54 protein-coding genes and 1 pseudogene (1 of these 55 cut by a window edge) are annotated in these 54,622 nt (G+C 64.4%); 27 read left to right on the top strand and 28 right to left on the bottom strand.

The window, feature by feature from the left end:
- Nucleotides 1-60, bottom strand: the beginning of a protein-coding gene (locus ACYVOC_RS11795) for a DMT family transporter (protein WP_461161936.1). The gene continues 840 nt to the left of window position 1, outside the view; 60 of the gene's 900 nt are visible here — the first part of the coding sequence; it begins with the start codon at nt 58-60; the stop codon falls past the left edge of the window.
- Nucleotides 61-154: 94 nt separating this feature from the next.
- Here ACYVOC_RS11795 and ACYVOC_RS11790 point away from each other — a divergent pair, with 94 nt between their 5' ends.
- The gene (locus ACYVOC_RS11790) at nt 155-1,138 is read left to right on the top strand and encodes a quinone oxidoreductase family protein (RefSeq protein WP_116004572.1); all 984 of its coding nucleotides are present in this window, start codon (nt 155-157) and stop codon (nt 1,136-1,138) included.
- Nucleotides 1,139-1,248: 110 nt separating this feature from the next.
- On the opposite strand, the gene hpnE is transcribed toward ACYVOC_RS11790, so the two are convergent.
- Nucleotides 1,249-2,568, bottom strand: coding sequence for a hydroxysqualene dehydroxylase HpnE (gene hpnE / locus ACYVOC_RS11785; protein ID WP_461161935.1), 1,320 nt, complete (start codon nt 2,566-2,568; stop codon nt 1,249-1,251).
- Nucleotides 2,569-2,585: 17 nt separating this feature from the next.
- Nucleotides 2,586-3,425 (bottom strand): presqualene diphosphate synthase HpnD, encoded by an 840-nt coding sequence (gene hpnD / locus ACYVOC_RS11780; protein ID WP_116006111.1) that lies wholly within the window; start codon nt 3,423-3,425, stop codon nt 2,586-2,588.
- Between the two features lie 137 nt (nt 3,426-3,562).
- Between hpnD and ACYVOC_RS11775 the strand changes: the two genes are divergently transcribed.
- Both ACYVOC_RS11775 and tsaD read left to right on the top strand, forming a co-directional pair.
- On the top strand, nt 3,563-5,131 hold the full coding sequence (locus ACYVOC_RS11775) for a methyl-accepting chemotaxis protein (protein WP_461161934.1): 1,569 nt from the start codon (nt 3,563-3,565) through the stop codon (nt 5,129-5,131).
- A gap of 39 nt (nt 5,132-5,170) precedes the next feature.
- Nucleotides 5,171-6,223 carry a tRNA (adenosine(37)-N6)-threonylcarbamoyltransferase complex transferase subunit TsaD gene (gene tsaD, locus ACYVOC_RS11770; RefSeq protein ID WP_461161933.1) on the top strand — a complete coding sequence of 351 codons (1,053 nt, stop codon included), beginning with the start codon at nt 5,171-5,173 and terminating at the stop codon, nt 6,221-6,223.
- A 53-nt stretch (nt 6,224-6,276) separates the two neighbouring features.
- Here the strand turns inward: tsaD and lspA are convergent, their stop codons facing one another.
- The 3 genes from lspA to ACYVOC_RS11755 form a co-directional block, all read right to left on the bottom strand.
- Entirely contained in the window at nt 6,277-6,780 is a 504-nt protein-coding gene (gene lspA, locus ACYVOC_RS11765; RefSeq protein ID WP_461161932.1) for a signal peptidase II, read from the bottom strand.
- Entirely contained in the window at nt 6,780-9,632 is a 2,853-nt protein-coding gene (gene ileS / locus ACYVOC_RS11760) for an isoleucine--tRNA ligase (RefSeq protein WP_461161931.1), read from the bottom strand. The genes lspA and ileS overlap by 1 nt, the downstream gene beginning before the upstream one ends.
- Before the next feature lie 128 nt (nt 9,633-9,760).
- A complete protein-coding gene (locus tag ACYVOC_RS11755) occupies nt 9,761-10,795 on the bottom strand; it encodes a bifunctional riboflavin kinase/FAD synthetase (RefSeq protein ID WP_461161930.1) in 1,035 nt (344 codons plus the stop codon).
- Nucleotides 10,796-10,960: 165 nt separating this feature from the next.
- Here ACYVOC_RS11755 and ACYVOC_RS11750 point away from each other — a divergent pair, with 165 nt between their 5' ends.
- The 4 genes and pseudogenes from ACYVOC_RS11750 (at nt 10,961) to ACYVOC_RS11735 (ending at nt 16,268) form a co-directional block, all read left to right on the top strand.
- Nucleotides 10,961-11,518, top strand: coding sequence for an HNH endonuclease (locus tag ACYVOC_RS11750; RefSeq protein WP_116004566.1), 558 nt, complete (start codon nt 10,961-10,963; stop codon nt 11,516-11,518).
- A gap of 109 nt (nt 11,519-11,627) precedes the next feature.
- Nucleotides 11,628-12,085, top strand: a pseudogene (locus ACYVOC_RS11745) (transposase).
- A 171-nt stretch (nt 12,086-12,256) separates the two neighbouring features.
- Entirely contained in the window at nt 12,257-15,475 is a 3,219-nt protein-coding gene (locus ACYVOC_RS11740; protein WP_461161929.1) for an IPTL-CTERM sorting domain-containing protein, read from the top strand.
- A 160-nt stretch (nt 15,476-15,635) separates the two neighbouring features.
- On the top strand, nt 15,636-16,268 hold the full coding sequence (locus ACYVOC_RS11735) for a DUF3617 domain-containing protein (RefSeq protein ID WP_461161928.1): 633 nt from the start codon (nt 15,636-15,638) through the stop codon (nt 16,266-16,268).
- A gap of 180 nt (nt 16,269-16,448) precedes the next feature.
- Here the strand turns inward: ACYVOC_RS11735 and ACYVOC_RS11730 are convergent, their stop codons facing one another.
- The 3 genes from ACYVOC_RS11730 to ACYVOC_RS11720 all read right to left on the bottom strand — a co-directional run bounded on the left by ACYVOC_RS11730 (nt 16,449) and on the right by ACYVOC_RS11720 (nt 19,637).
- A complete protein-coding gene (locus ACYVOC_RS11730) occupies nt 16,449-17,564 on the bottom strand; it encodes an acyl-CoA dehydrogenase family protein (RefSeq protein WP_461161927.1) in 1,116 nt (371 codons plus the stop codon).
- Between the two features lie 133 nt (nt 17,565-17,697).
- A complete protein-coding gene (locus ACYVOC_RS11725; protein ID WP_461161926.1) occupies nt 17,698-18,879 on the bottom strand; it encodes an acyl-CoA dehydrogenase family protein in 1,182 nt (393 codons plus the stop codon).
- Nucleotides 18,880-18,965: 86 nt separating this feature from the next.
- Entirely contained in the window at nt 18,966-19,637 is a 672-nt protein-coding gene (locus ACYVOC_RS11720; protein WP_461161925.1) for a YceH family protein, read from the bottom strand.
- Between the two features lie 20 nt (nt 19,638-19,657).
- On the opposite strand from ACYVOC_RS11720, the gene purN reads away from it, so the two are divergent.
- Both purN and ACYVOC_RS11710 read left to right on the top strand, forming a co-directional pair.
- A complete protein-coding gene (purN, locus tag ACYVOC_RS11715; RefSeq protein ID WP_461161924.1) occupies nt 19,658-20,239 on the top strand; it encodes a phosphoribosylglycinamide formyltransferase in 582 nt (193 codons plus the stop codon).
- A 183-nt stretch (nt 20,240-20,422) separates the two neighbouring features.
- Nucleotides 20,423-22,276 (top strand): M48 family metallopeptidase, encoded by a 1,854-nt coding sequence (locus ACYVOC_RS11710; protein WP_461161923.1) that lies wholly within the window; start codon nt 20,423-20,425, stop codon nt 22,274-22,276.
- A 118-nt stretch (nt 22,277-22,394) separates the two neighbouring features.
- On the opposite strand, the gene rpsT is transcribed toward ACYVOC_RS11710, so the two are convergent.
- Nucleotides 22,395-22,694 carry a 30S ribosomal protein S20 gene (rpsT, locus tag ACYVOC_RS11705; RefSeq protein WP_116004558.1) on the bottom strand — a complete coding sequence of 100 codons (300 nt, stop codon included), beginning with the start codon at nt 22,692-22,694 and terminating at the stop codon, nt 22,395-22,397.
- Between the two features lie 141 nt (nt 22,695-22,835).
- Between rpsT and murJ the strand changes: the two genes are divergently transcribed.
- Nucleotides 22,836-24,401 (top strand): murein biosynthesis integral membrane protein MurJ, encoded by a 1,566-nt coding sequence (gene murJ, locus ACYVOC_RS11700; protein ID WP_461161922.1) that lies wholly within the window; start codon nt 22,836-22,838, stop codon nt 24,399-24,401.
- Between the two features lie 12 nt (nt 24,402-24,413).
- Complete coding sequence (locus ACYVOC_RS11695) at nt 24,414-25,262, top strand: SirB1 family protein (RefSeq protein ID WP_461161921.1); 849 nt, start codon at nt 24,414-24,416, stop codon at nt 25,260-25,262.
- 62 nt (nt 25,263-25,324) lie between these two features.
- Here ACYVOC_RS11695 and ACYVOC_RS11690 read toward each other — a convergent pair whose 3' ends face one another.
- The 3 genes from ACYVOC_RS11690 to purM all read right to left on the bottom strand — a co-directional run bounded on the left by ACYVOC_RS11690 (nt 25,325) and on the right by purM (nt 28,070).
- On the bottom strand, nt 25,325-25,723 hold the full coding sequence (locus ACYVOC_RS11690; RefSeq protein WP_116004555.1) for a universal stress protein: 399 nt from the start codon (nt 25,721-25,723) through the stop codon (nt 25,325-25,327).
- Between the two features lie 215 nt (nt 25,724-25,938).
- The gene (locus ACYVOC_RS11685; protein WP_116004554.1) at nt 25,939-27,009 is read right to left on the bottom strand and encodes an AI-2E family transporter; all 1,071 of its coding nucleotides are present in this window, start codon (nt 27,007-27,009) and stop codon (nt 25,939-25,941) included.
- 14 nt (nt 27,010-27,023) lie between these two features.
- Nucleotides 27,024-28,070 (bottom strand): phosphoribosylformylglycinamidine cyclo-ligase, encoded by a 1,047-nt coding sequence (gene purM / locus ACYVOC_RS11680; protein ID WP_461161920.1) that lies wholly within the window; start codon nt 28,068-28,070, stop codon nt 27,024-27,026.
- A gap of 176 nt (nt 28,071-28,246) precedes the next feature.
- Between purM and hda the strand changes: the two genes are divergently transcribed.
- Genes hda through folK form a run of 4 tightly spaced genes read left to right on the top strand, consistent with a single transcriptional unit; the run spans nt 28,247 to nt 31,822 of the window.
- Nucleotides 28,247-28,945: a DnaA regulatory inactivator Hda gene (gene hda, locus ACYVOC_RS11675; RefSeq protein ID WP_116006109.1), complete on the top strand. Its 699-nt coding sequence runs from the start codon at nt 28,247-28,249 to the stop codon at nt 28,943-28,945.
- A gap of 49 nt (nt 28,946-28,994) precedes the next feature.
- Nucleotides 28,995-29,705 (top strand): histidinol-phosphatase, encoded by a 711-nt coding sequence (locus ACYVOC_RS11670; protein WP_461161919.1) that lies wholly within the window; start codon nt 28,995-28,997, stop codon nt 29,703-29,705.
- Complete coding sequence (gene pcnB, locus ACYVOC_RS11665; RefSeq protein ID WP_461161918.1) at nt 29,702-31,285, top strand: polynucleotide adenylyltransferase PcnB; 1,584 nt, start codon at nt 29,702-29,704, stop codon at nt 31,283-31,285. Before ACYVOC_RS11670 ends, pcnB begins: the two co-directional genes overlap by 4 nt.
- Before the next feature lie 24 nt (nt 31,286-31,309).
- Nucleotides 31,310-31,822, top strand: coding sequence for a 2-amino-4-hydroxy-6-hydroxymethyldihydropteridine diphosphokinase (gene folK, locus ACYVOC_RS11660; RefSeq protein WP_461161917.1), 513 nt, complete (start codon nt 31,310-31,312; stop codon nt 31,820-31,822).
- A gap of 43 nt (nt 31,823-31,865) precedes the next feature.
- On the opposite strand, the gene ACYVOC_RS11655 is transcribed toward folK, so the two are convergent.
- Nucleotides 31,866-32,450 (bottom strand): TetR/AcrR family transcriptional regulator, encoded by a 585-nt coding sequence (locus ACYVOC_RS11655; RefSeq protein WP_461161916.1) that lies wholly within the window; start codon nt 32,448-32,450, stop codon nt 31,866-31,868.
- A 91-nt stretch (nt 32,451-32,541) separates the two neighbouring features.
- Here ACYVOC_RS11655 and ACYVOC_RS11650 point away from each other — a divergent pair, with 91 nt between their 5' ends.
- Both ACYVOC_RS11650 and ACYVOC_RS11645 read left to right on the top strand, forming a co-directional pair.
- Nucleotides 32,542-33,288: an SDR family oxidoreductase gene (locus ACYVOC_RS11650; protein ID WP_461161915.1), complete on the top strand. Its 747-nt coding sequence runs from the start codon at nt 32,542-32,544 to the stop codon at nt 33,286-33,288.
- Nucleotides 33,289-33,325: 37 nt separating this feature from the next.
- Nucleotides 33,326-33,916, top strand: a complete 591-nt coding sequence (locus ACYVOC_RS11645; protein ID WP_461161914.1) for a 2-hydroxychromene-2-carboxylate isomerase — start codon at nt 33,326-33,328, stop codon at nt 33,914-33,916.
- Nucleotide 33,917: 1 nt separating this feature from the next.
- Here ACYVOC_RS11645 and ACYVOC_RS11640 read toward each other — a convergent pair whose 3' ends face one another.
- Nucleotides 33,918-34,979 carry a CDP-6-deoxy-delta-3,4-glucoseen reductase gene (locus ACYVOC_RS11640; protein ID WP_461161913.1) on the bottom strand — a complete coding sequence of 354 codons (1,062 nt, stop codon included), beginning with the start codon at nt 34,977-34,979 and terminating at the stop codon, nt 33,918-33,920.
- Between the two features lie 137 nt (nt 34,980-35,116).
- On the opposite strand from ACYVOC_RS11640, the gene ACYVOC_RS11635 reads away from it, so the two are divergent.
- Complete coding sequence (locus ACYVOC_RS11635) at nt 35,117-36,073, top strand: SDR family oxidoreductase (RefSeq protein WP_461161912.1); 957 nt, start codon at nt 35,117-35,119, stop codon at nt 36,071-36,073.
- 190 nt (nt 36,074-36,263) lie between these two features.
- Here ACYVOC_RS11635 and ACYVOC_RS11630 read toward each other — a convergent pair whose 3' ends face one another.
- Nucleotides 36,264-36,947: a DUF4124 domain-containing protein gene (locus ACYVOC_RS11630; RefSeq protein WP_461161911.1), complete on the bottom strand. Its 684-nt coding sequence runs from the start codon at nt 36,945-36,947 to the stop codon at nt 36,264-36,266.
- Nucleotides 36,948-36,951: 4 nt separating this feature from the next.
- On the bottom strand, nt 36,952-37,503 hold the full coding sequence (locus ACYVOC_RS11625) for a hypothetical protein (protein ID WP_461161910.1): 552 nt from the start codon (nt 37,501-37,503) through the stop codon (nt 36,952-36,954).
- A gap of 225 nt (nt 37,504-37,728) precedes the next feature.
- On the opposite strand from ACYVOC_RS11625, the gene ACYVOC_RS11620 reads away from it, so the two are divergent.
- The gene (locus tag ACYVOC_RS11620) at nt 37,729-39,456 is read left to right on the top strand and encodes an AMP-binding protein (RefSeq protein WP_461161909.1); all 1,728 of its coding nucleotides are present in this window, start codon (nt 37,729-37,731) and stop codon (nt 39,454-39,456) included.
- Nucleotides 39,457-39,526: 70 nt separating this feature from the next.
- On the opposite strand, the gene ACYVOC_RS11615 is transcribed toward ACYVOC_RS11620, so the two are convergent.
- Entirely contained in the window at nt 39,527-40,411 is an 885-nt protein-coding gene (locus ACYVOC_RS11615; protein WP_461161908.1) for a peptidoglycan DD-metalloendopeptidase family protein, read from the bottom strand.
- Nucleotides 40,412-40,618: 207 nt separating this feature from the next.
- Between ACYVOC_RS11615 and ACYVOC_RS11610 the strand changes: the two genes are divergently transcribed.
- Nucleotides 40,619-41,161, top strand: a complete 543-nt coding sequence (locus tag ACYVOC_RS11610; RefSeq protein WP_116006107.1) for a DUF2242 domain-containing protein — start codon at nt 40,619-40,621, stop codon at nt 41,159-41,161.
- 33 nt (nt 41,162-41,194) lie between these two features.
- On the opposite strand, the gene ACYVOC_RS11605 is transcribed toward ACYVOC_RS11610, so the two are convergent.
- Nucleotides 41,195-41,443 (bottom strand): hypothetical protein, encoded by a 249-nt coding sequence (locus ACYVOC_RS11605; RefSeq protein ID WP_116004541.1) that lies wholly within the window; start codon nt 41,441-41,443, stop codon nt 41,195-41,197.
- A 184-nt stretch (nt 41,444-41,627) separates the two neighbouring features.
- Here ACYVOC_RS11605 and ACYVOC_RS11600 point away from each other — a divergent pair, with 184 nt between their 5' ends.
- Both ACYVOC_RS11600 and ACYVOC_RS11595 read left to right on the top strand, forming a co-directional pair.
- Nucleotides 41,628-42,092 (top strand): methyltransferase family protein, encoded by a 465-nt coding sequence (locus tag ACYVOC_RS11600; RefSeq protein ID WP_461161907.1) that lies wholly within the window; start codon nt 41,628-41,630, stop codon nt 42,090-42,092.
- Nucleotides 42,093-42,299: 207 nt separating this feature from the next.
- The gene (locus ACYVOC_RS11595; RefSeq protein ID WP_116004539.1) at nt 42,300-43,037 is read left to right on the top strand and encodes an SOS response-associated peptidase; all 738 of its coding nucleotides are present in this window, start codon (nt 42,300-42,302) and stop codon (nt 43,035-43,037) included.
- Nucleotides 43,038-43,332: 295 nt separating this feature from the next.
- Here the strand turns inward: ACYVOC_RS11595 and ACYVOC_RS11590 are convergent, their stop codons facing one another.
- From ACYVOC_RS11590 to ACYVOC_RS11575, 4 genes are all read right to left on the bottom strand, one after another.
- On the bottom strand, nt 43,333-43,890 hold the full coding sequence (locus ACYVOC_RS11590; protein ID WP_461161906.1) for a DUF924 family protein: 558 nt from the start codon (nt 43,888-43,890) through the stop codon (nt 43,333-43,335).
- Between the two features lie 239 nt (nt 43,891-44,129).
- Nucleotides 44,130-45,113, bottom strand: a complete 984-nt coding sequence (locus ACYVOC_RS11585) for an FHA domain-containing protein (protein ID WP_461161905.1) — start codon at nt 45,111-45,113, stop codon at nt 44,130-44,132.
- Entirely contained in the window at nt 45,110-46,531 is a 1,422-nt protein-coding gene (locus ACYVOC_RS11580) for a S1 family peptidase (RefSeq protein ID WP_461161904.1), read from the bottom strand. The genes ACYVOC_RS11585 and ACYVOC_RS11580 overlap by 4 nt, the downstream gene beginning before the upstream one ends.
- 141 nt (nt 46,532-46,672) lie before the next feature.
- Nucleotides 46,673-47,005 (bottom strand): hypothetical protein, encoded by a 333-nt coding sequence (locus ACYVOC_RS11575; RefSeq protein ID WP_461161903.1) that lies wholly within the window; start codon nt 47,003-47,005, stop codon nt 46,673-46,675.
- 91 nt (nt 47,006-47,096) lie between these two features.
- Here ACYVOC_RS11575 and ACYVOC_RS11570 point away from each other — a divergent pair, with 91 nt between their 5' ends.
- Entirely contained in the window at nt 47,097-48,044 is a 948-nt protein-coding gene (locus ACYVOC_RS11570; RefSeq protein WP_461161902.1) for a M14 family metallopeptidase, read from the top strand.
- 132 nt (nt 48,045-48,176) lie between these two features.
- Here ACYVOC_RS11570 and ACYVOC_RS11565 read toward each other — a convergent pair whose 3' ends face one another.
- The 5 genes from ACYVOC_RS11565 to ACYVOC_RS11545 form a co-directional block, all read right to left on the bottom strand.
- Nucleotides 48,177-48,494 (bottom strand): hypothetical protein, encoded by a 318-nt coding sequence (locus tag ACYVOC_RS11565; RefSeq protein WP_461161901.1) that lies wholly within the window; start codon nt 48,492-48,494, stop codon nt 48,177-48,179.
- 326 nt (nt 48,495-48,820) lie between these two features.
- A complete protein-coding gene (locus tag ACYVOC_RS11560; protein WP_116004533.1) occupies nt 48,821-49,051 on the bottom strand; it encodes a hypothetical protein in 231 nt (76 codons plus the stop codon).
- Entirely contained in the window at nt 49,048-49,575 is a 528-nt protein-coding gene (locus ACYVOC_RS11555; RefSeq protein WP_116004532.1) for a zeta toxin family protein, read from the bottom strand. Before ACYVOC_RS11555 ends, ACYVOC_RS11560 begins: the two co-directional genes overlap by 4 nt.
- Before the next feature lie 26 nt (nt 49,576-49,601).
- Nucleotides 49,602-50,471 (bottom strand): GIY-YIG nuclease family protein, encoded by an 870-nt coding sequence (locus tag ACYVOC_RS11550; protein WP_116004531.1) that lies wholly within the window; start codon nt 50,469-50,471, stop codon nt 49,602-49,604.
- 11 nt (nt 50,472-50,482) lie between these two features.
- A complete protein-coding gene (locus ACYVOC_RS11545; protein WP_461161900.1) occupies nt 50,483-52,312 on the bottom strand; it encodes a glutamine--tRNA ligase/YqeY domain fusion protein in 1,830 nt (609 codons plus the stop codon).
- 171 nt (nt 52,313-52,483) lie between these two features.
- On the opposite strand from ACYVOC_RS11545, the gene ACYVOC_RS11540 reads away from it, so the two are divergent.
- The 4 genes from ACYVOC_RS11540 to ACYVOC_RS11525 form a co-directional block, all read left to right on the top strand.
- Nucleotides 52,484-52,828 carry a hypothetical protein gene (locus tag ACYVOC_RS11540; protein WP_461161899.1) on the top strand — a complete coding sequence of 115 codons (345 nt, stop codon included), beginning with the start codon at nt 52,484-52,486 and terminating at the stop codon, nt 52,826-52,828.
- Nucleotides 52,829-52,987: 159 nt separating this feature from the next.
- Nucleotides 52,988-53,455, top strand: a complete 468-nt coding sequence (aroQ, locus tag ACYVOC_RS11535; protein WP_461161898.1) for a type II 3-dehydroquinate dehydratase — start codon at nt 52,988-52,990, stop codon at nt 53,453-53,455.
- Nucleotides 53,456-53,477: 22 nt separating this feature from the next.
- Nucleotides 53,478-53,888 carry an alternative ribosome rescue aminoacyl-tRNA hydrolase ArfB gene (arfB, locus tag ACYVOC_RS11530; RefSeq protein WP_461161897.1) on the top strand — a complete coding sequence of 137 codons (411 nt, stop codon included), beginning with the start codon at nt 53,478-53,480 and terminating at the stop codon, nt 53,886-53,888.
- A gap of 124 nt (nt 53,889-54,012) precedes the next feature.
- Nucleotides 54,013-54,622, top strand: a 610-nt coding sequence (locus ACYVOC_RS11525) for a DODA-type extradiol aromatic ring-opening family dioxygenase (RefSeq protein WP_461161896.1), incomplete at its 3' end; no start/stop codon positions are given.

The raw sequence follows: 54,622 nt of genomic DNA, 5'->3' as shown, positions 1-54,622 counted from the left end.
CCACAGCAAAGGCGCAGTCACCAGCAGCGCCGCCGTGCCGGGCGTCAATTTGTGTGTCATACCGGGACTGTAACGGCGCACGCAGGGCAAGGCTTGCAGAAACATGGCACGATGGCGCCCACCTTTGCGTTTGCCTTGCAGGAGCCCCTTTTCTATGAGCCTCGCCGTCCAGATCCGCCAACATGGCGGCCCCGAAGAACTCCAGATCGTTGATGTGACCGTGGGGGAGCCCGGCCCGGGCGAGATCCGCATCCGCCACCACGCCGTGGGGTTGAATTTCATCGACGTGTACCACCGCACGGGCCTGTATCCGCTGTCCATGCCTGCCACGGTGGGCATGGAGGCCGCAGGCGTCGTTGAGGCGGTGGGCGCGGGTGTGACCCACCTGCAGGTGGGTGACCGCGCCGCCTACGCCAGCCAGCCGCCCGGCAGCTATTGCGAGGTGCGCGTGATGCCCGCCCAATGCGTGTGCAGGCTACCGGACGCGATCAGCTTCGAAACCGGCGCTGCCATGATGCTCAAGGGTCTCACGGCGCAGTACCTGCTGAAGAAGACGCTGCCCGTCCAGGGCCTGCAAGCCGGTGACTTTGTGCTGTTCCACGCGGCCGCCGGTGGGGTGGGCCTGATTGCCTGCCAGTGGGCCCGCGCCTTGGGCCTGCAGCTCATCGCCACCGCCGGTACCGATGCCAAGTGCCAGTTGGCGCTGGCCAATGGTGCGGCGCACGCCATCAATTACCACACCGAAGACTTTGCGGCGCGCGTCAAGGACATCACCGCAGGCCAGGGCGTGAAGGTGGTGTACGACTCGGTCGGCAAGGACACCTGGGACAAGTCGCTCGAATGTCTGCGCCCCTTTGGCCTCATGGCCAGCTTTGGTAACGCCTCGGGCCCGGTCGCGCCGTTCGCACCAGGCATGCTGGGCGCCAAGGGCTCGCTGTATGTCACGCGCCAGACCCTGTTCACCCATATCGCCACGCGCGAATCCACCCAGGCCATGGCGGACGAGCTGTTTGCCGTGGTGGCCAGCGGCCAGGTGAAGATCCACATCGACCAGCGCTACCCGCTTGCCCAGGTGCAGCAGGCGCACCGCGACCTGGAGGCACGCAAGACCACGGGCTCGACCATTCTCACTTTGTGAGTGGTGGTCTGGGCGCATGGGCGCCCACTTGTAAATTTTGATGAAATGATGCTCTATCGCTTTCTGGATAAGCGGTAGCAGCTATCAAAGAAATAGTATGAATCGCCGGGCTACGTGTCTGGCGCCGCCAACGCCTGGGCGGCCTCCCAGCCGCTGCGCACGGCGCCTTCCAGTGTGGCCGGGTAAGGGCCTGCGATGTAGTCGCCGCAGGCCTGCAGGCCGGGCGCAATGCAGGCGCCCGGGCGCTGCAGGCCGGGGGTGCAGGCAAAGGTGGCGCGTTTTTCCACCACGGTCTGCACCACCTGCAGGCCCGGCAGGCGCAGCTGTGCGTGGGCTTGCTGCAAGACCCGCTGTTCTGTCTGTGCGCGTTCGCCCTGGCTGTCGCTGGCCACAAAAGCCAGCAGACCGGACGGCCCCCCCAGCTGGCCCCGGTCGAAGACGAACTGCGCTGGATGCTCTGCGCTGCTGTGCAAAGCCAGCATGGGCTCGGGCAGCAGGCGGCCGTGGGCGTGCGGTGTGCCCTGGGCATATACGGTGCTGATCGCTCTGAACTGCAATGCCTGAGCGCTGGCGGCCCAGTCGCACAGCGGTACGGTCATGGAATAAGGGGCCGTCTGCGCGCTATGCGAGACCAGGCGTGCCGCTTCGGTGCTGGAGGTGGCGAGCACCACGGCATCGAAAGGGATGCCGTCCACAAGCCAGCCCTGACCGGGAGCCGGGGCCGTGAGGGCCTGCACGCGCTCGCCCGTGCGCACGATGGCACCCTGGCCGGTCAGCCAGGTGGTGGCGGCCCCGGGAAACAGCGTGCCCAGATCCACGCGCGGAAGCAACAAGTGAGAGCCACCGCGCCCGCTGAACAGGCTGTCTTGCAGCACGCGCAAAAACACCTGGCCGCTGGCCCTGGGGGCGGGGGTGTTCAGCGCGGCCACGCACAGCGGGTCGATGAAGCCGTCGAGCAGGCGTTGCGGTAGGTGGGCGCACAGGGAGGCCACCGTATCTTGCGGGCCGCAGACAAAGCCCGCGCGCTGCCAGCCATGGGCCGTGCGCAGCAGGGCGAGCCGGTCGTGCCAGGACCAGCCGCGTGCCCGGGCGATACCCAGCAAGGCGTCCCAGGGCGGGGCCAGGTCGGGCAACTGCAAGCCGCTGCCGTCGGGAAAACGCAGCACCAGGGGCAGGCGCAGCAAGGCAGCATCAATATCCACGCCTACCAGGCGCATCAGGCGCAGCGAGGTGGTGTAGGCGCCGATCAGGATGTGCTGGCCATTGTCCAGCACCAGGGGCGTGCCGTCTGCGCCGGGTGTGGTGAGCGCGCGCGCCCGTCCGCCCACCGTGCGTGCGGCCTCGAATACCGTGGTCTGGTGGCCCGCCTGGACGGTGGCAATGGCCGCCGCCAAGCCGGCCCAGCCGGCGCCAATGATGGCAACGTTCATGCGTGTTGTGGTGCCAATTACATGCGCCCCAGGGCCTGCATCTTCCAGGCCAGCCAGAACTTGCGCAGCGGCGTCAGGCTGATGCGCTGGTGCAGCACCTGGAAGTTGTCGTGCTCGATCTCGCGCAGCAGGGTGCGGTAGATGCTGGCCATCATCAGGCCCGGTTTTTGGGTGCGGCGATCGGTGTCGGGCAGCAGCGCCAGGGCTTCTTCGTACAACCCGTGCGCGCGCGCAGCCTGAAAGCGCATCAGCGCTGTAAAGCGTTCGGAATATTCGCGTTGGAGGATTTCGTGCGCCTTCACGCCAAACTGCTGCAGCTCGTTCACCGGCAGGTAGATGCGCCCGCGCATGGCGTCTTCGCCCACATCGCGCAGGATGTTGGTCAATTGCAACGCTTGCCCCAGGCGGTGTGCGTACTGCGTGGTGGCGGGGTCGGTCTGGCCAAAAATACGCGCCGCCACCTCGCCCACCACACCGGCGACCAGGTGGCAGTAGCGCTGCAGGCCCGGATAGTCGAGGTAGCGGGTCTGCTCCAGGTCCATCTGGCAGCCTTCGATGATGGCCATCAAGTGGCGCGGCTCGATCTCGTAGTGCGCGGTGTGTGGCATCAGTGCCTGCATCACCGGGTGCGTGGCTTGGCCCTTGAAGGCTTGCGCCACTTCACCTTGCCACCAGGCCAGTTTGTTGCGGGCCACACCGGGGTCGGTCACTTCATCGACCACGTCGTCCACTTCACGGCAGAATGCATAGAACGCTGTGATGGCTGCACGCCGGGGGCGAGGCAGGAACAGGAAGGCGTAATAGAAGCTGCTGCCTGAGGCGGCAGCCTTTTGCTGGACGTACTGTTCCGGATTCATGGGGCGCGATTGTCCCATGGCGGGCGGCTACCGATGTCGGCGCACTGCCGCCAGTGTCCGACTATTGTGCTCAGATGCGCATGAGATGGCTTGTGCGGGCGTTATGATGGTTCGCGCGTAACAAATTGAAAGAAAGCATGCTAAACAACCTTCGTATCACGCTGCGCTATGTCGTTATTCTGAGCGCATTCTGGCTCTCGGGCGCAGTCGTGATTGCGGTGAGTTACTGGGGTTTGTCATCTGCGCGCGACAGTCTCAAGACCGTGCATGAGCGCGCCATGATCCCCGCCCTGATGGCATCCGATTTGGTGGACCTGACCGTGCAGAACCGCCTCCAGGTGCTTCTGGCGTTCCAGCATGCCCCCGAGAGCCCGTTGGCATCCATCCACAACCACGAGCTGTCCATGCATCTGAATGCCATCGCGACCAACCGCGATCGCGTCAGCCAGATCATCAAGACCATCGAGTCGAGCATCACCGATCCCGAAGAAAAAACGGTGTTTGATGCCACACGGGCCAGTCGCATGGCCTGGGTGGCCGAGCTGGACGAGGCCACCAAGGCCATTCAGGCGGGCGATTTCCAGCCGACAGTGATGGCGCGATTCCTGAAGGCCGGGAGCGAGCACGGCGAAACCGTCATCAAATCCACCAAACAGTACCGCGATTTCCAGGTGGCCCGTGCCGATGCTGCCCTCAAGGCTGCACAACACCGCTATGAAATCGGTTTGATGGTGTTCGCCTTCGCCACGTTCGTGTTGGGGTTGCCTGCCTCGCTCATGGCATTGCTGCTGCTGGGACGCCTCGTTTCGGGTTTCCGCCAGGTCAATGCCGCAGCCACAGCTATTGCATCCAACAACCTCACGGTCAAGGTCGAGTCTTCGGGCAGTGACGAAATTGGCCTCATGCTCACGCAGATGGAAACCATGCGCAGCAACCTGCACCACATGATTGCCCAGGTGCACAGCGGCGCCGACACGATTGCCGGAGCATCCACCCAGGTCGCCGTGGGCACGCACGACCTGTCCGCGCGCACCGAGCAGCAAGCCAGCGCGCTGGAAGAAACGGCATCCGCTACCGAACAACTGTCGAGCACCGTGCAGCAAAACGCCGACAGTGCGGCCCAGGCGAGCCAGTTGGCGGCGACTGCCACCGGCGTGGCCGAGCGGGGCGGGGTGGTGGTGGCGCAAGTGGTGGACACCATGGAAGCCATCAATGCGTCGTCGCGCAAGATCGTGGACATCATTGCCGTGATTGATGGCATTGCCTTCCAGACCAACATCCTGGCGCTCAATGCCGCCGTTGAGGCCGCCCGCGCGGGCGAGCAGGGCCGGGGCTTTGCCGTGGTGGCCAGCGAGGTGCGCAGCTTGGCCGGGCGCAGCGCCGAAGCGGCCAAGGAGGTCAAAACCCTCATCAGCGATTCGGTGGACAAGGTGGGCGTGGGCAGCGAACAAGTTGCGCTGGCTGGGGCCACCATGCAGGAAATCGTGGCCGGTATCCAGCGCGTCGCCGACATCGTGGGCGAGATCGCCTCGTCCAGCCGCGAGCAGGCGATGGGCTTGGGGCAGATCAACCAGGCCGTGGCGCACCTGGACGGCGTGACGCAACAGAACGCTGCGCTGGTCGAGGAAACCTCGGCGGCATCCAGCGCCCTGCAGGAGCAGGCACGCCATCTGGCTGCGTTGGCAGCCACGTTCAGGCTGCAGTAAACACGATCGGGCCGCTTGCAGGCCCTACACTTGCCGCCCATGGACGTGCAAAACATGCTGGTGCTGGGCATCGAATCATCGTGTGACGAAACCGGCGTGGCGTTGGTGCGCACGCAGGGCAGCGGCGTGCCGGACTTGCTGGCGCACGCGCTGCACAGCCAGATCGACATGCACCAGGCCTATGGCGGCGTGGTGCCCGAGCTGGCCAGCCGTGACCATATCCGGCGTGTGTTGCCGCTGGCCGAAACGGTATTGGCCGAATCCGGTTGCCGCCTGTCCGAAGTGGATGTGGTGGCCTATACCCGTGGCCCTGGCTTGGCGGGGGCTCTGCTGGTAGGGGCGGGCGTGGCCTGTGCGCTGGGCTGCGCGCTGGACAAGCCCGTGCTGGGCGTGCACCACCTCGAAGGCCACTTGTTGTCACCTTTTCTGAGTGCCGATCCGCCGCAATTTCCCTTTGTGGCGCTGTTGGTTTCGGGTGGGCACACACAGCTCATGCGCGTGGAAGGCGTGGGCCGCTACGAGCTGCTGGGTGAAACCATTGACGATGCGGCGGGCGAGGCGTTCGACAAATCCGCCAAGCTCATGGGCCTGGGCTATCCCGGCGGCCCGGCGCTGTCGCGCCTGGCGGAGCAGGGCGACCCCACAGCCTTCAAGCTGCCGCGTCCCTTGCTGCACAGTGGCAACCTGGATTTTTCCTTTGCCGGACTGAAGACAGCGGTATTGACCCAGGCGCGCAAACTGGGCGATGAACTGGAAGTGCGCAAGGCCGATCTGGCCGCCAGCACGCAGGCCGCCATTGTGGATGTGCTGGTGAAAAAAACGCTGACCGCGCTGCAGGACAGCGGGCTCAAGCGCGTCGTGGTCGCAGGCGGCGTGGGTGCCAACCGCCTGTTGCGTGCGCAATTGGATGCCGCCTGCGCAGCACGGCATGTGCGCGTGCACTACCCTGAACTGCACTTGTGCACCGACAACGGCGCGATGATTGCCATGGCGGCCGCCATGCGCCTGCAGTCAGGCCAGCAGCAGGCCCGGTTCGACTATGCCTTCGACGTCAAGCCGCGCTGGCCCTTGAACGCCATCCAGGGCGCGTAAGCAGGCGCGGCCCAGGCCAGGAGCCACCGCGCCGCAGGCGATTCAGGGGGGTGTTACGTCTTTCTGACGCGCAGCAGCTCGTCCAGAATCAGGCAGGCCGCGCCCACGGTGATACCGGCATCGGCGATGTTGAATGCGGGAAAGTGCGAACCCGCCCAGTGGAAGTCCAAAAAATCCACCACGTAGCCGTGCATCAGCCGATCGACCACGTTGCCAATGGCACCGCCCAGGATGCTGGACAGCGCAAATGAGAACAGCTTTTGCCCCGGATGCTGGCGCAGTTGCCACAGGATGAACAGGGTTGCCGCCACCCCGATGCCGGTGAACAGCCAGCGCTGCCAGCCCCCCGCCGTGGACAGGAAGGAGAACGCTGCCCCGGTGTTGTGCACCCGCACGATGTTGAAGAAGCTGGTGATGAAGGTGGCATCACCGAGCTGGTAGTACCCCAGGATCAGTGTCTTGGTGAACTGGTCTGCGATCAGGATGAGCAGCGCCCAGGTCAGCCAGGGCCAGAGGCGCGCGCTCGGGCGGCCAGCCCACCCCGTGGAGCGGGCCATCAGGCGCACGCCCGGTGTTCACCGGCGCCATAGAGGTTGCTGGTGCAGCGCCCGCACAGGGTGGGGTGGGCGGCATCGTGGCCCACATCGCTGCGGTAGTGCCAGCAGCGCTCGCACTTGGCATCAGAACTGGCTGTAACGCTTATCTGAAGATCGCTGCCAGCTATCAATTGAATAGCGGATGTGATGAACACGAACTTCAGGTCATCCCCCAGGCTGGCGAGCAGGGCGTGGTCTTCAGGGCCTGCGGTGAGTTCCACGCAGGCCTGCAGCGACGAGCCCACCTGGCCGGCGGCGCGCAGCTGTTCGATTTCCTTGTTGACCAGGTCGCGGATCGTGCGGATGCGCCCCCATTTGGCAAGCATGCCTTCGTCGCTCGATGCCGAGACGCCGATGGCACCATAGGTTTCCAGGAAGATGGAGTCCGAATTGCCAAACAGCTTCCAGGCTTCTTCGGCGGTGAACGAAAGAAACGGTGCCATCCAGCGCAGCATGGCGTGGGTGATGTGCCACAGTGCAGTTTGGGCACTGCGGCGGGGCAGGCTTTTGGCCCCGGTGGTGTAGAGCCGGTCCTTGAGCACGTCGAGGTAGAAGCCGCCGAGGTCCTCGGAGCAGTACAGCTGTAGCTTGGCCACCACGGGGTGGAATTCATAGTCACGATAGTGCGCCAGTACCTCGGCCTGGAATTCGCCGGCGCGGGTCAGCGCATAGCGGTCAATTTCCAGCATCTGTTCGAAAGGCACGGCGTCCTGGGCGGGGTCGAAATCGCTCACGTTGGCGAGCAAAAAGCGCAGCGTGTTGCGGATGCGGCGGTAGGCATCCACCACCCGCGCCAGAATCTTCTCGTCACCCGCAATGTCGCCCGAATAGTCGCTCGCAGCCACCCACAGGCGAATGATCTCGGCGCCCAGCTTCTTGTTGATCTCCTGCGGGTCGATGCCGTTGCCCAGCGACTTGCTCATCTTGCGGCCCTGGCTGTCGACTGTGAAACCGTGGGTCAGCAGGCCGCGGTAGGGCGCGCGGCCTTCAAGCGCGCTGGCCAGCAGCAGCGAACTGTGGAACCAGCCGCGGTGCTGGTCGTGGCCTTCGAGGTAGAGGTCGGCTTCGGGGCCGCTGTCGTGGTGCACATTGGGATGCGTGCCGCGCAGCACATGGCTGAAGGTGGAGCCGGAGTCGAACCACACTTCCAGGATGTCGGTGCTCTTGGTGTAGTGCGGTGCGTCTTCGGCGCCCAGGATTTCTTCGGTCGTCACGCGGCTCCAGGCCTCGATGCCGCCCTTTTCGACGATGGCAGCGGCCTGGTCCAGGATTTCCATGGTGCGCGGGTGCAACTCGCCCGAGTCCTTGTGCAGGAAGAACGGGATGGGCACGCCCCAGCTGCGCTGGCGCGAGATGCACCAGTCAGGCCGTCCCGCAATCATGTCGCGCAGGCGGGCCTTGCCATTCTCAGGGTAGAAGCTGGTGTGCTCGATGGCTTCCAGGGCGGTCTGGCGCAGCGTTTTAGGGGCCTTGTCTTGGGTGAAGACGCCTTCGCCCTCGTCCATGCGCACAAACCACTGGGCTGCGGCGCGGTAGATCACCGGCGTCTTGTGGCGCCAGCAGTGCGGGTAGCTGTGCGTGATGTCCTTGGTGGCCATCAGGCGGCCGGCCACGCGCAGCGCATCGAGGATGACCGGCACCGCCTTCCAGATGTGCTGGCCGCCAAACAGCGGGAACTCGGCCGCATACGCGCCATTGCCTTGCACGGGGTTGAGAATGTCGTCCAGCGCCAAGCCATGGGCGCGGCAGGAGTTGAAGTCTTCCAGGCCGTAGGCGGGCGAAGAGTGCACGATACCGGTGCCGTCGTCGGCGGTGGCATAGTCGGCCAGGTAAACGGGCGAGAGGCGGCGGTAGCCCGCGTCCATGTCGTAGAGCGGGTGTTCGAATTCCAGTCCGCCCAGCTTTTCGCCCAGGGCCGTGGCGATCACCTGGCCGGTCAGGCCATAGCGTGCCAGGCAGTCTTCGACCAGCGTGGCAGCCAGCACGAGCAGGCCGCGCTCGGTGTCGACCAGCGCATAGGGCAGGGCCGGGTTGAGGTTGAGCGCCTGGTTGGCTGGAATAGTCCAGGCCGTGGTGGTCCAGATGACGATAAAGGCGTCTTTGGTCAGCTGCGGGATACCAAACGCGGCGGCCAGCCGGGCCGGATCATGGGCTTTGAAGGCCACGTCGAGGGTGGTGCTTTTCTTGTCTGCGTATTCAATCTCGAACTCGGCCAGCGAGCTACCGCAGTCAAAGCACCAGTACACGGGCTTGAGGCCGCGGTAAACGAAGCCCCGCTCGATCACGCGCTTGAACGCGCGGATCTCACCCGCCTCGTTGGCGAAGTTCATGGTTTTGTACGGGTTGTCCCATTCGCCCAGAACGCCCAGGCGCTGGAAGTCGAGCATTTGCTGCGCAATTTGCTCGGTGGCGTAGGCGCGGCTCTTGGCCTGCATGTCGTCGCGCGAGAGCTTGCGGCCGAATTTCTTCTCGATGGCGTTCTCGATCGGCAGGCCGTGGCAGTCCCAGCCCGGCACATACAGCGCGTCGTAACCTTCGAGCTGGCGCGCCTTGACAATCATGTCCTTGAGGATTTTGTTGACCGCATGGCCCATGTGGATCTGGCCATTGGCGTAGGGCGGTCCATCGTGCAGGATGAACTTGGGCTTGCCGTGGCGGGCATCGCGCAGCCTTTTGTACAGGCCCTTCTCGTCCCACTCCTGTACCCAGCCCGGCTCGCGCTTGGGCAGGTCGCCGCGCATGGGGAAGGGGGTGTCGGGCAGGTTCAGGGTGCTGCGGTAATCGGGGGGGCTGGCGTTGTTGGCGTCGGACATGGCGAATGGTTTTCGGGGAAGGCTCGACAAGCTCGGCCCGGGCGCTACAGCGTCCGGAAGGCGGTGGCAGGGGATGTTGGCGGTCTGCCTGCCTGAGCCTGTCGAAGGCGGCGGGCGGTGCCAACGCATCAAATTCGGTCGCGCGTGGTCTGGCGGCAGGTTTCAGCGTGGGCGGCAAACCAGGCGCGCGCATCGGCACAGTCCTTCGCAATGCCCTGGGTCAAGGCATCGAGGCTGTCGTACCTGAGCTCGTCGTGCAGTTTGTGCAGCAGTTCCACGCGGATGATTTTACCGTAGGCCCCTTCGGCGCCCAGATGCTGCGGCCATTCGAGGCAATGGGTTTCGAGCAGCACGCGGCCGCCGTTGACGTCCTGCGGGTCCAGCGAGGGGCGAATACCCAGGTTGGCCACGCCGGGCAGGGGGTGCTCGGCCAGGCCGTGCACTGTGACGGCAAAAATGCCGCTGGCGGCGGGTTTCCAGTGCGCAAAGCGCAGATTCAGGGTGCGAAAACCATCGCCCGCATCCAAGGCGCTGGCGCCCAATGCCCGCCCGAGCTTGCGCCCGTGCACCACATGGCCCGAGATGGCATAGGGGCGCCCGAGCAACTGCGCCGCGTCCTGCATGCGCCCGGCCGCCAGGGCTGCACGCACCTCGGAGCTGGAGACGCGCACGCCATGCACTTCATAGCTCATCATGCGCGCCACATCGAAGCCCTGGGCCTGGCCGGCCGTGTCCAGCATGGCGTAGTCGCCGGCACGTTGCCGGCCAAAGCGGAAGTCATCACCCACCAGTACATAGCGCGCGCCCAGGCCGTCCACCAATACTTCGCGGATGAAAGCCTGTGGCGACTGTGATGCCAGCCGGGCGTCAAACGGCAGCACCACCGTCTGCTGCACGCCGTAGCGGGCCAGTTCACTGAGTTTGTCGCGCAGAGTACCGATGCGCGCGGGCGCCAGCGCGGGCTTGTTCTGCACGGCTGCGAAGTAGTCGCGCGGATGGGGCTCGAAGGTGAGGGCGCAGCTGGGAATGCCACGCTGCGCCGCCTCTCCATTGAGCAGCGCCAGCATAGCCTGGTGGCCCCGGTGCACGCCGTCGAAATTGCCGATCGTCAGCGCGCAGGCAGGGGCAATTCCGGGATGGCGGAAGCCGCGAAAGATTTTCATGAAGCGTTATCTTTTTAATAGCACATTGCGCACGGCCATACAGCGCAAGACACTGATTTGACTTGAAAACAGCGTATATTGTGACGCAGCGGCCACGCCCTGCGTGACAGGTGCGTGGCTGCCTCATCCATTCCTTGCATGCAGTGTTGTTCGAGGAGGCGTGTTGTGAAAGTCTTGAAGTTGTCGTCCCAGGGCCTGCCCCAGTCCTGGATCTCGCTGGAACAGGCAGTCATCCATTACGCGGCGGGCGATGTGCGCTGGGAATCGGGCGGGGAGATTGCCGTTTTCCACGGCGGGCACAACGCAGTGACGGGACGGCAGTCGGTGATTGGCGTCAACAGCATCATCGGCACCCGTGGCGTACCGGGCGTCAACCCCTTTGACCTCAAACCCAGCCTCACCAACGGCAAGTTGTTTGCACGCGACCGCAACATTTGCGCCTATTGCGGCAATCGTTTTCACGAGGAAGACCTCACGCGCGAACACATCGTGCCCTTTGCACGAAATGGCCAAAATCACTGGATGAATGTAGTCACCGCGTGCCGCCCCTGCAATCACCGCAAAGGCCCGCGCACGCCGGAGCAGGCACACATGCCCCTGCTCTATACCCCCTACGAGCCCAGCCTGTGGGAAGACTTCATCCTGCGCAACCGGCGCATCCTGAGCGACCAGATGGAGTTTTTGGCCGCCCACTTGCCGCACTCGTCGCGGCTGCTCAACTAGAAAATGCCATCCATCAATGCTCTGCAGTTGAAAGCCACAGCCCCGGTGCTGCGTAGAGGCCGTAACTAAAAGATGCAGAGATGCCCTCCTTGATGCCCAATGGGAGCGCATCAAGGATATCTGCGATCTGGTCAGGCAGGACAGTCTGGAGCCACTGCAAAAGACAACCTGCTGTTCGTCGTGCAGTGCTCTACCGCTGCCGTGCAGGCAGCCCCTGGCGGGATCTGCCTGCCCGCTTTGGCGATTTTCGTGCCGTGCACACCCGCCACAGATGTCTTGCTTAAGGACACACCCGCGCAAACCATCCTTGCCGACAAGGCCTATGACGCCCAGGCCCGGCTGATCGAGCCGTTGTTGGACAAAGGCAAGGCAGTGGTCATTCCTTCGCGTGCGACGAACAAACAGCCGCGCGAATATGACCGTGACCTGTGCAAGGCACGCCATCTGATCGAGAACTTCTTCGCACGCTTGAAGCAGTACCGGGCCATTGCCACACGCTACGACAAGACTGCCCGCAACTTTCTGGGGGCCATCCATCTGGCGGCATCCATGGTGTGGTTGGCATGACCCCTGGCAACCTCGCTACACCCTCGAAATGGATTGATGACACGCCCTAGTGATCTGCCCCCGTGGCAAGCGGTATTTGTGCACGAAATGTCAAAGATTGTTGCAAATCGTGCGCGTGGGGTGATTTCGGCCAGCATGTGATCTACAGGTCTTGTTTAAGAGGAGAGATGGATGCATAACTTAAAAACGGGGCAGCCACGGCTGCTGAATGGCTTGGCGCGCAGATGTGCCAAAGCCTTGCGGGCTGGAGCCCTGGTGGTCGGGGGTGTTTTGCTCGCGGCGCCTATGGCGCATGCGGGTTTTGACAACGGCGGGTTCGAGACCGGCAATTTCAGTAACTGGACGCTTAATAGCTACACGAGAGCAGCGCTCCCCGCCTCTCCTCCTCCGACGGGCTCCGTAGCACCTATTACGCTCAATGCCCTAGGCTTGTCTGCCAAGACAGCAGGCAGCACACGGAGCGCTGTGCTCAGCGGCCCGACCGTGAATGTGCCCTGGACGAATGCGGGCACGCTGACCTATCCCCGGTGGGGCAACCACGCGGCCCGGCTTAACGACCGGGATGCGAATGCGGCCAGCTCCATCGAGCAGACCGCCAAGATGACAGTGGCCGATGTGGATCCCATCGACGGCAAGATCCACGTCCGCTTCGGCATGGCCCCGGTGCTGGCCGATGGCGGGCATTCGGGGGTGCAGCAACCCTACTTCTATGTGGAAGTGCGCAACGATACCAAGGGCACGGTGCTCTTCCAGACCTTCAACTACGCCAACCAGAGTGGCGTGCCGTGGCAAAAATCCGCGCCAGCCGGTGCAGGCTGGGGGGGGGCTGGTGTGGGTGACTACCGTTACACGGACTGGCAAGGTTTTGACATTGCCCCCGGCAATGGCCTGCTGGATGTGGGTGACGATGTCACGCTCATCGTCTATGCCGCCAATTGCTCTCCCGGCGCGGCCTACCACGAGGCCCGGGTCTATTTGGACGCGGTGGGTGCCTTCATGCCAGGCCTGTCGGTGGCGGCCACCGGGCCTTCGACCACCAAGCCCGGTGAGCAGATCACCTACACCTACAACTACACCAACAACAGCGGTGTGATCGCCCTGGGCTCCAAGGTGCGTGTGGCCGCGCCGATCACGGAAGACGGCAAACACACCACGTTCGTGACGGGTTCAATCCCGCCTTCGTGCTCCGGCCCCCATGCCGGAGCCGCACCTCGGGCGGACTACATCGAATGCGATGTCGGCACCCAGCCAGGTAGCATGCTGAACGATGGCCAGAGCGGCAGCTTCGATGTGAAGTTCACCGTGCCGGCGGATGCCGCCACCACGGGTCCCAACAACGTGGTCAACAACGGTGACTACGACATCCGCTCCAACACGACCAGCGCCTTTATCGGCCCGATGGTCAAGACGACCGTCCTGGGCGCAGGTGCGACCGTGGTGGATCTGGGCGTGACGGTCAGCAATGGCGGTGCGATTTCCTACCCGCCCAGTACCGCGCTGGCGATTCCAATCACGGTCACGGTGTCCAACTTCAGTGGAATCGATTCACTCAATTCGAAGGTCATTCAAACGCTGGCGGGTCTCACGGGTGTTACCTGGACTTGTGCTCCGGCGCCCGGTTCCACCACGGCCGCCTGTGGCAATCCGAGCGGCACGGGCCCGATCAATGACAACCCGGATCTGCCTGCGGGTGAGGGGGTGATTTACACCATCACCGGCACGACGGGTGCGGCGGCAACGCCGGTCAGCACTGCAGTCACGGTGACCCCACCTGTGGGCACCAGCGATTCCCAGTTGTCCAACAACACGGCAGGCCTGAACGCCCCCGTGGGCACCCAGCACAACGTGACGGCCAACGCAACCGGTGCGGGCGCGGGCCACATTCTGGCCGTGCCCAGCGGGTTGGTCTGCGGCGACGCCAGCACGGCCTGCTCCACTACGGGCACCACGAAGCCAGTGGCCGAAGGCGATGAAGTGCGCCTGACGCCCGTGGCCCACGCTGGCTCGATCTTCAAGGGCTGGACGGGTTGCACCAGTACCAGCGGCAACGTGTGCGTGATCACTGTGGGCACCACCGACGTGACGGCCACGGCCAATTTCGCCAAGGCCTACATCGTCACGCCTGCGGTTGATCCCGCCGGCGGTGGCTCCATCGGGCCCAATACTCCCCAGCAGGTGGAAGAGGGCGGCTCGAAGGTGTTCACCCTGAATCCCGATCCAGGCAAGTATCCCGTGATCAAGCCCCCCGCTGCGGGCACGGCATGTACCGGCACTCTGAGCGGTAACACCTACACGGTCAACCCCGTAACGGCGGACTGCGGCTTCACCGTGGAGTTTGTCACTGGCGTGACGCTGACCTCCTCGGTCACGGGCGGCAACGGCACGATTGGCCCCCTGGGAGCCACAGGCCCGCTGCCACCCGGCAATAACAGCACGGTCTACACCCTCACGCCCGTTGCCGGCTACACCCCCGTGGTGGGCGGTACCTGCTCCGGCACGCTCTCGGGCAACACCTACACGGTGACCAACGCCGCCAGCAATTGCACGGTGGTTGCTTCGTTCACCAACGACCCGGTCACGGTGACGTCCTCCGTCAATGGCGGCAACGGCAGCATCGATACTGTAGGAACAGTGAACTTGGCCCGGGGCGGTGCGCGCACCTATTCCTTTACGCCGGCGCCAGGATATTTACCGCTGGTCACCGGCAACTGCCCTGGCACGCTGGTGGGCAACACCTATACGGTGACGCCGGTGAACGCGAACTGTGCCTTCAACGTGACGTTTACCAACCAGACGGTGGACATCACCGGAACGGTGATCGGCGGAGGCGGCTCGATCACACCTTCTGGTACGACCACCGTGGCGCGTGGTGGTGGCTTGACTTATACGGCAACACCTGGTGCGGGCAATGTGGCTGTGTACGACGGTACCTGCCCCGGCATACGTACCGGCAACACCTTCAGCGTGACCAATGCGCAATCTAGTTGCGGCGTAAACGTGAGATTTGTTCCTGCTGCAGGAGCGATCACGGTAACGACGAATGTGCCTGGTGGCAACGGGACAGTGACCACGCCCGGGCAGAACAGCGCAGGAGAAACCGTGCTGGCCATTGGCGACACGCGCGTCTGGACGGTCACGCCCGCTGCGGGTTTTGTGCCGCGTCTCATCGCTGGGTCTACATGCGCGGGTACGCTGAGCCCCACGGCGCCCTACACCTACACAGTGAACGCTGCGGCCGCGAGCTGCGTAGCGAACTTTGCCTTCGTGGCGGCGGGGCCTGGTTCGGGTGGCGCGACCTCCATTCCCACCCTGAGCGAGTGGGGCCTGATCATCCTGTCGGCCCTGATGGCGCTGTTTGCCTTGGGCATGCGCCGCCGCCAGATGCCTTGAGGCGGCACTGAAAACGGCGGGCGTGGCACACGGCCCGCCCGCTACAACAAAGCCAGCGGCGCCGAGGTGCGCCGCTGGCTTTTTCTCCATAAAATCCGGTTGTAACGCCTATATATAAAGCGCCAACAGCTATCTTTTTTGAAATACTCACGGGGTACAAATGCAATACAGCCACTACGGCCTTGTGCTGTGTGCGGCGCTGATGGCCGCGCACAGCGCCGCGCAGGATGCACCGGTCGCCGCGCCTGCGGCCAGCAAGGCAGCCGCCGGTACGGCCACCCAGCGGGCCGCCCAGAAGTCTGCCCTGCCCGCGCGCAAGAGCGGCCTGTGGGAGGTGACACTGCGCAGCGGGGAACTGGCCCTGAAGCGCGCAGGCCAGGGCCCCCAAAGGGCGCAAACGGTGCAGCAATGCACCAGTGCCGAGGCGGAGCCCGTCATGCTGCTGTCCATCGTGCCCGGCCAGGAAAATTGCCGCAAGATTTCGTCCAAACGCCGCAGCAAGGGCGGGGGACACGACATTCGCACCGTGTGCTACGTGCACGACAACCGCGTGGAGATGCAGATGGAACTGACGGGCGACCTGCAGTCCGCCTACCAAGGGGTCTTCTCGGTGCAATACGCCCAGGCGCCCTTGAACAACACCGGCCGCACGGCTTTTGAAGGCCGCTGGCTGGGAGCCTGCAAGCCGGGCCAGCGCCCTGGCGACATGGTGCTGCCCAATGGCGTCACGGTGAATGTGGTGGACGACAAGAAACGCGCCGAAGGGCGTGGGCATGAGGGGCATAGCCACTGAGCCTTTGCCGCATGTGGTGGATTTTTAGAGCCAAAAAAGGCGCTAGCGCTTATTCAGTAAGCGCTGGCAGCTCTCTTTTTTGATTTTTTTGCGGTACGGACAGGCCAACCCGCACAACGGAAAAGCCCCGCAGGCACAACGCCTGCGGGGCTTTTTTAAATCCGGGTGGCGCGGCCCCGTTCAGGCAAACACCCCCGCCGTCTCCTGCATGCGGCTGGACACCTCACCCAGATGGTGCAAGGTGTCGCCAAACGTCATTTCCATCTGCGTGAGCTTTTTGAAGTAGTGGCTGCCGATGTACTCGTCGGTCACGCCAATGCCGCCGTGGAGTTGCACCATCTGCTGGCCCACGTAGCGCATGGATTGGCCCAGCTGCACCTTGGCGCGGGCCATGGCGGTGCGGCGTTCGCCTGCGGGGGCGGCGAGCTTGAGGCTGGCGTAATAGCTCATGGAGCGGGCCAGTTCGAGCTGCATTTTCATGTCAGCCACGCGGTGGCGCAGCGCCTGGAAGCTGGCGATGGTGACGCCGAACTGCTTGCGCTGGTTCATGTAGTCCACGGTGAGCGCCACGGCCTTGTCCATCACGCCCACGGCTTCGGCGCACAGCGCGGCGATGCCGGTGTCTACGGCCAGTTCCAGCGCGGCCAGGCCGTCTTTGGTAATGAGCGTGGCAGGGGCGTTCTCGAGCTGCACCTCGGCGGCGCGGCTGCCGTCCTGCGTGACGTAACCCTGGGCGCTGACGCCGCTGGCCGAGCGCTCGACCAGGAAGAGGGCGATGTGGCCGTCCAGTTGCGCAGGCACCAGGAAGGCGTCGGCCTGGTCGCCTGCGGGGACTATGCTTTTCGTAGCTGTCAGCGTATGCCCAGATTGCGTTATAGCCGCTTCTGCTTCACATTTTTCGAGCGTGTAGCGCGCCTTGCGCTCTTGCTGCGCCAAGACTACCAGCGCTTCGCCGCTGGCAATGCGCGGCAGCCAGGCAGCCTGCAGCTCGGCCGGTGCGTACTGCGTGAGTACGCTGCTCGCGATAAAGGCGTGCGCCAGGGGTTCGAGCACCATGCCGCGGCCCAGTTCTTCCATTACCACCATCACGTCGATGGGGCCCTGGCCCATCCCGTCTTGTGCCTCGGGCACGGTCAGTGCGGTCAAGCCCAGTTCAGCCAGTTCGCCATAGGCCGCGCGGTCAAAGCCACCGGCGGCCACGGTGCTGCGGCGGCGCTCGAAGGTGTAACCCTTGTCCACCCAGCGGCGCACCGCGTCGCGCAGGGATTGCTGGTCGTCAGAAAAATCAAAATCCATGTGTCTCTCCTTGTGCCGGTTGTGGCGCCGTGGCGCCATCTGTGTGCAACCAGCGAAGCTCTAGCTGGAACCCCCTCCCGGAGGGGGCACGGGGGAGCAGTCCTGTCGCGCAATGCGCGGACTGTTGTCGGCGTCAGCCGAGAACAGTCTGCGCAACGATGTTGCGTTGCACTTCATTGCTGCCGCCGTAAATGGTGGTCTTGCGCAGGTTGAAGTAGGTGGATGCCAGGGGCGCATTGGCCACTTCGCCGCCTGGGAAGTCGCCCTGCCAGCCCGCTTCCATGGCCTCTTCGATGAAGGGCAGGGCAAAGGGCCCGGCGGCCAGCATCATCAGTTCGGCGTAGCGCTGCTGGATTTCACTGCCCTTGATTTTGAGCAGGCCGGCGATGTCGAGCGAGTTCTTGCCGGACTTTTCAGCGGACAACACGCGCAGCACCAGCATCTCCAGCGCCACGATGTCCACTTCCAGCAGTGCGATCTGGTCGCGAAAGCGCTGGTCGTCCCACATGCCTTCGCGCTTGGCGATGCGCTTCAAGCGCTCAAGCTCACGCTTGCTGCGGTTCACGTCGGCGATGTTGGTGCGCTCGTGGCTGAGCAGGTGCTTGGCGTAGGTCCAGCCCTTGTTTTCTTCGCCAATGAGGTTCTCGGCGGGCACTTCGACATTGTCGAAGAACACTTCGTTGACCTCGCATTCGCCGTCGAGCAGCTTGATCGGGCGCACCGTGACGCCGGGCGACTTCATGTCCAGCAGCAAAAAGCTGATGCCGGTCTGCGGCTTGCCTTCCGTGCTGGTGCGCACCAGGTTGAACATCCAGTCGCCATGCTGGCCCAGCGTGGTCCAGGTCTTCTGGCCGTTGACGATGTATTTGTTGCCCACGCGCTCTGCGCGGGTCTTCACGCTGGCCAAGTCAGACCCCGAGCCCGGTTCGCTGTAGCCCTGGCTCCACCACACTTCGCCGCTGGCGATGCCGGGCAGGAAGCGTTTTTGCTGCTCTGCGTTGCCAAAGGCCATGATCACGGGGGCCACCATCACGGGGCCAAACGGGACGATGCGCGGCGCGCCCGCCAGAGCGCACTCTTCTTCAAACAGGTGCTTTTGCACGGCCGTCCAGCCGGGGCCACCGAATTCCTTAGGCCAGCCAAAGGCCAGCCAGCCCTTTTTGCCGAGAATTTTGGCCCAGTTCTGCATGTCGTCCCGCGTCAGGCGCAGGGCGTTGTGCACCTTGTGGGCAATTTCCGGGGGCAGATGGCTGCCAACCCAGGCGCGAACTTCTTCGCGGAAGGCTTGTTCTTCAGGGGTGAATGCGAGATCCATGCGGTGCGTCTCCTAGTGAGGTTGTATTTGTAGCACGGTCGTTCGTTTTTGATCTGTCCAAATGGAGACATCCCTCAGCGAGCGCCTTACTCCGTTGCCGCTTCGGGCGGCAGGCCCAGTTCGATGCACAAGCGCTGCACGGTGGCGCGCAGTGCGGCCACGTCGGCCTCCAGCGTGTCCACGCGCGCCTGCAGGCCGGGGGAGTTGCCTTCGGTGCCGCTGCCAAAGCTGGTGGCGTCCACGGGGCCGCACAGCAGGTGCGCCCAGCGCGGCTCGCGTGTCCCCGGGGCGCGGGGGAGCAGCACGACGAGCGGCCCACCTTTCTCGGCGCTGCGCTCCTGCAGTTCATCGAGGAAAGCCTCGACCGAGGAAATGTCGGCAAAGCGGTACCAGCGTTCGGCATTGATGCGCAACTCACCCGCCGTCTGCGGGCCGCGCAGCATCAACAGGCCCAGCAATACGGCCGATTGCTCGGGCACGCCCACGCCGCGCTGGAAGTTGTGCTCATAGCGCGTGGTGCGGCTGCCACTGGTTTCAAACACCAGCGACAGCAGCTTGAGCGCATCGAGCGCCTCCTGGGCCTGGGCGTCGCTCAGGTTCATCACCGGGTCGCGCGTGGTTTTCTGGTTGCAGCCCGTGACCACCGCGTTCAGCGAGAGCGGGTAGCTGTCGGGCACGGTGCGGGCTTTTTCCATCAGGGTGGCCAGCACGCGGGCTTCGATGGCGGTCAGGGGGCGGGAGGTGGGGTCAAAGGGCATGGTGGGGATAATGACGGCAAATGAAGAACATCGTGATTTTGATCTCCGGCAGCGGCTCCAACATGGCCACCATTGTGAAAACCGCGCAGCAAGAAAATTGGGCGCTGCGCCACGGCGCCCACGTAGCGGCAGTGCTGAGCAACAAGGCCGATGCCCAGGGGCTGGCAGTGGCCCGCGCGCAGAGTATTGCCACCGAGGTGCTGGACCACAAGCTGTTTGAGAGCCGCGAGGCCTTTGATGCCGCCCTGGCCGCGGCGATCGACCGCTACGAGCCCGCATTGGTGGTGTTGGCCGGTTTCATGCGCATTCTCTCGCCCGGCTTTGTGGCGCACTACGCCGGCCGCCTGGTCAACATCCATCCATCGCTCTTGCCGGCCTTCACCGGCCTGCACACCCACCAGCGCGCCATTGACGCGGGCTGCAAGTTTGCCGGTTGCACCGTGCACCAGGTCACGACGGAGCTGGACTTGGGTCCCATCGTGGACCAGGCCGTGGTGCCCGTGTTGCCGGGTGACACTGCAGACCTGCTGGCGGCGCGGGTGTTGACGCAGGAACATGTGATTTATCCGCGTGCGATTGCAAGTTTACTATCGAAAATGTAGCTGCTTGCGCTCTGCCATAAAGCGGTACAGCCTGTTTTTATACATTTTCAGGGCGATGGGACCCGTGGCACCGTTCGCCCTATCCACGGGGCCTCCTTGCGCACAGCGCGTCACCGTCGGCTGGACGGTGCTTTTTCATGGGTACGATGGCGGGCATTCAAGCGTCGCCAGAAGGGGCTACCAGTGGAACAGGCAGATTTCGTGCACATGGTGCGCATGAGCGAGCACGCCAGTGCCGAGAACAGCCGCGCCTACCGGCTCAGCGTGGGGGCTTTTGCCATGCTTGGATATGCCTGGGTGCTGGGCTGCATGGTACTGGGCGCGGGCCTGGTGGGCTGGGCGGGGCTGCAACTGCTGCAGGGGCGCTTGCGGTTCGGGCTGGTGTTGCTGCTACTGGCGGCGGGTGGGTTGTTCTGGATCAGCCTGCGCGCGCTCTGGATTCGGCTGGACGAACCTGACGGGGTGGAGATTACGGCGCTCGAAGCGCCAGCCCTGTTCGAGGCGCTGGAACGTATCCGCCGCAAGATCCGCGCGCCGATGATCCACCATGTGCGGCTGAACGATGAGTTCAACGCCAGCATCCAGCAGGTGCCGCGCTATGGCCTTCTCGGCGGGTCGGTCAACCACCTCACGATTGGCCTGCCGCTGCTCATGGCACTGAACCGGCCGCGCTTCCTGGCGATACTGGCGCACGAATATGGCCACCTGCGCGGTGACCACGGCCGGTTTGCAGCGTGGATCTACCGTTCACGCCTGGCCTGGATGCAGCTGCACCACGGCCTGGAGGACGCCACCAGTCCGGTCACCGCGGCCACACAGGCCTTTTTGCGGTGGTACTTTCCACGCTTTTCAGCCAAGACTTTTGCGCTGGCCCGCCAGGACGAATACGAAGCCGACCGCATTGCTGGGCGCATGATGGGGCGCGACGTGGCTGCCGCCGCATTGATCGAGATGGAAGTGCGTGGCGCGTGGATGCAGTCCGAGTTCTGGGCGCGCCACTGGAGCAAGGCGGCCGACAACCCCTTGCCGGTCGGCCCCTACCGTTCGCTGCGCCGTCGCCTGGCCCGCATGCCGGACCCCGCGTTTGCCAACGACACACTGCGCCAGGCGTTGCAGCGCCTCAGCGGGCTGGAAGATACCCACCCCGTCCTGCGCGACCGCATCGAGGCGCTGGATACGCCGCCCATCCTGCCTGACTGGTCGCACGGCAATGCGATGGAGCTTCTGGGCTCGGACGCCAAGCGCTGGGTGGCCCAATTCGACAAGCAATGGTGCCGCGACCACGCCAGCGAATGGAAACTGCACCACGCCTGGCTGGTGCAGGTGCGTGAGCGCGTGCAGGCGCTGGGTGCGGGCATGGCGCAAAACCAGGCCCAGGACCTGGTCGAATTGGCACGGCTCATGCGCCTGCTCGATCCGCGCGCCGTTGTGCGCCCGCTGTACGAGCAGGCTCTGGCACGCGACCCCCAGAACGCCGGTGCACTGCGCGGCCTGTTGCTGAGCCTGCCCGACACGGATCGCCAAGCTAAGCTGCAATGCCTGCAGAGCCTGTGGGACTGCGCGGGCGATGAGCGCTGGTGGACGGCCCGCACCGCACTGGCCGAGCTGGAAACTTCCCGGCCCGGCATGGAGCACGATGCTGCGGCTTACAAACAGTGGCGCAGACGCCTGGACCGTGCCCAGGAGATCGAGGATCGTATCTGGGAAGAATTGAGTAGCGAACCATTCTTCGGCCGTACCAAGCCCCATGATCTCAGCGCTTTTGAGCAGGCGGAACTCAAGGCGGGCTTGATGCAGTGCCTGCCGGTAGCGCAGGCCTGGCTGGTGAGCAAAAACCTGCGCGAGGCGCCTTTGCGCCGCGCCTACCTGCTGTGCGTGGAGTTGCCAGGCCTGGATGAAGAAGGCAGCTTTCACCTGTGCCGCCGCCTGGAGCGCCAGTTGAACCTGCCGGGGCCTGTGCTGGTGCTGTGGCCGGGGGAGTCGCCCACGGAGGCAGAAGTCCGGCGTTACGCGGGGACGCCCGTCTTTCAGCGTTAAGAACAGAGCTTCACGCTGAAACGAACAAACCGCCCGAAGGCGGTTTGTTCGTTTTGCTGGCAGCGCACCCGTTACAAACGGCGGGCGGCGGGGCCGCCCGGGCTGTTTGCCTGAAAGGTCAGGCGGCCAGTGCCAGGGTTTTCACCTTGGCGGACAGGCGGCTCTTATCGCGAGCGGCCTTGTTCTTGTGGAAGATGCCCTTGTCGGCAACGTTGTCCACCACGGATTGCATCTTGGCGAACAGTTCGACCGCCTTGGTCTTGTCGCCGGCCAAAATGGCCTTTTCGACATTCTTCACGGCGGTACGGTATTTGGAGCGCAGCGAGGTGTTCGCGGCGTTGAGTTTCGTGTCCTGGCGGACGCGCTTGCGGCCCGACGCCAGGCGCGGGTTCTTCTTCTTGGGTTTAGCAGATGCCATGATTGAGGTTCCTTGTGTCTGAGGATGATGCCAGCAAAGCCAAAGATTATAGCCCAGGGCATTTTTATCATGCTGTGCCGCCCTGGGGGATGGTTATAACGCAGTGACAGCTTTGTGGGCGCAGCGCATACACTTTGCGCCGTGACCCTGCTCAAATCTGCCTCCACCGTCTCCCTGCTCACTCTGGCTTCCCGTGTGACGGGGCTCATACGCGACCTTCTGATGGCCTCGGTGTTCGGGGCCAATGCGCTGACCGATGCATTCAACGTCGCCTTCCGGATTCCCAACCTCTTCCGCCGCCTGTTTGCGGAAGGGGCCTTCAGCCAGGCCTTTGTCCCGGTGCTGGCCACCACCAAGGCGCAGAACGGCGACGAGGTCACGCAGCGCCTGATCGCCAGCGTGGCCACCGTGCTTGCCTGGGTGCTGGTGTTGACCTGTCTGGTCGGTGTGCTGGGTGCGCCCTTGCTGGTGTGGGCCCTGGCCAGCGGCCTGCGGCAAAGCGCAGAAGCTTACGACGCAGCGGTGCTGATGACCCGCTGGATGTTCCCCTACATCGGTTTCATGTCGATGGTGGCCTTGTCGGCGGGCATCCTGAACACCTGGAAGCACTTTGCCGTGCCTGCGGCTTCGCCCGTGCTGCTCAACCTGTGCATGATCGGCGCGGCCTGGCTCCTGGCGCCCCGGTTCGAGGCCTGGGGGATCGAGCCCATTTTTGCCATGGCGGCCGGGGTGATGCTGGGGGGGGTGCTGCAACTGGCCGCGCAGGTGCCTGTGCTGCGCCGCCTGGGGCTGCTGCCGCGCATCGGCCTGAGCTGGGCCGCAATTCGCAGCGCCTGGGCCGAACCCGGCGTGCGCCGTGTGCTTCAGCTGATGGCTCCCATCCTGTTGGGTGTAGGGGTGGCGCAGATATCGCTGCTGATCAATACGCAGATTGCCTCGCACCTAGCGCCGGGCAGCGTGACCTGGTTGTTTTACGCTGACCGCCTGATGGAGTTTCCCACCGCGCTGCTGGGCGTGGCGCTGGGCGTGGTGCTCACGCCGCAACTTACGGCAGCCAGGGCGGCGGGCGATGCGCAGCAGTATTCGGCCATGCTCGACTGGGGGCTGCGCATCGTGGTGTTGCTGGCCGTGCCCTGTGCGGTAGCGCTGCTCACGTTCGCTGGCCCGCTCGTGGCCACACTGTTCCACCACGGCAAGCTGACGGACGGCGATGTGGGGCAGATTGCCGTGGCCTTGGCGGGTTACGGCGCAGGCTTGCTGGGGCTCGTCGCCATCAAGGTGCTGGCGCCTGGTTACTACGCCAGCCAAGATGTGCGTACCCCCGTCAAAATTGCCATCGCGGTGCTGGTGATCACGCAGTTGCTCAATCTGGCGTTGGTGCCGTTGATGGCACATGCCGGGCTGGCGCTGTCCATTGGTCTGGGCGCGCTGGTCAATGCCTTGTGGCTGCTGGTGGGTTTGCTGCGCCGCGGCAGCTTTCGCCCCAATCCGGGGTGGCGGCTGTATATGCTGCAGGTGTTGGCCGCGAGCGTCTTGATGGCCGTGTTTTTGTTGTGGGCGTCTGACCACTTTGACTGGCTGCAGATGCGTGCCCACAGCTTGCAGCGTGCCGGTTTATTGGCGCTGGTGGTGGTGGGTGCGGCAGGCTTGTATTTCGGCGTGCTGTGGGTGGCAGGCCTGAAGTTTCGTGCGCTGCTGCGGCGTTGAAGGATTTTTGTCATGCAACTCTCGTTCAGCATTCCCACGCCCCTTGAATACTTTGCTGCCCTGGTTCAGGGCGACAAGGGGTTTCCGCTGCTCGAAGCGGCTGCCAGCATTGCGCAGGACGAATACCCCGGCTTCGATGTGCAGCAGGTACTGGGTGAGATGGATGGGCTGCTGGCACGCCTGCAGCGCCGCCTGCCGGCCGATGCCCCGGCCCTCGAGCGCCTGCGGGCGCTGAACCAGTTTTTCTTTGTAGATATGGACTTTGGCGGCAACGTCAACGACTACTACGCCCCGGGCAATAGCTACCTGCACAAGGTGCTGCACACACGCCGTGGTATCCCCATCAGCCTGGGCGTCTTGTGGCTGGAGCTGGCCCAGGGCATTGGGCTGCATGTGCGGGGTGTGGCGTTTCCGGGGCACTTCATGGTCAAGGCGCTGCTGCCCGGTGGGCAGGTGCTGATCGATCCCTTCACCGGGCAATCGCTCTCGCGTGAGGAGCTGTCTGAGCGCCTCTTGCCTTTCCAGTCGGATTCCGGGAGTGCATCAACCGAGAATCCGCCGCTGGGTCTGTACCTGCAGGCGGCCCAGCCGCGGGAGATTGTGGCGCGCATGCTGCGCAACCTCAAAGAGGTGTACCGCGCCCAACAGGATGCGCCACGCCAGATTGCGGTGCTCAACCGCTTGGTCGTGCTGCTGCCCGATGCCTGGGACGAGCGGCGCGACCGAGGCCTGGTCCATGCCGAATGCGACCACACCGCACAGGCGCTGGACGACCTGGAGCACTACCTCGCACATGCCCAGGGACGGCCGGACATTGCCGCCATTGCCGAGCGGGTGAGATCGCTGCGAAAAAATATATAAAAAAAGCATCTAACGACCGTAAAACGGGCGTTAGATGCTCTATTTTTGATAGCTTGCGGCGATCAGGCGTTCGCGACCTTCACGCACAGTACCGGGCAGGGCACGGTCATCAGCAGCTCTTGGGCCACGCTGCCCAGAAGCAGCTTGCCCACGGCGGTGCGCTTGCGCAGGCCGATGATGAGAACGGAAATATCGCGTGTCTCGACCAGGTCGTTGATTTCCTCCACAGCATTCTTGCCGCGGACAAATTGCTTGAACTCGCCCTGGATGCCTTGAGCAGCAAGCTGTGCCTCGATCTGTTCGACTTCGAAGCCGGGCGCCAGGGAGGCGTCCTCTTGCTGGCCGCCAGGGCTGGCGTTCACGATCAGCACCGGTTCCTGGCGGCGCTTGGCGATTTCAATGCCCTTGTCCAGTGCGGCCCGGCCTTCGGGGCGGGGCACGTAAGCGACGAGGATGGTCATGTGCGGTGTCTCCTTGATTGGTTTGAATGGCGGACCGGCATGGCTTGTGGCGCATGCCGTGTCCGAAACAGCCCGTGCCGGGCCGTATTCAGAATGGTAGCAGCACGGCACCGTAGTTCACTACAAACCGGGGCGGCATCGTGCGATGAAGTGTCGCCGTAGTTGCTTTGCGTGCACGGTGCAGTGTGCAGTGTGCAGTGTGCAGTGTGCAGCGTTCAGATCAGCCGCGCTGCAATGAGCTCTTTTTTGAGGTAGGCGTAAAACAGCGGCGCCGCCACCAGCCCGGCCGGGCCAAAGACGGCCTCGGCCACGAACATCACGGAAAGCAGTTCCCACACCCCCATCTGCGTGCGGCTGCCCACCACCTTGGCGTTGATGACGTATTCAGCCTTGTGGATCAGGATCAGAAAGCCCAGACAGGCCGCCGCCGCCAGGGGCGACACAGACAACCCCACGATGGTGATGACGGTGTTGCACAAAAGGTTGCCCACGATGGGAACCAGCCCCGCCACAAAGGTCAGGGTGATGAGCGCCGGGGTGTAAGGGAGCTTGAGGCCCCAGTAGGGCAGCACCAGTAGCAGGAACAGCGCCGTCAGGAAGGTGTTGAATGCCGCAATCCAGAACTGGGCTGCCACGATCTGGCGGAACGCCTCGCCGAACAGGCGAACGCGCAGCACCAGTTCCTGTGCCAGCGGGCCGTGCAGGGTGCCCGGGGCGCGCACGGCGGCCAGGGTGCCGATCAGCAGGCCCACGTAGGCGTACAGGATGGCGCCCAGCCAAGCGCGCCCTGCCACGGCCAGCGCGCCGGCCTTGGCACCCAGGTAGTTGGCGATGGTGCGCTGGATGTCGGCCGCGCCCTCGGGCCACTGGATGGGGAAATCCGCGGGTAATTTCAGGCGCAGCTCACGCACGGTGACGGCCATATATTCCAAAAGCTCGCGGTACTGCTGCGGAGCCTCGACGATGTAGCCGCGCGAATGCGTCAGCCCCAGCACCAGCAGCGCCAGCGGTGCCAGCATGACCAGTGCGGCAGCCGCCACCTGCGCCTCGTGCGGCAGGGCGGTGGGTGCGGGCGCGCGCCGCAGGCGGGCCAGCCCGCGGGCGAAGGAGCGCGTTAACAGGAACCCCAGGCAGACGCACAGCAGCCCTGGCAGCAGGCCACGCCACATGACCAGGAGCAGCGCAGCAGCCATCAACAGGTAGCTGGCCACCACCACGCTGCGCGGCGCGCGGCTGGCACCTGGGGCGCCGGTGATGACCAAGGACGAACCAGGGGGCTGCGCCATGGAGCGCCGCCGCGTCAGGCCACCACCACGGCAGCGCCGCCGCCCAGCGGCGCGATGGTGCCAATGGTGTAAACCTGCTCCCCGGCCGCACGCAGCATGTCTGCGGTGGCCTCGGCGTGGGCGGCATCCACCACCACCACCATGCCAATGCCGTTGTTGAAGGTGCGGTTCATCTCGGTGTCGTCAATGCCAGCGGTGTGCTGCAGCCAGGCGAACAACTCGGTCTGCGGCCAGCTGCCTTTTTGCAGGTGGGCGGCGGTGCCTTCGGGCAGCACGCGCGGAATGTTCTCCAGCAGGCCGCCGCCGGTGATGTGGGCCAGGGCCTTGATGGGGTGTGCGGCGAGTGCGGCCAGCACGTTTTTCACGTACAGGCGTGTGGGCTCCATGATCGCTTGTTTGAAGGGCTTGCCGTCCAGTGTGGTGGGCAGCGTGCTGCCGGCGCGTTCGATGCACTTGCGCACGAGCGAGAAACCGTTGGAGTGCACGCCGCTCGATGCCAGGCCCAGCACCACGTCGCCGGGTCGCACGTTCTGGCCATTGAGGATCTTGGACTTTTCGACCGCACCAACGGCAAAACCGGCCAGATCGTATTCGCCTGTTGGGTACATGCCGGGCATTTCGGCGGTCTCGCCGCCGATCAGCGCGCAGCCACTCAGCTCGCAGCCTTTGGCGATGCCGCCGACCACGGCTGCGGCCGTGTCCACATCGAGTTTGCCGCAGGCAAAGTAGTCGAGGAAGAACAGCGGCTCGGCACCCTGCACCAGCACGTCGTTCACGCTCATGGCCACCAGGTCGATGCCGACGGTGTCGTGCATGTTCCACTCAAACGCCAGCTTGAGCTTGGTGCCCACACCGTCGGTGCCGGAGACGAGCACCGGCTCTTTGTAGCGTTTGGGCACCTCGAACAGGGCGCCAAACCCCCCAATACCGGCCAGCACGCCTTCGCGCATGGTCTTTTTGGCCAGGGGTTTGATGCGTTCGACCAGGGCGTCGCCCGCGACGATGTCAACGCCAGCGTCCTTGTAGGACAGGGGGGTGGAAGAGGGGACAGAAGTGCTCATGGCAAGGAAAGGCACGGGCCAGCGTGCGCGGCAGACTAAAATTTGCGCAGATTTTACGGGCAGCGCACCCTGTGCGGCCCAATCCCTCTTTTGTTGCCACCTGTTTTGCCCCTTTCATCCATGCTTTGCCACGTCTTTTCTTCCCGCACATGCCAACGTGGCTGCGGGCTGCCGCCATGAAGCAGCTGGCGCTGGATATCGGACTGGTGACGGGGCCCACGCTGGCCAATTTTTTCGCCGGCCCCAATGAGGCCGCGTTGCAGCACCTGCGCCTGTGGGCCGGAGCGGGCAGCAGCCAGACCACGCGGTCGCCTGTGCCCACTTACCTGTGGGGTGAGACGGGCAGCGGCAAGTCGCATCTGCTCAAGGCGGTGCGCGCTGCGCTGCGCGAGCAAGGGGCCAGTGTGGGCTGGTTTGAGCCCGCCCTGCATGAGCCGCCCGAATTCGACGAGCGCTGGTCCGCCGTGCTGCTGGACGATGTGCACCTGTATTCCACTGCGCAACAGGCCATGGCCTTCAACTGGTTCGTCAACGCCATCAGTCCGGGCAGCGGCACGCAGCGCTGGGTGCTGGCCGCGGGCAGCCTGCCGCCAGCCGATCTGCCGCTGCGCGACGACTTGCGCAGCCGCCTGGGCTGGGGCCATGTGTTCCAGCTGCATGCGTTGGACGAGGCGGCCCGCCGCGCAGTGCTGCGCCAGGAGGCCGATGCGCGCGGTATCTTCCTGGGCGATGAGATGATGGACTACATGCTCAGCCGCTTCTCGCGTGACCTGGGCAGCCTCATGCAGTTGCTGAACCAGCTTGACGCCTATGCACTGCAAACCCAGCGTGCCATCACCATCCCCTTGCTTAAGGCGATGCTGGAATCCGCATAGCCCGTGCTTATCACGTGTAGCCCCTCTTTTGCTTTCTTTCGACCCACCCATGACCCTTGATACACCGGCCACCGCGGCGCAGCGTCCCCGGCTGACCCTGTTCGACCTGGACCACACCCTGCTGCCGATCGACTCCGACTACGAGTGGGGCGAGTTCACCATTCGCATCGGCTGGAACGACCCGGTGGAGTTTGCGCGCCGCAACGACGAGTTCTACGCCCACTACCAGGCCGGCACGCTCGACGTGCACGACTATGTGCGTTTTGCCACCGAATCCGTGCGCCAGCGCGGGCCCGAGGCGGCTGCCACCGCCCACGCGCAGTTCATGCGCGAGGTGATTGCGCCCGCCATCCGGCCTGAGGCGCTGGCCTTGCTGCGCCAGCACCAGCAGGCGGGCGACAAGGTGCTCATCGTTACCGCCACCAACGAATTCGTCACCCGGCCCATTGCCCAGGCGCTGGGCGTGGAGGAACTGCTGTCCATGCAACTGGCGCGCGACGCCAGCGGCTGGTACACGGGCGAGATCGAGGGCACGCCCACCATGCGCGAAGGCAAGGTGCGGCGCATGGAACAATGGCTGGCTGAGCGGCAGCTCGCCTGGGAGGGCGTGGAGAGCACGTTCTACAGCGACTCCATGAACGATGTGCCGCTGCTCGAAAAAGTCGACCATCCCGTCGCCACCAACCCCGACCCACGCCTGCGCGCCCTGGCGCAAGAGCGCGGCTGGCGCATACTCGACCTGTTCACTCCACACCCATGATCAAGAAGTTCATCGACAAACTGCTGGGCAAATCGACCCCCGGCACCTCGCGCGGCAAGCCGCATTTTGGCAAGCGCGAGGAAGTACCGGCCTCGGTACACGGCATAAACCCCGAGCTGGTGGACCGCCGCGCCGTGGACGTGGTGCGCACCCTCACGCAGGCGGGGTTCGAAGCCTACATCGTCGGTGGCGCCGTGCGCGACCTGCTGCTGGGCCTGCGCCCCAAAGACTTTGACGTGGCCACCAACGCCACGCCTGAGCAGGTCAAGGGCCTGTTCCGGCGCGCCTTCATTATCGGCAAGCGCTTTCGCATCGTGCACGTCGTGCATGGGCGCGGGCGCGAGCATGAGGTGATCGAGGTGTCCACCTTCCGCGCCCACATGGACAACGCGGCGGCCGAGCAGGTCGCCGGCAACGAAAAGACCAGCAAGCAGCAGCTCGCCGGCATGCAGCACGCCGTGGATGCCAGCGGCCGCGTGTTGCGCGACAACGTTTGGGGCCCGCAGGACGAAGACGCCACGCGGCGCGACTTCACCCTGAACGCCATGTACTACGACCCGGAGCGTCAGATCGTGGTGGACTACCACAAGGGCATCCAGGACGCCAAGAAAAAGCTGCTGCGCATGATTGGCGACCCCGCCACGCGCTACCGTGAAGACCCGGTGCGCATCATCCGCGCCGTGCGCTTTGTGGCCAAGCTCAGCAGCCTGGGCTTCACGCTTGAACCCAAGACCGCCGCGCCCCTGGTGCAGTCGCAGCAGCTGCTGCAGGACGTGCCGCAAAGCCGCATGTTCGACGAGATGCTCAAGCTCCTGCAAACGGGCCATGCCATCGCCACCATCGAGCAGCTCAAGAAGCTCGGCATGGCCAGCGGCATCTATCCGCTGCTCGACGTCGTGGTGCAGCGCGCCGACACCGACTTCGTGCGTGCAGCCCTTACCGATACCGACCGCCGCGTAGGCGAAGGCAAGCCCGTGGCGCCCAGCTTTCTGCTGGCCTGCGTGCTGTGGGAAGACGTGCGCAACGGCTGGGCCGAGCGCATGAACCGGCGTGAGCATTCTTTCCCGGCGCTGCAGGACGCCATCGACGACGTGTTCAACCAGCGTATTGGTGATGTGTCGGGCCGCGGCAAGCTGGCTGCCGACATGCGTGAAATATGGGTCATGCAGCCGCGTTTCGAGAAGCGTGCGGGCCGCGTGCCCGAAAGTATGGTGGCGCAGCTGCGTTTCCGTGCGGGGTTTGACTTCATGCGCCTGCGCGCCGATGTGGGCGAAGTGGACGAGGCACTGGCCGACTGGTGGCAAAAGTTCAGCACCGCCGACGAGGCCGAGCGCTACGACCTCATGGAGCAGGTGCGTGAAGAGCAAAAAGCACGCTCGCGCAGTGCCCAGCCCGTGGTGCGCCGCGTCCCGCGTTCCGCGCCCGCAGACCCGCGCGGGCTCACGTCAGAATCAAGGGCTGACGCTCTGCCAGGCCCTGAAGAGTTGCCCGATGGCAGTGCCCCCAAAAAACGCCGTCGCCGCCGCCGCAAGCCCGGTGCGGGTTCCGACGGCGGCAGCACATCGGCGGCGACTGAATAACCGGTACAGCGGGCCCAGGGCGGCATGAAGACTTCTGCGCCGACCACGGGTGCCACTGCCCGCGCCTGGATCGGCCTGGGCGCCAACCTGGGAGAGCGTGATGCCGCGCTGCGCCAGGCGGTGCGCGCCATCGCTGCGCTGCCGGGCACGCAGGTGCTGCATGTCTCATCGCTGTACCGCAGCGCCCCGGTGGACGCGGGCGGGCCCGACTACCTCAACGCCGTGGCCGAGATCGCCACCCCACTGGACGCACACGCGCTGCTGGCCGCATTGCAGGCCATCGAACAGGGCGCCGGGCGCGAGCGCCCTTACCGCAATGCGCCGCGCACGCTGGACCTCGACATCCTGCTCTACGGCAACCAGTGCATCGCCACCCCGCAGCTCACCGTGCCGCACCCGCGCATGCATGAGCGCGCCTTTGTGCTGCTGCCGCTCGCTGAACTGGCCCCCGAACAGGTATCGCCCGCGGCATTGCAGGCGGTGTCTGGCCAGACTATCGACTTACACCACGGCCCGGCCTGGTTGAATACTACTTAAATAATAGCTATTGGCGCTTGTTGGGTGGGCTCTGGAGTCGGTTTTATTCTGTATTTTCGGCGCGGCCTGCCTCGTCCGGCGCATCGTCCACAAGCCGCCGTACCTGCTGGAGCACACCATCGAGCAGCGCCTGTTGCGTGGACTCCGACGGTAGTCCCCGCGCCAGCATCACGGCTCCGACCAACTGGGCCATCAGGGACCAGGCCCGGGCGTCGTCGCCCGTCAGTGTGCGCAACTGCTCCTTGAGGGCCAGCACGCCGCGCTCAAAGGCCTGCTGTGTCGCAGCGTCGGCCCGGGCGATTTCGGGCGCCAGGGCGGGCACGGCGCAGCCCGATTCAGGGTGTGCCACATGGGCAGGGCTCAGGTAGCCTTCAATGACTTTCATCGCTTTGGCGGGCGACTGCTGCGCAAACAGCGCCACCGAGCGCTGTAGCTCGTTGTCGACGATGGCTTCGAGCAACTCGTTCTTGGAGCGAAAGTGGGCATAAAACGCACCCGAGGTCAGCCCCGCCGCCGCCATCAGGCCGTCAATGCCGGTGCCTGAAAAGCCTTGGCGCTTGGCTAGCGCCCCCGTGGCTTTGACCAGGCGTGCCCGCGTACCTTCCTTGTGTTCAGGTGCATAGCGCATGGTTTTGTCTGTTGAAGTGGTCTTGAAAGAGCTTGCATTGTTACATAACGATCGTTACGATAACGATCGTTATTTAAAAGCGGAGGATGCAATGACAGTACATTTGGACGCCCGAAAAGACCGCGCAGCACTGATCGTTGGGGCGGGCGATGCTACAGGCGGCGCCATCGCCAAGCGCTTCGCCAAAGAGGGGCTGATCGCCTGCGTCACCCGCCGCACGGCTGACAAACTCACCCCCCTGGTCGAGGAAATCATCCGCGGCGGCGGGCGCGCGCATGGATTTGCCTCGGATGCGCGCAAGGAGGACGAGGTAGTGAAGTTGGTGGATGACATCGAGCGCGACATCGCACCCATCGAAGTGATGGTGTTCAACATCGGCGCCAATGTGCCCTGCAGCATCCTGGATGAAACGGCGCACAAGTATTTCAAGATCTGGGAGATGGCCTGCTTCAGCGCCTTTCTGGTCGGGCGCGAGGTGGCGCGGCGCATGGTCCAGCGTGGGCACGGCACGATTCTTTTTACCGGGGCCACAGCCGGGTTGCGGGGCTCATCCCAGTTTGCGGCGTTTGCCGGGGCCAAACACGCGCTGCGTGCGCTGGCACAAAGCATGGCGCGTGAACTGGGGCCGATGAATATTCATGTCGCCCACGTTGTTGTCGATGGTGCCATTGACACCGACTTCATCCGCGAGAACGCGCCAGAGCGCTATGCGCTGAAAGAGAAGGACGGCATCCTCAATCCGGACCATATCGCCGACAACTACTGGCACCTGCACACCCAGCCGCGCGACGCCTGGACACATGAACTGGACCTGCGCCCCTGGATCGAGCGCTGGTAATGCGGCTCCCAGCCCCTCGATATTCCCGGAGAACCCCATGAGCAAGACCGTTGAATTTTTGTTTGATGTCGGTAGCCCCTACACCTATCTGGCCTACCACCACCTGCCCCGTATCGTGCAGGCACATGGCGCGACGATCGTCTGGACACCGGTGCTGCTGGGCGGCATCTTCCAGGCCACGGGTAACAGCAGCCCGGCGGAGGTGCCGGCCAAAGGGCGCTACTCCAATGACGACCTGCAGCGCTGGGCGCAGGCCTATGGTGTGCCATTCCAGTGGAACCCGCACTTTCCCATCAACACCCTGGCGCTGATGCGCGGCGCCGTCGCCATGCAAATGCGCGGTGAGGAAGAGTTCCAGCGCTACCTGCGAGCCATCTTCAGCGCCATGTTCGAACACCCGCGGAACCTGAATCAACCCGCCGAAATCGGTGTGGTTCTGGTGGATGCGGGTTTTGATGCGGCGCAGTTCATGGCGCAGATTGCCGACCAGGCCGTGAAAGACCGTCTCAAGGAAAACACCGCCCAAGCGGTTGCCAGAGGAGTTTTTGGTGCGCCGACCTTTTTCGTGGGCGACGAAATGTTCTGGGGGCAGGACCGGCTGCACTTTGTGGAACAGGCCCTGTCCTGAGTCACTTCGGATGCTTGTCCGCCTCAGAAGTAAACGCATCGGCATAAAACTCTTCGGGCGGTAGCCCGCGTTGCGCGGTGTAGGCCGTGCGCGCTGAATCGACCACGATGGGGGCGCCGCAGGCGTACACCTGGTGGCCCGAGAGGTCGGCAAAATCCTCCAGCACGGCCTGGTGCACAAAGCCGGTGCGACCGCTCCAGCCGTCTGCGGGCAGTGCGTCCGACACCACGGGCACGTACACCAGGTTCGGCATGGCGGCCACTTGTTCGCGCAGCCATGCCTCCATGTACAGATCTCCGGAACGTCGCCCGCCCCAGTACAGGGTGGCCGGGCGGACGCTGCCTTTGTGCCGCAGGTGCTCGATCAACGCCTTGATGGGTGCAAAACCGGTGCCCGAGGCCACCATGACGATGGGCTTGTCCGTGTCTTCACGCAGGAAGAAGCTGCCAAAGGGGCCTTCGATGCGCAGGATTTCTTTCTCTTTCAGGGCGCCAAACACATGGTCGGTAAATCGGCCGCCCGGCATGTGCCGAATGTGCAATTCCACGCCGGGGGCGGTTTCCTGGGTGTGGGGTGCGTTGGCCATCGAATAGGCGCGGCGCACGCCATCTTTCAGGATGAACTCCACATACTGCCCCGCGTGGTAGCGGAAGGTATCGGCCGCCGGCAATTGCAGGCGCATGCGCATCACGTCATTGGACAATTTTTCTAACGCGGCCACACGCACCGGCAATTTCTTGATGGGGTAGGCGCTTTCGTCCGTGACCTGGCGCGATTCGAGCACCACGGGACCTTGTGCCGTGCCGCAGCAGGTGAGTACCCAGCCTGCGGCTTCCTCGGCGGCGCTCAGGGCTTTTTCTTGGTGTTCGCCATGCACCACGCTGCCTTCGAGTTTTTTGCATTTGCATGAGCCACAGGCGCCGTCCTTGCAACCATAGGGCAGACCCACACCGGCACGGATAGCGGCGGCCAGCATGGTTTCGCCGGGCAGTGCCTCAAAACTGCGGCCACTGGGCTGCACGGTGATTTGGGCGGGGGTGGTCGGCGGCGTGGCGGGGCTCATGCTTTGGTTATCCTTGCGTGGTCTTTTATTGCAAACCGTTTGATTTTGCCCGGGGATTCTGAATGCTCCCTGGGCCTTGTCCCTGTTGCCAGCGGGCCTTCGTGCGTCCTGGCGTCTTATTCCTCTACTGCCACGCCATGAGCTCTGTCGCCACTTCTTCTGCCCTGGGCGCACTGCCTGCCCGTTTTCGCCGCCAGCGCGTGTTGATCGTCGGCTGTGGCGATGTGGGCCTGCGCGTGGCGCGTCAGTTGCAAGGGCCCAGCGCGAGCCACCCGCGCGTGCGTGTGCTGGCGCTGACCTCCAGCCCCGAGCGGGTGGGGGCGCTGCGGGCACGGGGCATCCAGCCCTTGCGTGGCAATCTGGACCAGCCTGCCAGCCTGCGGCGCCTGGCCGGGCTGGCCACCCGCGTGGTGCACCTGGCACCACCGCCGAGTCAGGGCGGCGGCGGTACCGACTGGTGGCGCGACCCGCGCACCTTGGCCCTGGTGCGCAGCCTGCGCCAGCGCAGCCTGCCCGATGCGCTGGTGTATGCATCGACCAGCGGCGTGTACGGCGACTGCGCCGGCGCCTGGGTGACCGAGGCGCGCCCCGTGGCGCCAGGCACGCCGCGTGCCCAGCGCCGGGTGGATGCCGAACGTGCGGTGCGCCACCTGGGCCGCGCGGGCGTGCGCACCAGCATCCTGCGCGTGCCCGGCATCTACGCCCCGGACCGCGAGAACGGTACGCCCGAGGGGCGGCTGCGCAAGGGCACGCCCGTACTGACGGCAGAGGACGACGTGTACACCAACCACATCCATGCCGACGACCTGGCGCGTGCCTGCGTGGCGGCGCTGTGGCGCGGTGCAGCGCAGCGCGTGTACCACGCCAGCGACGACAGCGAGATGAAGATGGGCGACTACTTTGATCTGGCCGCCGACCTGTACGGCCTGCCGCGCCCGCCGCGCCTGCCGCGCAGCACAGCACAGGCGGCTTTGCCGCTGGCGCTGCTGAGCTTTATGGGGGAGTCACGCCGCCTGGACAACACCCGCTTGTGGCGTGAACTGCGCCTGCGCCTGCGCTACCCCACGGTGGCGCAGGGGCTGCGCTCTGTTTGACCCCGTTCGCGCGGTGGGGCTGCGCCTCCTGTGGTCTTTTCGGTGTGGACGGCGAACGGGATTACGTCCTTGCCCTCACCAGCGGATGACCAGGGCACCCGTGGAACGGGCTTCGCCCGGCCACTGGGTGCGTCCCCCCCCTCCCGCAGGAGAGGGGGTGAAGCCGCGCAGCGGCTCAGGGGGGTGGTCTCTAGCACGGTGCGCGGCCACCCGCCGAGCGGCAAGTGCCGTCCGGTCCCGGCAGGCGGCCAGGCCCCGCACGCGGGTAGCCTTTGCCTTGGGTGTCGAAACAGGTGAAATCGGTGCAATGGGTGAGTTTGGGACGCTGCGGCGGTGCTGTATGTACCGGGCGGCCCACGGGCACCACCACGACCTGCGGGCGCTGGGCGCGGGCCTTTTCCATTTCGGCATAACCCTCAGGGCCCAGGCAGTCCAGGTCCATCTGGCGCTGGGCCGCCTCCAGGCGCGGGTTGTACACCAGGGGTTCGCGCGCCTGCGCATCGGCCGCCTCCTGCATCAGGCGGCGCGAGCGCACACACTCCTGGGTGTGGGCGTAGTTGGGTGGGGGCGGTGCGGTCCGTGGGCGCAGCGCATCGCGTTCGGCCTGCTGGCGGGCGGCGGTGGCCTCGGCGTCCATGCGCAGTTGTTTTCGCTCCAGCGCCTCGGCCGCCTGGATACGCTCCTGGCGGATTTCCTCATCCGTCTTGCGTGCTTCCACCTCGCGCGCTGCCGTGCCGCTGGCACAGCCGCCGTCGGTGTAGATCACTTTCCCGGTGCGGGCGTCGGTACAGCGTACGACTTGGGCATGCACGGGCAGGCACAAACCTGCCGCAATGCACAGCGCAATAAGGTGCAGACGCTCGCGAAGTGCCATGGCCTTAAGGCAAATCGTCTGCTTTGGGCAGCCACTGGCCGGTTTTGGGGTTGTAGCGGTCGTAGTCGCGGCGTGGGCCGCCGTCGGGCGCGGTACGGTTTTTGCGGTCGCGCTCGGCCTGTTGGCGGCGGGCTTCTTCGCGCTCTCTCATTTCGCGTTCTCGTGCGTCGCGGTCGCGTCGGACGTTCTGCTCGCGTTGTTCGCGATCGCGCATCTCGCGCTCACGTGCATCGCGGTCACGTCGGGCGTTTTGCTCGCGTTGTTCACGCTCGCGGCGGGCGTTCTGATCCCGATCGCGTTCTCTTTCCCAACGGTCGCGGTCGCGTTCGTAGATGCGGTTTTCGCGCTCCCACCTGTCGCGGTCGGTGCGGCGCCATTCCACCGGAGGCGGCGCTACTGGGTACACAGGGTAGGCGCCCGGTGTGTAAATGATGCCGGGCTCTTGCCGAGGGTAGGGCCGGGCCTCGTAGTAGGGACTGTCAGTGGTGGCGCAGCCGCTGGCCAGCAGGGCGAGAGCACCCAGGGCCAGGATGCGTGTCGTGCGGATGGTTTTCATGGTGTGCGTACCGGTTGGAGTGGAAGAACCCACTGTGCTTGACGCGCCGCCAACCGGTTTGGTTGACCCGGGTGCGGCGGCTTTACGGCAGCTTCACGGTTGTTGCTGCCTGCAAGCGCTGGAGCCAAAAGGTCGGTTTTGCAACCATTTTGGCCCGTTTGGTGGGAGGGATGTCTGCACAATAGCCTTTTTTGCGCGCCCGCGCGACCCTTGGAGATTTGCAGCATGCCCGCATCCCTTGCCACGGACTGGAACATCGCCCCCCTGAACGGCCTCTCGCAGGTCAAGGGCCGCACCGACGCTGCGCTGTCCGACGCGCCCATCCACCGCTTCCTGCTGGAGACCGTGCAACGCTTTGCCGACCGTCCCGCCGTGGTCTTTCGCGAGCAGGGTATCCGCTGGACCTGGGCGCAGTTCCAGGCCGAGGTGGATGCGCTGGCGGCGGGCTTCATCGCGCTGGGCCTGCATGTGGGCGACCGTGTAGGTATCTGGTCGCCCAACCGCGCCGAATGGCTGGTGACGCAGTTCGCCACGGCGCGCGCCGGGCTGGTGCTGGTCAACATCAACCCGGCCTACCGCATTTCCGAACTGGAATACGCGCTCAATCTCTCGGGCTGCCGCGCCCTGGTCACGGCCGAGCAGCTCAAAACATCGAAGTACCTGGAAATGCTGCAGCGCCTGGCGCCCGAGCTGGCCAGCTGCGTGCCCGGTGCACTCAAAGCCGCGCGCATGCCCGCGCTGGAGATGGTGATCCGTCTGGGCGACGCGCGCACGCCCGGCATGCTCAACTACGGCGATGTGCTGGCGCAAGGCCGCACCGTGGTGGATGTGGCTGCGCTCGACGCGCTGGGCACCGGGCTGTCGTGCCACGACGCCATCAACATCCAGTTCACCAGCGGCACCACGGGTAACCCCAAGGGTGCCACGCTCACGCACCATAACGTGGTGAACAACGCGCGCTTCATCGCGCAGGCCATGAACTTTTCGGAGAACGACAGCCTGTGCATCCCTGTGCCGCTGTACCACTGCTTTGGCATGGTGCTGGCGGTGCTGGCCTGCGTGTCCACGGGTGCGACCATGGTGTTCCCGGGCGAGTCGTTCGACCCCGTGGCCACGCTGCAGGCCGTGAGCGAGGAACGCTGCACCGCGCTGCACGGCGTGCCCACCATGTTCATCGCCGAGCTGGACCACCCGCGCTTCGCCGAGTTCGACCTCTCGCGCCTGCGCACCGGCATCATGGCCGGCTCGCCGTGCCCCATTGAGACCATGAAGCGCGTGATCGCCGAGATGCACCTCTCCGAGATCACCATCGCCTACGGCATGACCGAGACCTCGCCGGTGTCGTTCCAAAGCTCCACCACCGACCCGCTGGAGCGCCGCGTCTCCACCGTGGGCCGCATCCAGCCGATGCTGGAGGCCAAGGTGGTCGATGCCGAGGGCCAGGTGGTGCCCGTGGGCGAGAAGGGCGAGCTGCTGGTGCGCGGCTACTCGGTGATGCAGGGCTACTGGGGCGACGAGGCGCGCACGCGCGAGGCGGTGCAGGACGGCTGGATGCACACCGGCGACCTGGCCACCATCGACGCCGAGGGCTACTGCAACATCGTCGGCCGCGCCAAGGACATGCTGATCCGTGGCGGCGAGAACGTGTATCCGCGCGAGATCGAGGAATTCCTGTTCCGCCACCCCAAGGTGCAGTCGGTGCAGGTGTTCGGCGTGCCCGACGCCAAGTACGGCGAGGAGATCTGCGCCTGGATCGTGCCCAAGCCCGGCCAGACCTGCACCGAGGACGAGGTGCGCGACTTCTGCCGCGACCAGATCGCCCACTACAAGGTGCCGCGCTACATCCGCTTCGTCGAGGACATGCCCATGACCATCACCGGTAAGGTGCAGAAATTTGTCATGCGTGACCAGATGATTGCCGAGTTGCAGCTGCAGGTTGCCAAGACCGCCTGAAACCAGGAATTAGTGCAAAAAAGGCCTGTAACGCCCTATGAATAAGCGTTATAAGCTATCAATTTAATAGTTAAGAAGGCTCTGCCAAAAACAGTGCCGGGTCCACCATGGTGCGGTTGAGCATCACGCCCCAGTGCAGGTGCGGACCCGTCACGCGGCCCGTGGCGCCCACCGCGCCCAGGCGCTGGCCGGTTTGCAGCACATCGCCGGGCTGCACGTCGGTGGCGCTCAGGTGGCAGTACATCGTGAGCAGGCCACCGCCGTGGTCCAGCCACACGGTGTTGCCGTTGAAAAAATAATCACCCACATCCATCACCCGCCCCGGCAGCGGTGCCACCACCGGGGTGCCCGTGGGGGCGGCAATGTCCATGCCGCTGTGCGGATTGCGCGACTGGCCATTGAACACGCGCCGCAGCCCAAACGAGCTGGAACGCCGCCCTGGCACCGGCACCTGCAGGGCCAAGACCTCAGGCAAGGGTGTGCTGAAAGTGGCCATCACCTGCGCCTGGTGCGCGCGCTCGCGCTCAAAGCGCGCCTGGTCTTCGGGCGACAAATCCACCGTGCCGGGCGCTACTTTCAGGCGCTGCTCGCTGTAGCGTTTGGGCGCAATGCGGAAGGCCACGGTGCGCTGGCTGCCATCGGCGGCCTGCACGGTGATCTGCGCCGGACCAGTGGCTGCCGCCAGGGCAATGCCCACCAGCGCTGTCCATGCCTGTGCATCGCCCAATACCAGCAAAGGCACATCGACCCCGCCTTGCTGCAGGTGCGCCACGGGGCGTGCTGCGCCCGGCCCGAGCGGCAGCCGCGCCACGCCACCGGGCACCGCCAGGCTGCGCGGCAAAGTTGCTGCCTGCGCCGATGCGGCGGGCAGTATCAGCAGGCCCACAGTGCCCAGCAGGGCCGTGCGGCGGCGCAGGGCAAGGGGGGCAAACGGTGAGGGGTGTAGGGCAGGCATAGGTGGTCTCCGTAGCGCGGGGCTGGGTGTGCATCAAAACACGGCCGGGCACCCATTGTGCGGGCGCCATCAGCTATGCAAATCATAGAATGCCGGGAACTGCGTGGCCCCGTGCGCGTCTACCCCGATTCTTTGAGAAATCTGTCCTTGAACCCAAACCCCGTGATTGTTTTTGGTGGCACCCTCACCGCCCCTCCGCTGGCCCGTATGCACCGCTGCGCCCGGCAGGCCGTGGCCATGGTGGCCCTGCTGCTGGCGGGCTGCAACACCGTGCCTCCGGTGCAGCACTACGGGCCGCAAGAGCGCTTTGGCTCGGTGGCGACCTACTCGCGCCTGTTTGATGCCAGCCCCGCCCACACCTGCGAGGCTGCGCGCCGCGCGCTGCTGAGCCAGGGGTACCTCATCAATTCCGCCTCGGCAGAGCAGGTGGAGGGCAAGAAAAACTTCCAGCCCGACGCCGAATCGCACCTGCAAATTCTGATCCGTGTGGTGTGCGTGCCCGATGCGGCCAACGGGCAGGTCAGCCTGGGCTTTGTCACTGCCGTGCAAGACCGCTACACCCTCAAAAAGGCCAATAACTCGGCCAGTCTGGGTGTGGGCGCGTTGGGTTCGGTGTCGCTGCCCTTTATGGCCGGCAGCGAGGCCATGGTCAGAATCGGCAGCGAGACGATTGCTGCCGATGGTTTTTACGATAATTTTTTCGACCTGGTGCGCCGCTACCTCTCCGCCAGCGATCTTGCGGACGATTGACAGCGGGGAGCGCCGGCGGGCCTGTCTTTGCGCTCAGTGTGTGACAAATTCGTAGGTGACAGCTTCGCTCTCCACCATGTCCAGGATGTCGTTGAGCACATCTTCTTCCTCGGTGCTGCTCCAGACATCTTCCGGGTCGCTGGCAAACAGCGGCTCGATGGCAATATCCATGAACACGCCATTGGGCAGCTTGAGCACCGGCGTACCTTCTGAGGTGCCCACCAGCTCCCAGTCGTCCGGCACGGCCATTTCCAGTTCAATGGTGACTTTGAGTTTCTTCATGCTGTGTTCCTTGGTAAATCGGACGAGGGTAACCCATGTTGCCGCACAAAGTGCTCTGCCTGTCGCATGCGCCAGGGCCAGTTGCTATTGAAAACAGAGTATTCAGCCTCAGCCGGGCAAAGCGGCCGCCCCGGGGCGCTCTGCTGTGTGATGATGCCGTCCTGCCCATGCCCGCACCATTGCCATGCCTTCGCTTGAACTGAAAATTCCGCCGCCCCTGGTTGCCGCCACCGTCGCCGGGGCCATGGTGGCTGCAGCGGTGTGGTTGCCGCCTGTGCTGGATGTGCCCTACGGCGTTCGCCTGGGTGGTGCCCTGGTGTTGGCGGGCGTGGGTGGGTGCCTTGACTTGGCGGGTCTGCGGGCTTTCTTCAAGGCCAAGACCACCATCAGCCCGTTGCGGCCCAACCGGGCTGCCGCGGTGGTGACCACGGGTGTCTACCGCGTTACGCGCAATCCCATGTACCTGGGGATGGTGCTCATCTTGTTGGGTCTGGCGCTGTACCTGGCCTCGCCGTGGGCGGTGCTGGGGCCACTGGTGTTTGTGGCCTATATCACGCGCTACCAGATCAAGCCCGAAGAGCGTGTGCTGGCGGCCCGCTTTGGAGCGCCCTACACCGACTACTGTGCACAGGTGCGGCGCTGGCTGTAATTCCATTTCTAAATCAAACGATTACTTTGTCGGCTTCGCTTGCCGTGCTAGAGCACTGTCTGCGCTTCGCCTTCGCGTACTCGATTGATTGAGAAACGGAATAAGCGCCGGGTGACTGAATTATTGGTAAAAGTGCCTCTAGCGCTTGATGGGTAAGCGTTAGCAGCTATCAAGACCATAGTTTTGCGAATCAGATAGCATGGCCGCATGACCACCCATTACGAAAGCGTGCACCCCGTCACGCTGTACCCCGACGCCTTCCACGTGGCGGCGCCCGACACCCCCGTGGCGCATGACCTCTTTCCGCGCAGGCCGGGCGTGTTTATCCGCAAGATGCAAAGCACCGATCCTGCGCCCGTGCTGGAGCCCACGCCAGTGCTCGAATCAGAACCCGCATCAGAGCCTACCGAGCCCCCCGCCCGCGAAAAGCCCGTGCGCGAACTCGTGACCGGGCAATTCGGCCTGGTGCCGCCGTGGGTCAAGTCGGTGTCGGATGCCAAGTTGCGCTCGACCAAACTCGTCAATGCGCGGCAGGAAACGGTCAGCACCTCCAACCACTTCCGCGCCACCTGGCTGAACGCGCAGCGCTGCATCGTGCCCATGATGGCGTTCTTTGTGGACGACCTGCGCAGCGGCAAGCCCGTGCCCACGCGCATTGCCCGGGTTGACGGCAAGCCCATGGGCGTGGCCGGCCTGTGGGAATGCTGGACCGGTGCCGAGGGCGACACCATCACCAGCTTTACGCTGCTCACCGTCAACGCCAACAGCCATGCGCTGATGGGCCGCTACCAGCATGGCGGCACCGAAAAGCGCATGCCCGCTGTGCTGAACGAAGGCTCTTACGACGCCTGGCTCACCGCCCACCCCCAAAAGGCCCGCGAATTTTTGCGCGCCTACCCGGCCAACTGGCTGCTGGCCAACCCGGTGCAAAAGCCGAAGGGTTGAATAGCAGGGCTGCGCGAGGGCGCAGCGCGTGGCTTGGCGCCTGTCAGGCCGCGATGGTTTGTGTGCGGTCGCTTGCGCTGCCCTGCGCCCAGGCCCGCAGGCGGTCGATAGGGGGCGGCGACCATGATGGCTAGGAGCCTGTCGGACTTGGCAATCGTCGGCTGCGAATCGACCGCAGCGGTCCATTTTCTACCGTCTTTTTGCCCCATAGCCGGACTATGGGGCTGCAAATCCGGCAAAAACTGTCCTCGCTGGGGCCGATTCTCGCTTTCGACGCTCCAAGCCCGACAGGCTCCTAGAAAGCAGACCCCGGCTCGCGCAGAAACGCCAGTTCTTCATCGCTGGAAGCGCGACCCAGCACGGCGTTGCGGTGCGGGTAGCGGCCAAAGCGGTCGATGATGGCTTTGTGCTGCAGTTCAAAGCGCAGGTTGTCCTCCAGCCCCGGCTGCGAGAAGAGTTGCACTGCCTGCACATGCACCACGCCAGATTCGCTGTGCATGTACGGCAGATAGGCAAAGGCGCGCTGCGCGGGCGGCAGGCCGCGGTCTTGCCCACTGGCCACCAGCTCTTGTGCCAGCACCAGGGCCATGGCGTCGTGCGCAAAGGCACGCGGTGTGTCGCGGTACACATTGCGCGAGAACTGGTCCAGCACCAGTATTTCTGCCAGCCGCCCCGGTGCGGTGGCGCGCCACGCATACAGCTCGCACCGTGTGGCGGCCTCCAGCGTGGCGCCAAAGCGGGTGGCAATGGCGGCGTCCAGCGCGGCGTCTTTGGCAAAGTGCTGTGGGGCAGTCAGTTCTTCAAACCAGAACTGAAGAATGGTTTCGGGGCTGACGGGGCGGTGGTTTTTCATGGTGCCTGGAGAATCGTGTGGTGCGGGCTTGTCGATGGATAGCAGGGGAGTACCTGTCCAAGATACGCCAAACCGCGCATTCCAGGCCCAGGGCATGTGGCAAAACCTGGCATCCGACAGGGCGGCTTACCGGGCGTTAGCCCATGCACTGCTGCGGCGACGACCTTGGCGCCTGTTCCATTTCTCAATCAAACGATGACTTTGCCGCCTTTGCGTACGCGATTGATTGAAAAAAGGAATTATTCGTCATCGTCCGCTTGGCCGTCATCGCGCAGGCGGCGATCGAGCTTGCCGCGCAGCGACTGGGCTTTCTGCAGAAACTGCGGAACAGGCACGGCCGGGGCCATGCGCAGGCTTGGCGGGAACAGGCTGCTCATGTAAAGCGTGTTCGATAGGCGCATGCGGTCGAGCCACTGCGTACCCAGCCAGGCCGGTATACCCAAGGCCACGACCGCAGCCACCGTCCAGGCCAGACCAGCGCGGCGGCGCGGCAGCACCGCCGCCAGGTGGGCATACAGGCCCCCGGCGAGCACCAGCACCATGAGCAGGTAGGCGAAGTGCGACAAAGCCTCCCAGGAGAAAGCGAATGCAGCCAGGCTGGTGGCCAGCTGCACCGCCTCGGCTACAAGGTATGCAGCGCAGGCAATGCGCGCATGGCGCCAGAACTGCAAGTGGCCGTCAAATACCTTGTTGGCGACCGCCCACAGCCCCGACCAGATACCCAGCACCAACAGCATGCTCAGCAGCAAGCCGGGCAACGATTTCAGGAATTTGGATGCATCGTTTGCCTCCAGCCACGACGAGCCCAGCACCACAGCCGCCACCAATGCCACCAGTACGGCTGTAATGGCAACCCTGCGCCATGGGAACTGCGGCAGCGCCTGCTCGTCGGCGATGGCCGTGTCGGCCAGGCGCAGCGTGATGCGGGTGCGGCCAATGTCCAGCGGCGTACCGTCGGGCCAGTCGAAGCCTTCGCCTTTGCCGTAGTGTTTGCCTTGCAGGCCTGCGCCGTTGCGGGTTTCCAGCACCGCCACATGCACCGTGCGGGGCGCGTCCACCGGCCGGTCAATGCGCAGGTGGGTGGGGGCCACAAACGGGTCGTCCAGCACCAGATCGCAATCGAGCCTTCGGCCCACAGTCACAGGCCAGCGCGTAATCGGCGTGCGCGCCAGCAAGGCGCTGTGGCGGTCAAAGGCTTCCAGCAGTCCCAGGGTCGGCATCATGGCGCGGCCTCCCAGCGAAAGGCTTGCAGGTAGTGGCTCGCCAGTTTCATGCCGTTGTCGAAAGCGACACCTTGCACGTCCATGCGGCCCAGCACGCCCTGCGTCGGCTGGTTGATGGACAGGGCCAGCACGGTCATGTCGTACAGGCCGGGCAGCTTGCGGTAGGCCGACATGCAGACCACCGCCCGCATGGGCAGGCTGCCTGCGTCCACGTAGCTTTCGGTGCATTCCACGGCCGTCTGGTGGCGGTTGCCGCGCTTCAGAAAGGGCTCGTTGCCAAAACTCTGGGAAAACACCCGGGCAAACCGCGCTGCGCCCAGGGTGGGCGCGTCGTAAGCCTCGTAGCCCATGTGCACTGTGCCGGTGTTGAAGTCACCGGCCACCACATGGCTGTCGGCCTGGCACTTGGTGCGCTGCAGGTTCAGGCTGGGAAAGTTGGGGTCGCGCCCCGAGCCCCAGCAACGTGCCAGCGCGTCGTCAGGCACCGGCACGCGGTAGTTGCCGTGGCGCTGCTCCTGAAATGGTGTTTTCAAGAAACGCTCGGTCAGCAACTGCTGGTGCACCAACAATTGCTTGGTCACTTCGCCATAGGCCGGTTGGGTGATGGGCTGGGCGTTGGCTGCGCGCTGTACCAGCGCCTGGGCGAATTCGGCGGGCACCAAAAAGCTCACCTCCTCGCCATCGAGCCGCTTGGCCACATTCACGCCCAGCACCCGCCCGGCATCGTCCACTGCCGGGCCGCCGCTCATGCCGGGGTTGAGTGTGCCGCCAAAAAAGATGCGCGGATAAAAGCTGCGCCGCACCAGACCGTTGTAGGTGCCCTCGGTCACGGCAAAACCAATGTCCAGCGGGTTGCCGAGCGAGTAAATGCGCTCGCCCTGCGCCAAAGCTGCGGCGGCGGGCCGAAAGTGAAGCACTGGCGCGGGGGCCGTGCGGGCTTTGGCGCGCAGCACAGCCAGGTCGCGCTGCACGTCAAACGCCAGCAGTTCGACTTCGCCCTCCTGCCCCTCCATCGTGACGTACACGGCGCGGTAACGCTCGGGCTCCAGCGCCAGCTGGCTCGCCACATGGAAGTTGGTGACGATCAGGCCGTCGTTTGACACAAAAAAGCCCGAGCCAATCGACGCCTGCGTGTTGGCGTTGCGCAGCAGCGTGCGGATCTGCACCAGCTTGTCGCGCGAGAGTTCGTAAATGCGCCGCGCATCGCGGGACAGCGCCGCGGTGGGCTCTGCGGCGGCGGCCGGTGCAGGCGGTGCAAGCGCCGGGGAGGGTGCCCCTGGGGGCGCCACGACCGGCGTGTGAGCGGCCGGTGTGCCCACGGGCGCCGGGTGGGGTGCCGTTTGGGCGGTGGCCAAACTGCAGGCCAGCACAAGGAGCAAGCTGACAAGCGGGCGCGGCCGCAACGTGGGAAAAGGCATTGCGGCATTGTATGAATGCGATGGCGCAGCAAAATGCGCGGGTGCTGATTTATTGCACGCCTGCTGCCGCGCAATGGCGCCCGCTCAGCAGGCCGTTACCCAGCCTTGTGGCTTGGCCCCCATTCTTCTGCTGCCTTGGGCTCAGGCCTGCCACACCCCAAAACCTGCCGAGCGCAGGTCGATGCCGATCTCGATCTCCCGGTCCACCGCGTCTTCGTAGCGCATGGGGTTAAAGCCCTCGTACAAATCGGGCAGCAGGTGCAGGCCGTATTGCGCCACAAAGCGGTTGGCCTGGATGCCCGCCTTGTGCTTGTCAAACCGAACATCCGGGTCCAGCCCTGTCATGCCCACGTACACGCAGGGCTTGCCTTCTATATAGCCCGGGTTGCACCGGCGAAAGCGCGGCTCCCGCAGTACGTCTTTGGAGAGTTCGACCACGTAGACGTGGTGGTGGGGCTTGCGGCGGTAGGGCATAGGGCACGGACCAATGCCCGGTATTCTATGAATGCGCTGTACCGCGCCAACCCCTACCGACATCAGACGCATCGCCCCGCACTCCCGCACCATGACTGAAACCTTTTTCTACCCCGTCGGCACACCCGGCCAACCCTGGGGCGCCGCAGAACGCGACCAGTGGCGCACGCGCCAGGTGCGCCAGCGCAGCTACGCCGACGACGTGCTCACGGCCATCGAGGCACTGCGCGGCCGGTTGGATGTGGAACTGTATGGCGATGTGGTCTATGCCGACACCCAGCACCCGGCAGAGCGCTTTCCCCTGCGCGCCATCCGCAGCCGCCACTGGCAGCCCGGCCTGCCCAGCGTGCTGGTGACCGGCGGGGTGCACGGCTACGAAACCAGCGGGGTGCACGGCGCGCTGCGGTTTGCAGACACGCAGGCCGACCGCTTTGCAGGCCGCGCCAACCTGCTGGTGGTGCCGTGTGTGAGCCCCTGGGCGTACGAGCGTTTTCAGCGCTGGAACTTCGACGCCATCGACCCCAACCGCGCGTTCAAAGAAGGCTCACCCGCGCAGGAATCCCTCGCCCTCATGCGGCTGGTGGCGCAGCACCAGAGCCAATATGGCCAATTCGCCGCCCACATCGACCTGCATGAAACGACTAACACCGACGAATCCGAATACCGCCCCGCCGTGGCCGCGCGCGACGGCAAGGTGTTCGAGCCCGGCAGCATCCCCGACGGCTTCTACCTGGTGGACGACACCGACAACCCGCAGCCCGCATTCCAGCAAGCCATCATCGAGGCCGTGGGCCGTGTGACGCACATCGCGCCTGCGGACGAGAAGAACGAAATCATCGGCTCGCCCGTGGTGGCGCCAGGCGTGATCCGGTACGCCATGAAGCAGCTGGGCCTGTGCGCCAGCATCAGCGGCGCGCGCTACACCACGACGACGGAGGTCTACCCCGACAGTCTCCGTGCCACGCCAGAGCAGTGCATCGAGGCGCAGGTGGCGGCGGTGTGTGCTGCGGTGGAGTTTGTGAGTGGGGAAACGAAGTAGCGCTGTTTGCTGACCGTTTCAGTGCCAAATAGGCCTCTAGCGCTTGATAGGTAAGCGTTAGTAGCTACTATAAACGGAGCAAATCTGCCGTTGAATATTTGACGCCCACGGGGGCTTGAGGGTGGTTACCTCTTACGGCGGGTTCAGTAGAGCCCCAAGCAACCGGGCGCTCACCTCGGCGGCATCCAGCGTGGCGAACTGCATGTTGTGCTGCCCCGTCAGCGGGCCGTGGCCTGGTTCCATGCCGCCGCCCGCGTCGTAGCCCATGGCTTTGAACTTCCAGACCCCGCCCACATGTTTGAGCGAGCCCACATGTGCGCCATCGGCCGTGTGCACTGCCACCACCCCGGCATTGACCGGCAAAAGCTGCAAGGGGCCCGCCAGCGGGCCGAGCGGTACGTGGGAATAGGTGGGGGCGAAACTGGGCGGTAGGGGCTGGGGGTGAGGCATGGCGGTGTTTGTATCTCAAAACGTGCGGCACTCATCACCACTGCACGTGCCGTCGGCCCAGGCTGCCGCACGTACCCGTTGGGCTGCATGGGCTTGAGTGTGTCAGGCAGGTCGGCTGAATTTTCAAATGGCCGCACTAAAAATCGCCTCTAACGCTTGTGCAGTAAGCGGTAGAAGCTATTAAAAATAGCAAATAAGTTTTAGGTAGTAGGCACGATGCGCCGCAAGGCCCGCATTTTTTGATCGCCTGCGCGCAGGAGGCCTCCAAAACTGGAATGAGACACCGAATGTTTTTTGGAAATATGCCCCGGATACTCCGAGAAATTTCAGTGGCTCGTGGTGCCGTTTTGAGCTTCTGGCAGCGTGGCCTGCTCTTGGCGCATCAGCAAATAGTCGTGCGGGCTGATGTGCTGCACTTCCCCATCTTCGGCCACCACCATGTAGGTGTTGGCACGCCGTGCGTCTTCGGCCGCACGCAGCCCAGCGCGTGCCAAAGCGGCCAATGCAGCCTGCGCTGGGTCAGCGATGGGGGGCGTGGGGGTCAATATTGCACTCATGGGTTGCCTCCTTGTGCCAGCAGTATCGGCTGACGACGCTGGTTGTCATAGAGAAACCAGGCATTGACGATGGGTTTGTAGGTGTTTTCGAACTGGTTCAGCCCTGCCTTAAACCGCCGCCGAACGACATCTTCTGGGATGTTGTGCCCGCCCTGACTCACTCTCAACCGCACCCGGTCAATGGCCATTTCAGCGGTTGGTAGCTTCAAAAAATACAAGCTGACGTGGTAGCCGAGTGAACGCCAATACAGTAGTTTTGCTGCATAGGCTCGACCCGACAGGGTGGTTTCCAGGGCAAAACTGCGACCATGGGCGACGTGGTCATCGATTTCCGCCAGCATGATGCGCGCGGCTTTGATGGCCGCTACCTCGGGTGCAAAGGGTGACAAGCCTGCGGCAATCAGATCTGCATTGACGAATATCGGGCACTGGGCTTCAAACGGCAAAAACTCGCGTGCAAATGTCGTCTTACCAGCCCCGTTGGGGCCTGCGATGATGATGGCGCGAGGAGACGTTTGAACCATAGGGTGCTGTTTCTTGTCGCACTGCGTCAGGCTGTGGAGGCAATCGCTTGCCGCTTGACTTCATCCAGCGTTCTGCCTTTGGCGTCTTTCCACTCCACCCAGCCGTTGGCAGAACGCCCCTGTAAAGCGGTGGCGGCCATGCTGGGGCTGGTGAACAGAGTGTCGCGGGTGAACACCACGCCGCCGTTGTCGATGTTCAAGATGCCTTCCTTCAGCAGTTTTTCGCGAAAGCGCTCGCTGGAGGTGCCTTGGATCGATGCCACGTTCTCCAGTCGCCCGCGTGAGCCCTTGAGCACCACAAACCCCTCGGCGGTGTACTCGCCCACGCCATTCGCGCCTGAGCCTTTGCAATAGAACAGCTCTGGCGCGCCCTTGGCGGGTGGGGCGTTGACCAAAGGTTCAAAAATCGGTTGGCCCAGCGTGGCCAGCAGGGTGGCTGCGGTTTCGTGAATCTCGTGGCAGTCGGCTTGTAGCGGGGCGGGCGTGTAGGGCTGCGAGCCGGTGTTGCCGTTCTCCAAGCTGTAGCGCCCGGCCTTGGTGGCCTCAGCAATGGCAAACCATTCCAAAAACAGCGCGTGCGTTTGCGTCATGCTGTTGGTCAGCGAGATAACTACCAGCGCACGGTTCCAGAAGTCTTTGTCTTTGTTCTGTTGCACCAGTCGGCTGCCCACGTTGCCAGACTGGCCGATGTATGCGCGCGGTAACCCCGCCTCGGACAATTCGCCCATCAAAAAGTACACGCCCACCTGCTGCGCCTCGGGCATCTTGAGGAAGTCCGCCAACTGGCTGCGCGGCACTTCAATGACCCGAACGATGCGCGTCGTGATCTCGGCCACCCGCATGCCGCGCGGGTCACCGGTGGGGAGGTAGATTTGGATGGTTTGGGGGCGGGACATGGTTTTTGGAACTACTTCCCCCAACTATCCTTCAACCCCACCGCCAAGTTAAACACCGGCTTCGTGCCTTGCACGTGATCCCCCCTATCCGCCACAAAGTACCCGTGCCGCTCAAACTGAAACTTCTGGTCCGGCAACGCATTCGCCAATGAAGGCTCAACAATCGCGGTGACCACCTTCAGGCTTTTCGGGTTCAAACTCTCAATGAAGTCTTTGCCGCCCGCGTCGGGGTGGGCATCCAGAAACAAGCGGTCGTACATGCGCACTTCGGCGGTCACGCCATCCTGCACGCCCACCCAGGTGATGGCGGCTTTGACCTTGACGGTTTCGCTGCCGGGCGTGCCGCTCTTGGTGTCGGGCACCACGGTAGCCAGCACTTCGGTGATGACCCCGTTGGCGTCTTTGTTGGCGCCGGTGCATTCGATGACGTAGCCGCCCTTGAGCCGCACCTTGTTGCCGGGGAACAAGCGCTTGTAGCCCTTGGGCGGCACTTCTTCGTAGTCTTCGCGCTCAATCCACACCTCTTTGCCAATGGTGAATTGGCGCGGGGCGGGGGGCTCGGTGCCTTCGGGCACGTTGGGCAGGGCGGGTAATGTGCAGGGTTCCAGGTGGCCTGCTGCAAAAACTTCGTCCCAGTTGGTCAGCACCAGCTTGACGGGGTTGAGCACGGCCATGCCGCGGTGGGCTTTCAATTCAAGGTCTTCGCGCAGGCAGCCTTCGAGCGTGCCGTAGTCGATCCAGCTGTCGCTTTTGGTGACGCCAATGCGTTCGGCAAACAGCTGCAGGCTGGCGGGCGTGTAGCCACGGCGGCGCAGGCCCACGATGGTGGGCATGCGGGGGTCGTCCCAGCCGCTCACCTTGTGGTCGTACACCAATTGGGCGAGTTTGCGTTTGCTGGTGATGACGTAGGTGAGGTTCAGGCGCGCAAACTCGTACTGGCGCGGGGGCGGAGCGCTGAGCAGTTTTCCTTCGATGAGGCGCTCCAGCAGCCAGTCGTAAAACGGGCGCTGGTCTTCAAATTCCAGCGTGCAAAAGCTGTGGGTGATCTGCTCCAGCGCGTCTTCAATCGGGTGCGCGTAGGTGTACATGGGGTAGATGCACCAGGTGTCGCCCGTGTTGTGGTGCGTGGCGCGGCGTATGCGGTAGATGGCCGGGTCGCGCATGTTGATGTTGGGACTGGCCATGTCGATCTTGGCGCGCAGCACCATCGATCCGTCTTCATGCTCGCCGCCCTTCATCTCGCGGAAGATGCGCAGGTTCTCGGCCGGGGAGCGGGTGCGGAAAGGGCTGTCTACGCCGGGCTTGCCAAAGTCGCCCCGGTTGGCACGCATTTGTTCGGCGGTTTGTTCGTCCACGTAGGCGTGGCCTGCTTCGATCAAATACTCGGCCGCGCGGTACATGAAGTCGAAGTAGTCGCTGGCCTGGTAGGGCTTGTCGTTGCCGCTCTGGCTCCAGTCAAAGCCGAGCCATTTGACCGCGTCGATGATGCTGTTGACGTATTCGGTGTCTTCTTTTTCGGGGTTGGTGTCGTCAAAGCGCAAGTGGCACACACCTTGGTAGTCGCGCGCCAGGCCAAAGTTGATGCAAATGCTTTTGGCGTGGCCGATGTGCAGGTAGCCGTTGGGCTCGGGCGGGAAGCGGGTGCGAATCTTCGCTGGGTCGGGCTCGCCTGCGGCTTGGTGGGCGGCGTCGCCGGGGCTGCCGGCCCAGCGGCGCTGGGCGTAGGTGCCTTGTGCCAGGTCGCTTTCGATAATCTGGCGCAGGAAGTTGCTGGGGCGGGCGGCTTCCGGGGTGGCAGCAGGGGCTGCGGGGGCAGTGTGGGCGGGGGTGGGGGTGCTCATGCGGCCATTTTAGGCGGCGCACCCGTGATGTTTTGCGCGTTCCAAGATGGGGTGTGTACCTCCAGAAACAATATAAGGTGCTTTTTATGCCATCCTTTCGGCTGTCTGGCGCGTTAAGCACGGACAGGGCCAACGCACGAGGCGGGCCGTTTCACTCAACAGGAGGCTTTTATGACCATCACCCGTTCTTTCCAAGCCATGGCGGCAGCCGCAGGGGTGGCGCTGGCTCTGCTGACTGGTGCGGGCGCTGCCCATGCCCGCAGCGACGTTAATTGGTCGGTGGGCATTGGTGTGCCCGGTGTCGTGGTGGGAGCCAGCAATGGTGGCTATTACGCCCCGGCGCCGGTATACGTGGCTCCGCGCCCGGTGTATTACGCACCCCCGCCCCCGGTGTACTACGCGCCTCCACCACCGGTGTATTACGCACCTCCGCCGCGCCCTTATTACTATGGCGAAGGCTACCGGGGCGACCGCCATCGCCACCACCGCCACTACCGTGGCCACGACCGCGACTGAGTGAGGTACTGGCTGCTGCGGGAGGCTCGTTAGGCGCAACCCCGGTGGTCTTTTGATCTGCAAGGCAGCCTTTGGGCTGCCTTGTGCTTTGTGCTTTGTGCTTTGTGCGCCGCATAATCTTGCGTTCTGGCCTGCTGGCGGTGCTGACCGGCAGGTGCAATGCCTGGAGTGCTCCCCGTGAAAACCGTTTTTGTCCTCAATGGCCCCAATCTGAACCTGCTGGGTACGCGCGAGCCCGCGGTGTATGGCGCCCACACGCTGGCCGATGTAGAGCAGATCTGCGCCGCCGCATGCACTCGCCATGGCTTTGCGCTGCGTTTTCATCAAAGCAACCACGAGGGGGCCCTGCTGGACTGGATTCATGAGGCCGGGCGCCTGCATGCAGCGGGCAATCTGGCGGGCCTGGTACTGAACGCCGGTGCCTACACCCACACCAGCGTGGCGCTGCCCGACGCCGTCAAGGGCACGGGGGTGACGCTGATTGAACTGCACATCAGCAACGTGCATGCGCGCGAGCCGTTTCGCCACCATTCGTACCTGTCGGCCGTGGCTCGTGCTGTGATGTGCGGCTTTGGCGTGCAGGGCTATGGGCTGGCCATCGACGCGCTGGCGCAGATGCAGCCTTGATGCGAGGCGCGGGGGCAACGCGGTGGCAGTTGATGCAGTGTTTCTGATCGACGAGTCCGAGGTCGAGTTCACCGCCATGCGCGCGCAAGGGGCGGGCGGGCAGAACGTGAACAAGGTGTCGAGCGCTGTGCACTTGCGCTTTGACATTGGTGCTTCGTCGCTGCCGCTCGACGTCAAGGCGCGGCTGCTGGCGCTGCGCGACAGCCGCATCACGCAAGAAGGCGTGGTCGTCATCAAAGCCCAGCAGTACCGCAGCCAGGATCAAAACCGCGCCGACGCCCTGGCCCGGCTTAACGCATTGGTGGCAAGCGTGGCCCGGGCACCCCTGGTGCGCCGGCCCACCAAACCCACCTATGGGTCGAAGCAGCGGCGCCTGGAGTCCAAAAGCCAGCGCGGTCAGACCAAAGCTTTGCGCAGCCGGGTGATTGACTGACAACATCCCATGTTGTGCCGTGGTGCGGCCAGGATTGGTACTGATTTTGAAACAAAGCGTCGCATCGTCAGGGGTTTATGCGCGGTGCCATTGCTTTTAAAGTGGTCGGTAAAGGATGAACACCATGAATACCCTTGCCAACGCCTTCCCTGGCCATACGATTCCCGCGCTGTTTGTGTCGCACGGCGCACCTTTGTTCGCCCTCGATGTGGGTGAAACCGGCCCGGCCCTGACCCAATGGGGCCGGGGTTTGCGCGCCCAGTTTCCGGCACTGCGTGGCGTGGTCATCCTGTCGCCGCACTGGATGGAACGTGAGGCTTTGGTAACAACCGGCGCACAGCCCGCTACCTTGCACGACTTTGGTGGTTTTCCGCCCGAGCTGTATGCACTGCAATACCCCGCACCGGGCGCTCCGGCGCTGGCGCAGGAGGTACTGGCGCTGCTGCAGGCCGCAGGCGTGGCGGCGCGGGGTGATGCCCTGCGCCCGTTCGACCACGGTGCCTGGGTGCCCCTGATGCACCTGTTTCCGACCGCCGACGTGCCCGTGGTGCAGGTGGCCTTGCCCGCGGACGCAGGGCCGGCCGAGGTGTACGCGCTGGGCGCGGCCCTGCGCGGGCTGCGCAGCCAAGGTGTACTGGTGGTGGGGTCGGGCAGCATGACGCATAACCTGGCCGAGTTTTTTGGCGGCGCACGTGAGCCCGCGCCCTACGTGCTGGAGTTCAGCCGCTGGATCG

The sequence above is a fragment of the Simplicispira piscis genome (assembly GCF_054783455.1).
The sequence above is the reverse complement of the archived record's forward strand: the minus strand, read 5'-3'. Positions and strand labels throughout refer to the sequence as shown.

Excerpts from the sequence above, each read along its gene's own strand:
- ACYVOC_RS11790 (WP_116004572.1), top strand. The coding sequence starts at position 155 with ATGAGCCTCGCCGTCCAGATCCGCCAACATGGCGGCCCCGAAGAACTC.
- hpnE (WP_461161935.1), bottom strand. The coding sequence starts at position 2,568 with ATGAACGTTGCCATCATTGGCGCCGGCTGGGCCGGCTTGGCGGCGGCC.
- hpnD (WP_116006111.1), bottom strand. The coding sequence starts at position 3,425 with ATGAATCCGGAACAGTACGTCCAGCAAAAGGCTGCCGCCTCAGGCAGC.
- ACYVOC_RS11775 (WP_461161934.1), top strand. The coding sequence starts at position 3,563 with ATGCTAAACAACCTTCGTATCACGCTGCGCTATGTCGTTATTCTGAGC.
- tsaD (WP_461161933.1), top strand. The coding sequence starts at position 5,171 with ATGGACGTGCAAAACATGCTGGTGCTGGGCATCGAATCATCGTGTGAC.
- lspA (WP_461161932.1), bottom strand. The coding sequence starts at position 6,780 with ATGGCCCGCTCCACGGGGTGGGCTGGCCGCCCGAGCGCGCGCCTCTGG.
- ileS (WP_461161931.1), bottom strand. The coding sequence starts at position 9,632 with ATGTCCGACGCCAACAACGCCAGCCCCCCCGATTACCGCAGCACCCTG.
- ACYVOC_RS11755 (WP_461161930.1), bottom strand. The coding sequence starts at position 10,795 with ATGAAAATCTTTCGCGGCTTCCGCCATCCCGGAATTGCCCCTGCCTGC.
- ACYVOC_RS11740 (WP_461161929.1), top strand. The coding sequence starts at position 12,257 with ATGCATAACTTAAAAACGGGGCAGCCACGGCTGCTGAATGGCTTGGCG.
- ACYVOC_RS11735 (WP_461161928.1), top strand. The coding sequence starts at position 15,636 with ATGCAATACAGCCACTACGGCCTTGTGCTGTGTGCGGCGCTGATGGCC.
- ACYVOC_RS11730 (WP_461161927.1), bottom strand. The coding sequence starts at position 17,564 with ATGGATTTTGATTTTTCTGACGACCAGCAATCCCTGCGCGACGCGGTG.
- ACYVOC_RS11725 (WP_461161926.1), bottom strand. The coding sequence starts at position 18,879 with ATGGATCTCGCATTCACCCCTGAAGAACAAGCCTTCCGCGAAGAAGTT.
- ACYVOC_RS11720 (WP_461161925.1), bottom strand. The coding sequence starts at position 19,637 with ATGCCCTTTGACCCCACCTCCCGCCCCCTGACCGCCATCGAAGCCCGC.
- purN (WP_461161924.1), top strand. The coding sequence starts at position 19,658 with ATGAAGAACATCGTGATTTTGATCTCCGGCAGCGGCTCCAACATGGCC.
- rpsT (WP_116004558.1), bottom strand. The coding sequence starts at position 22,694 with ATGGCATCTGCTAAACCCAAGAAGAAGAACCCGCGCCTGGCGTCGGGC.
- ACYVOC_RS11695 (WP_461161921.1), top strand. The coding sequence starts at position 24,414 with ATGCAACTCTCGTTCAGCATTCCCACGCCCCTTGAATACTTTGCTGCC.
- ACYVOC_RS11690 (WP_116004555.1), bottom strand. The coding sequence starts at position 25,723 with ATGACCATCCTCGTCGCTTACGTGCCCCGCCCCGAAGGCCGGGCCGCA.
- ACYVOC_RS11685 (WP_116004554.1), bottom strand. The coding sequence starts at position 27,009 with ATGGCGCAGCCCCCTGGTTCGTCCTTGGTCATCACCGGCGCCCCAGGT.
- purM (WP_461161920.1), bottom strand. The coding sequence starts at position 28,070 with ATGAGCACTTCTGTCCCCTCTTCCACCCCCCTGTCCTACAAGGACGCT.
- hda (WP_116006109.1), top strand. The coding sequence starts at position 28,247 with ATGAAGCAGCTGGCGCTGGATATCGGACTGGTGACGGGGCCCACGCTG.
- ACYVOC_RS11670 (WP_461161919.1), top strand. The coding sequence starts at position 28,995 with ATGACCCTTGATACACCGGCCACCGCGGCGCAGCGTCCCCGGCTGACC.
- pcnB (WP_461161918.1), top strand. The coding sequence starts at position 29,702 with ATGATCAAGAAGTTCATCGACAAACTGCTGGGCAAATCGACCCCCGGC.
- folK (WP_461161917.1), top strand. The coding sequence starts at position 31,310 with ATGAAGACTTCTGCGCCGACCACGGGTGCCACTGCCCGCGCCTGGATC.
- ACYVOC_RS11655 (WP_461161916.1), bottom strand. The coding sequence starts at position 32,450 with ATGCGCTATGCACCTGAACACAAGGAAGGTACGCGGGCACGCCTGGTC.
- ACYVOC_RS11650 (WP_461161915.1), top strand. The coding sequence starts at position 32,542 with ATGACAGTACATTTGGACGCCCGAAAAGACCGCGCAGCACTGATCGTT.
- ACYVOC_RS11645 (WP_461161914.1), top strand. The coding sequence starts at position 33,326 with ATGAGCAAGACCGTTGAATTTTTGTTTGATGTCGGTAGCCCCTACACC.
- ACYVOC_RS11640 (WP_461161913.1), bottom strand. The coding sequence starts at position 34,979 with ATGAGCCCCGCCACGCCGCCGACCACCCCCGCCCAAATCACCGTGCAG.
- ACYVOC_RS11635 (WP_461161912.1), top strand. The coding sequence starts at position 35,117 with ATGAGCTCTGTCGCCACTTCTTCTGCCCTGGGCGCACTGCCTGCCCGT.
- ACYVOC_RS11630 (WP_461161911.1), bottom strand. The coding sequence starts at position 36,947 with ATGGCACTTCGCGAGCGTCTGCACCTTATTGCGCTGTGCATTGCGGCA.
- ACYVOC_RS11625 (WP_461161910.1), bottom strand. The coding sequence starts at position 37,503 with ATGAAAACCATCCGCACGACACGCATCCTGGCCCTGGGTGCTCTCGCC.
- ACYVOC_RS11620 (WP_461161909.1), top strand. The coding sequence starts at position 37,729 with ATGCCCGCATCCCTTGCCACGGACTGGAACATCGCCCCCCTGAACGGC.
- ACYVOC_RS11615 (WP_461161908.1), bottom strand. The coding sequence starts at position 40,411 with ATGCCTGCCCTACACCCCTCACCGTTTGCCCCCCTTGCCCTGCGCCGC.
- ACYVOC_RS11610 (WP_116006107.1), top strand. The coding sequence starts at position 40,619 with ATGCACCGCTGCGCCCGGCAGGCCGTGGCCATGGTGGCCCTGCTGCTG.
- ACYVOC_RS11605 (WP_116004541.1), bottom strand. The coding sequence starts at position 41,443 with ATGAAGAAACTCAAAGTCACCATTGAACTGGAAATGGCCGTGCCGGAC.
- ACYVOC_RS11600 (WP_461161907.1), top strand. The coding sequence starts at position 41,628 with ATGCCTTCGCTTGAACTGAAAATTCCGCCGCCCCTGGTTGCCGCCACC.
- ACYVOC_RS11595 (WP_116004539.1), top strand. The coding sequence starts at position 42,300 with ATGACCACCCATTACGAAAGCGTGCACCCCGTCACGCTGTACCCCGAC.
- ACYVOC_RS11590 (WP_461161906.1), bottom strand. The coding sequence starts at position 43,890 with ATGAAAAACCACCGCCCCGTCAGCCCCGAAACCATTCTTCAGTTCTGG.
- ACYVOC_RS11585 (WP_461161905.1), bottom strand. The coding sequence starts at position 45,113 with ATGATGCCGACCCTGGGACTGCTGGAAGCCTTTGACCGCCACAGCGCC.
- ACYVOC_RS11580 (WP_461161904.1), bottom strand. The coding sequence starts at position 46,531 with ATGCCTTTTCCCACGTTGCGGCCGCGCCCGCTTGTCAGCTTGCTCCTT.
- ACYVOC_RS11575 (WP_461161903.1), bottom strand. The coding sequence starts at position 47,005 with ATGCCCTACCGCCGCAAGCCCCACCACCACGTCTACGTGGTCGAACTC.
- ACYVOC_RS11570 (WP_461161902.1), top strand. The coding sequence starts at position 47,097 with ATGACTGAAACCTTTTTCTACCCCGTCGGCACACCCGGCCAACCCTGG.
- ACYVOC_RS11565 (WP_461161901.1), bottom strand. The coding sequence starts at position 48,494 with ATGCCTCACCCCCAGCCCCTACCGCCCAGTTTCGCCCCCACCTATTCC.
- ACYVOC_RS11560 (WP_116004533.1), bottom strand. The coding sequence starts at position 49,051 with ATGAGTGCAATATTGACCCCCACGCCCCCCATCGCTGACCCAGCGCAG.
- ACYVOC_RS11555 (WP_116004532.1), bottom strand. The coding sequence starts at position 49,575 with ATGGTTCAAACGTCTCCTCGCGCCATCATCATCGCAGGCCCCAACGGG.
- ACYVOC_RS11550 (WP_116004531.1), bottom strand. The coding sequence starts at position 50,471 with ATGTCCCGCCCCCAAACCATCCAAATCTACCTCCCCACCGGTGACCCG.
- ACYVOC_RS11545 (WP_461161900.1), bottom strand. The coding sequence starts at position 52,312 with ATGAGCACCCCCACCCCCGCCCACACTGCCCCCGCAGCCCCTGCTGCC.
- ACYVOC_RS11540 (WP_461161899.1), top strand. The coding sequence starts at position 52,484 with ATGACCATCACCCGTTCTTTCCAAGCCATGGCGGCAGCCGCAGGGGTG.
- aroQ (WP_461161898.1), top strand. The coding sequence starts at position 52,988 with ATGCCTGGAGTGCTCCCCGTGAAAACCGTTTTTGTCCTCAATGGCCCC.